Annotated in this window: 30 protein-coding genes and 3 pseudogenes; 17 read left to right on the top strand and 16 right to left on the bottom strand. The window is 72.8% G+C overall.

Features of this window, described 5'->3' with window-relative positions; translation table 11 throughout:
• From ACWDR0_RS22830 to ACWDR0_RS22855, 6 genes and pseudogenes are all read right to left on the bottom strand, one after another.
• Window positions 1-3,702 (bottom strand): annotated as a pseudogene (locus ACWDR0_RS22830) (type I polyketide synthase); the annotation flags it as partial.
• Between the two features lie 137 nt (window positions 3,703-3,839).
• Window positions 3,840-8,858 (bottom strand): annotated as a pseudogene (locus tag ACWDR0_RS22835) (type I polyketide synthase); the annotation flags it as partial.
• 69 nt (window positions 8,859-8,927) lie between these two features.
• The gene (locus tag ACWDR0_RS22840) at window positions 8,928-12,020 is read right to left on the bottom strand and encodes a type I polyketide synthase (protein ID WP_456353582.1); all 3,093 of its coding nucleotides are present in this window, start codon (window positions 12,018-12,020) and stop codon (window positions 8,928-8,930) included.
• Between the two features lie 55 nt (window positions 12,021-12,075).
• Window positions 12,076-12,813: a thioesterase II family protein gene (locus tag ACWDR0_RS22845; protein WP_456353583.1), complete on the bottom strand. Its 738-nt coding sequence runs from the start codon at window positions 12,811-12,813 to the stop codon at window positions 12,076-12,078.
• Window positions 12,810-14,060 carry a cytochrome P450 gene (locus ACWDR0_RS22850; RefSeq protein WP_456353584.1) on the bottom strand — a complete coding sequence of 417 codons (1,251 nt, stop codon included), beginning with the start codon at window positions 14,058-14,060 and terminating at the stop codon, window positions 12,810-12,812. The genes ACWDR0_RS22845 and ACWDR0_RS22850 overlap by 4 nt, the downstream gene beginning before the upstream one ends.
• Window positions 14,051-14,392: a phosphopantetheine-binding protein gene (locus ACWDR0_RS22855; RefSeq protein WP_456353585.1), complete on the bottom strand. Its 342-nt coding sequence runs from the start codon at window positions 14,390-14,392 to the stop codon at window positions 14,051-14,053. Before ACWDR0_RS22855 ends, ACWDR0_RS22850 begins: the two co-directional genes overlap by 10 nt.
• 397 nt (window positions 14,393-14,789) lie before the next feature.
• On the opposite strand from ACWDR0_RS22855, the gene ACWDR0_RS22860 reads away from it, so the two are divergent.
• The 7 genes from ACWDR0_RS22860 (at window position 14,790) to ACWDR0_RS22890 (ending at window position 21,538) form a co-directional block, all read left to right on the top strand.
• Entirely contained in the window at window positions 14,790-15,626 is an 837-nt protein-coding gene (locus ACWDR0_RS22860; RefSeq protein WP_456353586.1) for a putative nonproteinogenic amino acid hydroxylase, read from the top strand.
• Between the two features lie 59 nt (window positions 15,627-15,685).
• Window positions 15,686-16,414 carry a class I SAM-dependent methyltransferase gene (locus tag ACWDR0_RS22865; RefSeq protein ID WP_456353587.1) on the top strand — a complete coding sequence of 243 codons (729 nt, stop codon included), beginning with the start codon at window positions 15,686-15,688 and terminating at the stop codon, window positions 16,412-16,414.
• Between the two features lie 362 nt (window positions 16,415-16,776).
• Entirely contained in the window at window positions 16,777-17,289 is a 513-nt protein-coding gene (locus ACWDR0_RS22870) for a hypothetical protein (protein ID WP_456353588.1), read from the top strand.
• A 93-nt stretch (window positions 17,290-17,382) separates the two neighbouring features.
• A complete protein-coding gene (locus ACWDR0_RS22875; protein ID WP_456353589.1) occupies window positions 17,383-18,225 on the top strand; it encodes a DUF4097 family beta strand repeat-containing protein in 843 nt (280 codons plus the stop codon).
• 75 nt (window positions 18,226-18,300) lie between these two features.
• Window positions 18,301-19,299 carry an ATP-binding cassette domain-containing protein gene (locus ACWDR0_RS22880; RefSeq protein WP_456353590.1) on the top strand — a complete coding sequence of 333 codons (999 nt, stop codon included), beginning with the start codon at window positions 18,301-18,303 and terminating at the stop codon, window positions 19,297-19,299.
• Complete coding sequence (locus ACWDR0_RS22885; RefSeq protein ID WP_456353591.1) at window positions 19,296-20,087, top strand: ABC transporter permease; 792 nt, start codon at window positions 19,296-19,298, stop codon at window positions 20,085-20,087. Before ACWDR0_RS22880 ends, ACWDR0_RS22885 begins: the two co-directional genes overlap by 4 nt.
• A gap of 524 nt (window positions 20,088-20,611) precedes the next feature.
• Entirely contained in the window at window positions 20,612-21,538 is a 927-nt protein-coding gene (locus tag ACWDR0_RS22890; RefSeq protein ID WP_456353592.1) for a phytanoyl-CoA dioxygenase family protein, read from the top strand.
• A gap of 94 nt (window positions 21,539-21,632) precedes the next feature.
• Here the strand turns inward: ACWDR0_RS22890 and ACWDR0_RS22895 are convergent, their stop codons facing one another.
• The 10 genes from ACWDR0_RS22895 to ACWDR0_RS22940 form a co-directional block, all read right to left on the bottom strand.
• The gene (locus ACWDR0_RS22895; protein ID WP_456353593.1) at window positions 21,633-22,865 is read right to left on the bottom strand and encodes a cytochrome P450 family protein; all 1,233 of its coding nucleotides are present in this window, start codon (window positions 22,863-22,865) and stop codon (window positions 21,633-21,635) included.
• Window positions 22,858-23,613, bottom strand: a complete 756-nt coding sequence (locus ACWDR0_RS22900) for a thioesterase II family protein (protein ID WP_456353594.1) — start codon at window positions 23,611-23,613, stop codon at window positions 22,858-22,860. Before ACWDR0_RS22900 ends, ACWDR0_RS22895 begins: the two co-directional genes overlap by 8 nt.
• Window positions 23,610-28,595 carry an amino acid adenylation domain-containing protein gene (locus ACWDR0_RS22905; RefSeq protein WP_456353595.1) on the bottom strand — a complete coding sequence of 1,662 codons (4,986 nt, stop codon included), beginning with the start codon at window positions 28,593-28,595 and terminating at the stop codon, window positions 23,610-23,612. Before ACWDR0_RS22905 ends, ACWDR0_RS22900 begins: the two co-directional genes overlap by 4 nt.
• The gene (locus tag ACWDR0_RS22910; RefSeq protein WP_456353596.1) at window positions 28,592-36,421 is read right to left on the bottom strand and encodes an amino acid adenylation domain-containing protein; all 7,830 of its coding nucleotides are present in this window, start codon (window positions 36,419-36,421) and stop codon (window positions 28,592-28,594) included. The genes ACWDR0_RS22905 and ACWDR0_RS22910 overlap by 4 nt, the downstream gene beginning before the upstream one ends.
• The gene (locus ACWDR0_RS22915) at window positions 36,418-44,202 is read right to left on the bottom strand and encodes an amino acid adenylation domain-containing protein (RefSeq protein ID WP_456353597.1); all 7,785 of its coding nucleotides are present in this window, start codon (window positions 44,200-44,202) and stop codon (window positions 36,418-36,420) included. Before ACWDR0_RS22915 ends, ACWDR0_RS22910 begins: the two co-directional genes overlap by 4 nt.
• Window positions 44,203-44,247: 45 nt before the next feature.
• Window positions 44,248-45,435, bottom strand: coding sequence for an NAD(P)/FAD-dependent oxidoreductase (locus ACWDR0_RS22920; RefSeq protein ID WP_456353598.1), 1,188 nt, complete (start codon window positions 45,433-45,435; stop codon window positions 44,248-44,250).
• Window positions 45,436-45,447: 12 nt separating this feature from the next.
• Window positions 45,448-45,678 carry a phosphopantetheine-binding protein gene (locus ACWDR0_RS22925; RefSeq protein WP_456353599.1) on the bottom strand — a complete coding sequence of 77 codons (231 nt, stop codon included), beginning with the start codon at window positions 45,676-45,678 and terminating at the stop codon, window positions 45,448-45,450.
• Between the two features lie 34 nt (window positions 45,679-45,712).
• The gene (locus tag ACWDR0_RS22930; RefSeq protein WP_456353600.1) at window positions 45,713-47,299 is read right to left on the bottom strand and encodes an amino acid adenylation domain-containing protein; all 1,587 of its coding nucleotides are present in this window, start codon (window positions 47,297-47,299) and stop codon (window positions 45,713-45,715) included.
• Between the two features lie 75 nt (window positions 47,300-47,374).
• Window positions 47,375-48,103 (bottom strand): LmbU family transcriptional regulator, encoded by a 729-nt coding sequence (locus ACWDR0_RS22935; protein WP_456353601.1) that lies wholly within the window; start codon window positions 48,101-48,103, stop codon window positions 47,375-47,377.
• Window positions 48,104-48,188: 85 nt separating this feature from the next.
• Window positions 48,189-48,404 (bottom strand): MbtH family protein, encoded by a 216-nt coding sequence (locus tag ACWDR0_RS22940; RefSeq protein ID WP_456353602.1) that lies wholly within the window; start codon window positions 48,402-48,404, stop codon window positions 48,189-48,191.
• Window positions 48,405-48,944: 540 nt separating this feature from the next.
• On the opposite strand from ACWDR0_RS22940, the gene ACWDR0_RS22945 reads away from it, so the two are divergent.
• The 10 genes and pseudogenes from ACWDR0_RS22945 to ACWDR0_RS22990 form a co-directional block, all read left to right on the top strand.
• Complete coding sequence (locus ACWDR0_RS22945) at window positions 48,945-49,787, top strand: thiamine pyrophosphate-dependent dehydrogenase E1 component subunit alpha (RefSeq protein ID WP_456353603.1); 843 nt, start codon at window positions 48,945-48,947, stop codon at window positions 49,785-49,787.
• Window positions 49,784-50,764, top strand: a complete 981-nt coding sequence (locus ACWDR0_RS22950; protein ID WP_456353604.1) for an alpha-ketoacid dehydrogenase subunit beta — start codon at window positions 49,784-49,786, stop codon at window positions 50,762-50,764. The genes ACWDR0_RS22945 and ACWDR0_RS22950 overlap by 4 nt, the downstream gene beginning before the upstream one ends.
• The gene (locus ACWDR0_RS22955) at window positions 50,761-51,066 is read left to right on the top strand and encodes a biotin/lipoyl-containing protein (RefSeq protein ID WP_456353605.1); all 306 of its coding nucleotides are present in this window, start codon (window positions 50,761-50,763) and stop codon (window positions 51,064-51,066) included. Before ACWDR0_RS22950 ends, ACWDR0_RS22955 begins: the two co-directional genes overlap by 4 nt.
• Window positions 51,063-51,311: a phosphopantetheine-binding protein gene (locus tag ACWDR0_RS22960; protein ID WP_456353606.1), complete on the top strand. Its 249-nt coding sequence runs from the start codon at window positions 51,063-51,065 to the stop codon at window positions 51,309-51,311. Before ACWDR0_RS22955 ends, ACWDR0_RS22960 begins: the two co-directional genes overlap by 4 nt.
• The gene (locus tag ACWDR0_RS22965) at window positions 51,308-52,246 is read left to right on the top strand and encodes a ketoacyl-ACP synthase III (RefSeq protein ID WP_456353607.1); all 939 of its coding nucleotides are present in this window, start codon (window positions 51,308-51,310) and stop codon (window positions 52,244-52,246) included. Before ACWDR0_RS22960 ends, ACWDR0_RS22965 begins: the two co-directional genes overlap by 4 nt.
• Window positions 52,247-52,562: 316 nt before the next feature.
• Entirely contained in the window at window positions 52,563-53,609 is a 1,047-nt protein-coding gene (locus ACWDR0_RS22970) for a zinc-binding alcohol dehydrogenase family protein (protein ID WP_456353612.1), read from the top strand.
• 591 nt (window positions 53,610-54,200) lie between these two features.
• A complete protein-coding gene (locus tag ACWDR0_RS22975; RefSeq protein WP_456353608.1) occupies window positions 54,201-55,208 on the top strand; it encodes an AraC family transcriptional regulator in 1,008 nt (335 codons plus the stop codon).
• Window positions 55,209-55,323: 115 nt separating this feature from the next.
• Window positions 55,324-55,443, top strand: a complete 120-nt coding sequence (locus ACWDR0_RS22980) for a lasso RiPP family leader peptide-containing protein (RefSeq protein ID WP_456353609.1) — start codon at window positions 55,324-55,326, stop codon at window positions 55,441-55,443.
• 126 nt (window positions 55,444-55,569) lie between these two features.
• On the top strand, window positions 55,570-57,378 hold the full coding sequence (locus ACWDR0_RS22985) for an asparagine synthase-related protein (RefSeq protein ID WP_456353610.1): 1,809 nt from the start codon (window positions 55,570-55,572) through the stop codon (window positions 57,376-57,378).
• Window positions 57,379-57,471: 93 nt separating this feature from the next.
• Window positions 57,472-57,552 (top strand): annotated as a pseudogene (locus ACWDR0_RS22990) (lasso peptide biosynthesis PqqD family chaperone); the annotation flags it as partial.
• Window positions 57,553-57,671: the final 119 nt, after the last annotated feature.

The raw sequence follows: 57,671 nt of genomic DNA on the forward strand, positions 1-57,671 counted from the left end.
TCCGCGGGCCCCTCGCCGCCGCCCCGGCCGGCGGGCGGCCCGCCCCCCCCGCGGCGGGTGCAGCCGTCCGGCGTCCACCGGACGGAGCGTCAGCGCCCCGATCTCCGCTACCGGCGCACCGTGTTCGTCGGCGACCGACACGGACACGGCGTGTTCGCCCGCCGGGGAGATCCGGACCCGCACGGTCGTCCCGCACCGGCCCAGCGGCTCCACCCCGGACCAGGAGAAGGGCAGCGGGGCCCGGCCGCCGCCGAGTTCGACGACACCGCCGGCCGTCAGGGCGTGCAGGACCGCGTCGGCCAGCGCGGGATGGAGGACGAAACCGCCGTCCGCCGTGCCGCCGGTGCCGGTGCCGGTGCCGGTGCCGGTGGGCAGGGTGGCGGTGCCGGTGGGCAGGGTGGCGGTGGCGAAGAGGTCGTCACCTCGCCGCCATACCTCGCGCAGGCCCCGGAAGGCCGGTCCGTAGGTGAACCCGGCATCGGCGAAGGTGTCGTACAGCCCGTCGGTGTCCAGCCGCCGGGCCCCGGCGGGCGGCCAGACGGCGAGTGACCGTACGTCCCCGGCCGGGGCGTCCGGTCCGGCGGCGGGCGGCGCCAGCAGGCCGGTGGCATGACGTGTCCAGCCGTCCGCCCCGGCGCTCCCGGGCTCCGCCGCGTGTCCCGTGGATCCGCCGTCCCGGCCGTCCGCGACCGGGCACGCGTACAGCGACAGGGAGCGGCGGCCCGACTCGTCCGCGGCCCCGGCGGCCACCCTGATCCGCACCCCGCCGGAGGCGGGCAGGACCAGGGGGGTCTCCAGGGTGAGGTCCTCGATCCCCCCGCAGCCGGTGAAGGCGGACGTCCAGAGCGCCAGGTCCAGAAAGACGGTCGCCGGAACCACGACCGTGCCGAAGACCGCATGGTCGGCGAGCCACGGGTGGGTGCGCACCGACCACCGGGCGGTGAACACCGTCTCACCGGTGCCCGGATGGTCCACCACCGCGCCCAGCAGCGAGTGTCCGGGAGCGGCGAGCCCGGCCCCGGCCACGTCCGGGCCGCCCGGGCCGGCCGCGAAGTCCAGCCAGTACCGCTGCCGCCGGAAGGCGTACGTCGGCAGGTCCACCTGCCGTCGGGGCCCGAACAGGGCGCCCCAGTCGACGCTCCCGCCCCGGACGTGGAACCGTGCCACCGCCCCCAGCAGCGTGTCCACGGCTCCGCGGCCCCGCCGTGACACGGGCACCACCACCGCGTCCGTCACGCCCGTACCGGTGAACGTCTCCTGGAGGATGCCGGTGAGGGCGGCCCCGGGTCCCAGGTCGAGGAAGACCTCCGCTCCGGCCGCCCGGGCGCACTCCACCGCGGCGGCGAAGCGTACGGGTTCCCGGGCGTGCCGCACCCAGTGCGCGACCGAGGCGAACTCGCCGGGCGCGGCCTCACGGCCCAGCACCGTCGAGACGACCGGTATCTCCGTACGGCCCGCGGGGAGCCCGCCGACCGTCTGCGCGAACTCCTCCAGGACCGGGTCCATCAGCGATGAGTGGAAGGCATGGCCGACGTCCAGCGGCTTCACCCGGACACCCGCGGCCGTCAATTCGTCCCGGAGCGCGGCCACGTCGTCGCGACCGCCGGAGACCACCACCGATTCCGGGCCGTTGACGGCGGCGACGCCGATCCGTTCGTACCGGCCGAGCAGGGCGCTCACCGCCGCCTCGGAGGCGCGCACCGCCAGCATGGCGCCCGGTTCGGTGACCGTCTGCATGATCCGGCCGCGGGCGGCCACCAGCCGGACCGCGGCGTCCTGGTCCAGCGCGCCGGACACATGGGCCGCGGTGATCTCACCGACCGAGTGGCCGATCAGCCGGCCGGGCCGTCCGCAGTAGTGCTCCAGGAGCCGGTAGAGGGCGGTCTGGACGGCGAACAGCGCGGGCTGGGCGATATCGGTCCGCCGGCCGGCGGACCGGTCGTCCCCGGCCCCGCCGAGCAGGAAGGGCCTCAGTGAGAAGGGCAGACAAGTGTCGAAGCGCTCGCAGATCTCGTCGAGGTGCCGTGCGAAGACGGGAAACGCGTCGTACAGCTGGTGTGCCGTACTCCCCCAGCGCGTTCCCTGGCCGGAGAATACGAAGACCGTGCCGCCGGATCCGGCGGCGGCGACACCGCGCACGACTGCGGCGGACTCCGTTCCCTCGCTCAGCGCCGCCAGCCCGCTCAGCAGCTCGTCCCGGCCGCGGCCCAGGACCACCGCGCGGTGTGCGAACCGGGTCCGGCCCGACACCAGCGACCACCCGGTGTCGGCGATGTCCCGGTCCGGTACGGCGGCGAAGTCCCGCAGTTTCCCGGCCTGCTCCCGCAGGGCCGCCTCCGACCCCGCCGTCACCACCCACGGCACCAGCCCGTCCGGCATCGGCCCCGCCGTGGCGGGGTCCGGCGCGGCCTGCGGGGCCTCCTCCAGGATCAGATGCGCGTTGGTGCCGCTGGCGCCGAAGGCGGATACCCCCGCCCGCCGGGGCCGGCCCGGAGCGGCGGCCCACTTCATGGTGCCGGTGAGCAGCTCCACCGCTCCGGCCGACCAGTCCACATGGGTGGTGGGGCGGTCCACATGGAGCGTCTTCGGCATGGTCCGCCTGCGCAGGGCCATCACCGTCTTGATGATGCCGCCGACGCCCGCGGCCGCCTGGGCATGACCGATGTTCGACTTCAGCGAGCCCAGCCACAGCGGCCGCTCGGGATCCCGTCCCTGTCCGTAGACGGCGAGCAGCGCCTGGGCTTCGATCGGATCGCCGAGGGTCGTCCCGGTGCCGTGGGCCTCCACCAGGTCCACATCGGCGGCCCGCAGCCGCGCGTCGGCCAGTGCCGCCGCGATCACCCGCTGCTGGGCAGGTCCGTTCGGCGCGGTCATCCCGTTGGAGGCCCCGTCCTGGTTGACCGCCGAGCCCCGGATCACCGCCCAGATCCGGCGGCCGTGGCGCCGCGCGTCCGACAGCCGCTCCAGCACCAGCATCCCGGCGCCTTCGGCGAAGCCGGTGCCGTCGGCCGCGTCGGCGAACGCCTTGCACCGGCCGTCGGCGGCCAAGCCCCCCTGCCGCGACATCTCCCGGAAGACCTGTGACGTCGCCATCACGGTGACGCCTCCGGCCAGCGCCAGGGTGCACTCGCCCCGGCGCAGCGACTGCACCGCCTGGTGGACGGCGACCAGCGACGACGAGCAGGCGGTGTCGGTCGACACCGCCGGGCCCTCCAGGCCCAGCGCGTAGGCGACCCGTCCGGACGCGACGCTCAGCAGGGCGCCCGTCTGTCCGTAGCCGGCGATGATCTCCGGGGTGGTGTGGTGGTTCCCGTAACCGAAGTAGGCCAGACCGGCGAAGACGCCGGTGGCGCTGCCGTGCAGGGTCTCCGGGTCGATTCCGGCCCGTTCCAGGGACTCCCAGGAGGTCTCCAGCAGCAGCCGGTGCTGCGGGTCGGCCGCCAGTGCCTCGCGGGGGTGGATACGGAAGAAGTCGGCGTCGAAGTCGCCCGCGTCGTGGAGGAATCCGCCGTAGCGGGTGGTGCAGGTCCCGGGCCGGTCCGGATCGGGGTCAAACAGCGCTTCCAGGTCCCAGTGGCGGTCCGCCGGGAACTCGGACACCGCGTCCCGCCCGGCCCGGACCAGATCCCACAGCGCTTCCGGTGAGTCCGCCCCGCCCGGAAAGCGGCAGGCGGCTCCCACGATCGCGACGGGCTCGGCGGCGGCCTCGGTCAGCTCCCGGAGCCGTCTGCGTGTTTCGACGAGTTCGACCGAAGTCCGCTTGAGGTAGCCGAGCACATCGGTGCCGGTGCCCGTTTCGGTGCCGGTGCCGGTGCCGGTTTCAGTGCCGGTGTGTTCGGTCATCGCTCTCCCAGGCCGAGTTCTTCGTCCAGCAGCGCGAGCAGTTCGCCCGCCGAGGCCGTGCCGATCCGGTCGGCGATACCGTCCGGCGGTCCGTCACCGGACGGTGGCCGGACCCGTGCCTGCACTTCGCCGAGGCGCGCGGCGAGCGCGGACCGGTCCTCGTCCCCCAGACCGGCGAGCGCCTGCGGCAGCCGCGCGGCCAGCGCCTCGATCTCGTCGGCCAGGCGGCGGGCCGGGGATACGGGGGCGGCGTTGACGGCGGCGGCCAGGAACCGGGCGAGGGCACCCGGACTGGGATGGTCGAACGCGAGCGTGGCGGGCAGGGTCAGACCGGTGGCGGCCGCCAGGGTGTTCCGGAGTTCGAGGGCGGTCAGCGAATCGATCCCAAGGTCCCGGAACGGCGTACCGGGTGCGACCCGGGCGCTGTCCGGGTGGCCGAGGACGGTCGCGGTCCCGGACCGGACGGCATCGAGGAGTACGGCCTCCCCGTCGGCGGGGGTCAGGGATCTCACCCGGCGCGCGAGTGCGGTGCCGGTGGACGTCCCGTTCTCCGCTCCGCCGGATCCGGCGGAGGTCCCGTCCCCCGTACCGGTCGTGCCCGTCCCGTTTGCGGTACCGGTCGTGGCGACCCCGTTCGCCGTACCGGTCCCGTTCGTCCCGCCCGTCGTGCCCGTCCCGCGCAGGAGCGGCGACTCCGGCCGGGTGGCGAACGGCGTACCGCCCGGTGCCGGGACGCTCAGCCGGGCCGGCACCAGCACCGGCTCGGTCCGGCCCAGCGCGGCGTCGAACAGCGCCAGCCCTTCGTACGTCGTCAGCGGCCGGACTCCCTGCCGCTCCAGCCGGACGAGGTCCGTATCGCCGAGGCCGGAGCCGAGTTCGCCGCGCTCCGCCCAGTAGCCCCAGCACAGCGACAGCGCGGGCAGCCCGTCGGCCCGGCGGGCCTCCGCCAGCCCGTCGAGGAAGGCGTTGGCCGCCGCGTAGCCGGCCTGTCCCGCGGTGCCCAGCACACCGGCGACGGAGGAGTAGAGCACAAACGCGGAGAGGTCGAGGTGCCGGGTCAGTTCGTGCAGGTTCCAGGCGCCGCGCGCCTTCGGTGCCAGCACCGCGTCGACGCGGTCCGCGGACAGGGTCCCGACGACCCCGTCGTCCAGGGCGGCCGCGCAGTGGATCACCGCGCTCAGCGGGTGGCGGTCCGGGACGGCACCGGTCAGCCCGGCGACGGACCGGCGGTCCGTGATGTCGCACGCCACGGCCTCGGCCGTCGCCCCCGCCTCGGCGATCTCCGCCAGCAGCCGGGCGGCCGCCGGGGCCGCGGGCCCTCGTCGGCTCGCCAGGATCAGCCGGCGTACCCCGTGCCGCCGGACGAGGTGCCGGGCCAGTATCGCCCCGAGGCCGCTGGTGCCGCCGGTGATCAGCACGGTGCCGGAACCGAGCCCGGAAGGGGCCTCCGCCCGGCCGTGGACCGGGCCGGACGGGAGCAGCCGCGGTGTGGTCACCGTCCCGGCGCGGATCCTGAGCTGGGGTTCGCCGGTGGCGGCGGCGGCCACGACGGCGGCCTGTGACGCGGGCAGGCCGTCCGTGTCCACGAGCGTGAAACGGCCCGGGTTCTCGGTCTGGGCACTCCGTACGAATCCCCAGACGGCGGTCGCCGCGGGATCGGTCCGTCCCATCCGGTCGTCCTGGAGGGCGTTGCGCGTCACCACCACCAGCCGGGACCGGGAGAACCGTTCATCCGCGAGCCATTCCTGTGTCCGGTGCAGGACCCGGCGCAGATTGCGCGCGGCCGCGGCCGGTACATCGCCGCCGGGTCCGTCGGGTCCGTCGACGGGGGCGATGACGAGCGGGGGTACGGCCGCCCCGGAAGCGCCGAGTTCACCGAGCCCGGCGGAGGCATGCCCGGTCCCGCCAGCTGCGGCGAACGGTCCGGGATCGCCCAGTACCGCGTACCGCGGCACGGGTTCGCCGGAAGCGGGCCGCGAGGGTGTCCACGCCAGGCGGAACAGCGCGCCCCCGCGGGCGGGGTCCGGTGCCACCGGCTCGCCGGTGGTCGCCGGGCCCGGCAATCCGGTGCCGTCGGGGTGGGTTCCGTTCCCTTCGGTGGCACCCTCGCGGTCCCCGTCGGCGGACGGGCCCGCCGGACCACCGGGCGGCGGCTCCGGGCCGCTCCCGGCACCGGCACCGGCCTCGGCGCCCGTGCCGGTACCAGCGCCTGTGCCGGTGCCGGAAGCGGTGTCGGCGCCGGTGCCGGGAGCAGTGTCGGTGTCCAGCCAGTAGCGCTGCCGCTGGAAGGGATAGGTCGGCAACTCGGCCCACGGGCCGTCCCGGTCCGGGAAGACGGCCTTCCAGTCGACGGGCACGCCCGCCACAAACGCCTCCGCCGCCGACCGGTACAGCCGGTCCTGGCCGCCGTCGCCGCGGCGCAGCGAACCCACCACCACCCCGGCCGCCCCGGGAGTGGCGCCGATCATCTCCTGGATGTTGATGGTGAGCGACGGATGCGGGCCGACTTCGATGAAAGCACTGTGGCCGGTCTCCAGGAGCCGCTGTACGGCGGCTTCGAACCGGACCGGTTCCCGCATATTGCGGAACCAGTAGCCTGCGGTCAGCTCCCTGGTGTCCAGGGGGGCACCGGTCACCGTCGAGACGAAAACGGCGGACGCGGGGCCGGGGTCGACCGGACCCAGCTCGTCCAGCAGCCGCCGCTCCAGCACGTCCATCAGCGGTGAGTGCCCCGGAACTCCCGCCGGGACCGGCCGCGCGCGAATGCCCAGGGAGGCGCAGACCGCCAGCAGTTCCCCGAGCGCCGCGCTCTCGCCCGAAACCGTGGTGGAGTACGGTCCGTTGACCGCGGCGACCGCGAGCCGCGGCTCCCAGGGCCGCAGCAGTTCCCGCACCCGGTCCTCCGGCGCGACGATCCCGGCCGTGCCGCCGTCCGGCGCCGCGGTGGCCAGCAGCCGGGACCGCAGGGCCACGATCCTCGCCGCTTCGGACAGGGGCAGGGCGCCCGCGACACAGGCCGCGGCGATCTCCCCCTGGGAGTGGCCGACGACCGCGTCGGGGGTCACTCCCAGCGAGCGCCAGACCCGCGCCAGCGACACCATCACGGCGAAGAGCGCCGGCTGGACCACGTCGATGCGGTCCAGCTCCATGGCCTCCGGCCCGCCGGACAGGGTGTCGGCGACCGGCCAGTCCACCCACGGGGACAGCGCCTGCGCGCAGGCCCGCAGCTCTTCGGCGAAGACCGGGCAGGACTCCCCCAGCGCCCGGCCCATCCCGGCCCACTGTGTTCCCTGGCCCGGGAACACGAACACGGTCCCGCCGGGTGGTGCCGCGACTCCCGAGACCGCGCCACGGGGTGACGTGCCGTCGCCCGCGGCGGCGGTCAGTCCGGCGAGCAGCTCGTCCCGGCCGGTGCCGATGACCACCCGGCGGTGGCGGAACAGTGTCCGGGTCCCCACCAGTGCACGGCCCACGGCCGCGAGGGGCGGCGCCGGGTCCCCGGCCAGATGGTCCCGGAGCCGCAGGGTCTGTTCCCGGAGCGCCTCCTCCGACCGTGCCGACAGGACCAGTGGGAGCGGTCCGGCCGGGGCGGCCGCCGCTGCCGGGGCGGTCGGGCCCCCGTCCCCGTATCCGTCCTCCGGTGCCTGTTCCAGGACGACATGGGCGTTGGTGCCGCTGACCCCGAAGGAGGAGACTCCCGCGCGTCGCGGCCGCTCCTCGGCGGCGGGCCAGTCACGGGACTCGGTCAGCAGCTCCACCGCCCCGGACTCCCAGTCGACATGGGGGCTGGGGCGGTTCACATGCAGGGTCCTGGGCAGTGTCCGGTGCCGCATTGCCATGATCATCTTGAGCATTCCGCCGATACCGGCGGCCGCCTGCGTATGCCCGATGTTCGACTTCAGCGAGCCCAGCCACAGCGGTTTGCCGGGGTCCCGGCCCGGTCCGTAGACGGCCAGCAGGGCCTGGGCCTCGACGGGGTCGCCCAGCCGGGTTCCGGTGCCGTGCGCCTCGACGGCGTCCACGTCACCGGGCAGGAGTCCGGCGTCGGCCAGCGCGGCCCGGACGACCCGCTGCTGCGCCGGTTCGCTGGGCGCGGTCAGACCGTTGGACGCGCCGTCCTGGTTGACCGCCGAGCCCCGGATCACCGCCCAGATGCGGCGTCCGTGGCGCAGCGCGTCCGACAGCCGCTCCAGCACCAGCACACCCGCGCCCTCGCCCCAGCCCGTTCCGTCGGCGGCCTCCGCGAACGACTTGCACCGCCCGTCCGCCGACAGGCTCCGCTGCCGGGCGGCCTCCACGAACAGCCCCGGTGTCGGCAGTACCGAGACCCCGCCGGCCAGGGCGAGCCCGCACTCCCCCGACCGCAGGGACCGTACGGCCTGGTGGACGGCGACCAGCGAGGAGGAGCAGGCGGTGTCCACCGACACCGCGGGACCCTCCAGCCCCAGGACGTACGCCACCCGGCCGGAGGCGACGCTGGGATAGGTCCCGGCGATCGCGAAGCCCTCCAGCTCTCCGGCGTCCCCGCTGCCCATCCGGGGTCCGTAGTCCACCCCGTAGATCCCGGTGAACACACCGGTCGCCGATCCCCGCAGCGCCGCCGGGTCGATGCCCGCCCGTTCCACCGCCTCCCACGAGGTCTCCAGCATCAGCCGCTGCTGGGGGTCCATAGCCAGTGCCTCCCGCGGACTGATGCCGAAGAAGGGCGCGTCGAACTCCGCGAGCCCGGCCAGGAATCCGCCCGAGCGGGTGTACGTCCGCCCGCGGGCGCCGGGGTCGGGGGCGTAGAGCAGTGCCTCCGGCCGCCATCCGCGGTCCGCCGGAAAGGCGCCGATCGCGTCCACCTCCCCGGCGACGAGCCGCCACAGGTCTTCGGGGGACATCACGCCGCCGGGGAAGCGGCAGCCCGCGCCGACGACCGCGACGGGCTCGTGCGCGCGCTCCTCCAGTACGCGCACGCGCTCACGAAGGGCCTGCGCGTCGGCGACGGCACGTCGCAAGTAGGAGCGCAGCTTGCCGACGTCCTCCACCAGGGTCTCCTCGAACGGTTGCCGGAACGGGACAGGGGCCGGGACGAACAGGCGCTACAGGTATCCGCGGTCGATCAGCTCGTACAGTTCCTCGTCGCCCGGGTCCGCGGCGCCGCGGCCGTCCGGGTCCTCCGGTGCGCCGGGCGCCTCGCCCCGCTCCGGCGCCGCGGGCGCGAGCAGGGCGGCGACATGGGCGCCGAGCGCCTGCGGAGTCGGGTGGGAGAAGGCGACCGTGGCCGGGAGTCCGACGCCCGCCGCCGCGCGGAGCCGGTTCCGGAGCCGTACCGCCATCGCCGAGTCGAAGCCGAGGTCCCGGAAGGTCTCCGCCGACCGGGCCATGAGTTCGGCGCCGGTGACGGCGGTGCCCCGTTCGGCCAGCACCGCGGCCGCTTCGGCGCAGACGGTGCGGAGGGCCCCGTGCGGTGTGCCCGGCGGCGGTGTGCCGCTCCCGGGGGCGGCACTCACCGGGCGGGCCGGTGGCGCGGAGCCGCCGGGTGCCGTCAGCCAGTAGCCGCGGCGCTGGAACGGATAGGCCGGAAGGGCGATCCGGCGGGGGCGGGGCTCGGCGAACAGTCCCGGCCAGTCCACCGGCACACCCTGTACATACAGTTCGGCCAGGGCCGCCAGGATCCGGTCGGCGCCTCCGTCGTCCTTGTGCAGGGTGCCGACCACCGGCGGGGCGACGCCCAGCGCGTCGGCGGTCTCCTCCATGGCCGCCGTGAGCACCGGGTGCGGGCCGACTTCCACGTACACTCCGCCGCGCTCGCGCATCAGCCGGCCGGTGACCTCGGCGAACCGCACCGTCGAACGGAGGTTGTCGTACCAGTACGGGCCGGTGAGCGCCCCGGGTTCGAGCGGGCCGCCGGTGACGGTGGAGTGGAACTCCACCGCGGTCTCCGCCGGGGAGACGCCCGCGAGGTCCCGGAGCAGGCGTTCCCGCAGGGACTCGACATGACGGGAGTGGGACGCGTAGTCCACCTTCACCCGCCGTACCCGGACCCCGTCGGCCGCCGCCGCGGCAGCGAACTCGTCCAGCGCCGTGCCGTTCCCGGAGATCACCACCGACTCCGGCCCGTTGACCGCGGCCAGGGAGAGCCGTCCTGCCCACCGGGCCAGCCGGCCGACGGCCCATTCCGGGGTCGCGGCGACGGCGCTCATCCCGCCGCCCCGGCCGGTCAGCCCAGTCAAGGCCCGGCTGCGCAGGGCGACGATCCGCGCGGCGTCCTCCAGGGTGAGCGCACCGGACACGCACGCCGCGGCGATCTCGCCCTGGGAGTGCCCGACCACGGCGTCGGGGACCACGCCCAGCGCCCGCCACACCCGTGCCAGGGCCACCATCACCGAGAAGAGCACCGGCTGGACCACGTCCACCCGCTCCAGCAGCGCCGCCGGGGCGCCGCCGGTCAGCACCGCCGTCAAGGACCAGTCCACCCAGGGCGCCAGGGCCCGCTCGCAGGCGTCGATACCCGCCGCGAAGACCTCCGACTCGGCGTGGAGCCGACGGCCCATGCCCGCCCACTGGGCCCCCTGGCCGGGGAAGACGAAGACGACCGGACCGGCCGTGTCCCCGGCCACTCCGCGAATCACCCGCGCCGCGCCCTCACCCGCGGCCAGCGCCGCCAGTCCGGCCGCCGGGCGGCCGCGGCCGTCGCCCAGCAGTACCGCCCGGTGTTCGAACGACGGTCTCGTGGCCACCAGCGAGTACGCCGCATCGGCCGCCGCCGGGGGAGGGTCCGCCGCCAGGAACCCGGCCAGCCGCCGCGCCTGCTCCCGCAGGGCGGGCTCCGAACGGGCCGACAGCACCCACGGCAGGATTCCGGCGACGGCCACCGGGCCGGGGTCGGGCGGCTCCACCGGTGTCCGGGGGGCCTCTTCGAGGATCACATGCGCGTTCGTCCCGCCCATGCCGAAGGACGAGACCCCCGCCCGGCGCGGCCGGCCCCGGGTGACGGGCCAGGGCCGTACGGTACGCGGGACCTCGAAGTCCGTCTCGAAGTCCGGTACCGCGGCGGTGGGGGTACGGAAGTTCAGACTGGGCACCAGCCGGCCGTGCTCCAGGCAGAGCACGGTCTTCACCAGCCCGGTGATCCCGGCGGCCGGCTCCAGATGTCCGATGTTCGTCTTCACCGACCCGATCACCAGGGGGCGCCGCCGGCCGGTGTCCCGGCTCACCCGGCGCAGTCCGGTCAGCTCGGCCGGATCGCCGAGCCGGGTACCGGTGCCGTGCGCCTCGACGTAGTCGACGCCGTCGAAGGGAACGCCCGCGTGGCGCAGCGCGGACAGTACGGTTGCCGCCTGTGCCGCCGGGCTGGGATCCGGCATCCGGGCGGACGCGCCGCCGTTCCCCGCACTCCAGCCGCGGACGACCGCACGGATCCGGTCGCCGTCGGCCAGGGCGGCGTCGAGTGCTTTCAGCAGGACGAACGCCCCGCCCTCCCCGCGGACGAATCCGTCGGCCCGGTCGTCGAAGGCGAAGCAGCGGCCGGCGGCCGACAGGGCCCCCAGATTGGCCAGGCCGGATCCCGTTTCCGGGTCGGCGATCAGGTTCACACCGCCCGCGATCGCCGTGGTGACGGCACCGCTGCGGATCCGCTCGCAGGCCAGCGCCAGGGAGACCAGTGACGAGGACTGGCCCGAGTCCGCGCAGAAGCTCATTCCGCGGACGTCGAACAGGGCGGAGATCCTGTTCGCGATCAGCGCGCCGCTCGAACCGAGGGCGGCGTAGTGGTCGTCGCGGTCGCTGCCGGACCGGGCGCGGAGGGCGTCGTACCCGGAGGACGCGGCACCGACCAGCACATCGACCGGGCGGCCGGCCAGCGCGGCGGGGGGCAGGCGGGCGTCCTCGACGGCTTCCCACGCCAGTTCCAGTCCCAGGCGCTGCACCGGGTCCATCGCGGCGGCCTCGTCCGGTGTCACCCCGAAGAAGCCGGCGTCGAAACCGTCGACGGAGTCGAAGAACGAGCCCGTGTACAGGGCGGCGGCGTCCGGGTGGGCGGCCGGGTCCGGGGCGGCAGTCCGGTGCGGGGGAAACCGGCCGACGGTGGACCCGCCGTCGCGGAGCAGGCGCCAGAACTCTCCGGGGTCGCGTGCTCCGGGGAAACGGCACGACAGGCCGATCACCGCTACTCCGGCGGCTGCGTCGTTCATGATGCCTCCTTCCGGTTGCCCGGGCGTACTGCGACCGTGACGGGAGCGCGGCGGTTCAGCGCCAACGGGTCAGCGACCGCCGCAGCCCGGCGGGCGCACCGGCGAAGTCGTGGTGGCCGCCGTCGAGGACGTGGAGTTCGGCGGTCTCGGTGTACCGGCACCAGTCACGGAGCCGTTCGGGGCTCGTGCCCGTATCGTCCCGCCAGTGCAGTACGTCGATGGGGCACCGCACAACGGCCGGTTCCGTCCGCCGGTAGGCAGCGGCGGCGTCCCGGTCGCGGAGCAGTACGGCGAGCCCCAAGCCGGTCATGTCGGGCCGTGGCTCGATGCCCCGGCTCCGGAGGTACGACTCCACCCCGGCCCGGAGTTCGGGTTCGGTCATGGCGAGCATCGGGTCGTACGGCGTATGGTGCGGCGCCGGCTGGCCGGAGACGACGAGGCGTTCGGGGGCGGGCAGCCCGAGCCGGTCGAGCCGGACCGCGGTCTCGTACGCCGCCAGGGCGCCCGCGCAGTGTCCGAAGAGGGCGAACGGCCGGTCCAGAAAGGGCGTCAGGGCCTCGGCCAGGCCGTCGGCGAGGTTCTCGTAGGTGCCGTAGTGGGGATGGGCCAGCCGGTTCTCCCGGCCGGGGAACTGCACCGGGCAGACCTCGGTATCGCCGATGACGGCCGGCCAGGCGCTGAAGGCGGATGCCCCGCCCCCGGCGAAGGGGAAGCAGAAGAGCCGGGCGGGCGGGCCGTCGGACGGCGGACGGATGAACCACGGCGACGTGGCGGCGGTGGAGCCGGCTGTCATGACGTCCTTCGTTTCCGGGCGACGACGGGGAAGCGGGTCAGTCCGGCGATGAAGTACGAGCGGAGGTGCCGCGGTTCGCCGGCGGGTTCGATCGACTCGAACCGCTGGAGCAGTTCTTCGAAGAAGACGCGCAGGGTGAGTCTGGCCAGGGGGGCGCCGATGCAGAAATGCGGCCCGAATCCAAAGGCGATCTGGCGCTTCGCGCCGGCCCGGGTGATGTCGAACAGGTGCGGCGAGGGGAACAGTCGCTCGTCCCGGTTGGCCGATCCGATCCAGGCGACGACCGCTCCGCCGGCCGGGACCGTGCCCCCGGCGATCCGGGTGTCGTCCACCGCGTACCGCATGAAGTTGCACGCGGCGGAGGTCCAGCGCAGTCCTTCCTCGACCAGATTCGGGATCAGCGAGGGATCGGCCCGTGCCTTGTCGTACTGCTCCGGCCGTTCGGTGAGCGCCTGGACGGTACCGGAGACGGTGTGCGGGGTCGTGACGTTGGCGCCCAGCAGGATGCTGTATCCGTCGAGGGCGATCTCCTCGTCGGTCAAGGGGGCGTCTCCGGCGCGGACGGTCATGAGGTGGTCGAGCAGGCTGCCGTCCCCGTGGCCGGCCGCCCGCCGGCGTCCGACCCATGCGGTGACATAGGCGACGAGTTCATGGTGGGCGATGGCCAGCGTGGCCGCTTCGCTGCCGTGCCGGAAGTGGGGGTCGGACGGTGCGGTCACCATGGCGGTGAGCCGGACGAGTTCGTCCCAGTCCCGTTCCGGGATGCCCAGCAGCGGGCCCGTGACGATCGCGGGCAGCCGCAGTGCCTGTTCGGCCAGGTCCCAGATGCCGCCGTCGTCCGCGGGCGCAAGGAACCGGACGATCGCCTGCCGGATCCGGTCCTCCCAGCCCGCGACCGCCCGCGCGGTGAGCCGGGTGCCGACCGCCCTGCGGACCTCGGTGTGCCGCGGCGGGTCGGTGGAGGTCATGAGTCTGCCCGCCGCGACGTCGTCCTGTCCGAGGTGGGTGACCACCGTGCCGCGTTCGGAGGTGAACTCCCGGTGGTCGCCGAGTACCCGGCATACGTCGTCGTAACGCGTCACCGACCAGAACTCCCGGCCGTCCGGCAGCAGCTGGTGGTGGAGGGGGGCTTCGGCCCGCATCACGTCCCAGACCGTGTGCGGGTCGCCGGAGGTGTAGAGGTCGAGATCGAACAGGTCGACGCCGCGGAGATCGACAGCTCCGCCGGCGCCCGGTGTCAGCCGCATGCCCGGTCCCTCTCCTCCACGATCAGGCCGGCGACGCGGGCCGGGGTCTGCGCCAGGTAGAAGGCCCGTACGGACAGTTCGACGCCGTAGTCCCGGAGCACCCGGTCGATGATCCGGATCCCGATCAGCGAATTCCCGCCGAGCGCGAAGAAGTCGTCGTCCGCGCCGACTTCCCGGCCGTCGAGGAAATCGCTCCAGAGGCCGGAGATCTCCCGCACGAACGAATCCGGTACGCCCGACGGCCCCGGCGGCGGGGCCTGCGGTGCCGGTGTCCCGTCCTGCCCGTCCCGTCCATCGATCCGCGGCCCCGATTCCATTGCCAGCCTTTCCATCGTCACATCGTCACAGCAGAACGAAGAGAGGGAATGCCCTTCCGGTCGCGCCGGGGCAGAACAGTCCGACCCCTCCGGATACCGGGGGAAGCCGGAACTGCGCATCATGCCCGGACGGCGGGCCGAACTGCCCTGCCGCCGGATCTTCCGAGCATCCTGCCACAGTGTCTGTCCCGCCGACAGGACAGCGAAGAGCCGTCGGGATCTTCGCCGGATCCGCTGCCCGAAACCCCCGGGAGCCGCCGGAACCGGAGAAATCCTGTGACACCGGAGATCGCGCCCTACGGTCGCTCACTGCTTTCGTTGCCATAACTCCCGAACGGAATTACGGTGTCGGCCCGGAAGGGCGCTCAGCAGCTTACGGGCGCGTCGGGAACACATAGTGAAAGGGATTTCGTTGCTGAAGTCGCAACGGCTCGCGGTGCTGCCCGTCGGCTCGTACGATCTGGAGTCCGAACTCTCCGTGGTGGACCGGCACGAATACCAGGGCGAGTACGACGCCCTCACCTTCGGATCATGGTCGTGCCATGTGCTGGCCAACGGCAGCGGCGCCGAATCGGACATCTCCTTCCGTCCGCACAACGGGCGCCTGACCCCGACCGAACTGGGCAGAAGACTGCCGAACATCATGTCCCTGGTAACCGAGCACTTCTCGCCGGACAGGTTGCAGTGGGTGCGTATCTTCAGCCTCCGGGACGGCCTCATGGCCCCGCACGCGGACTTTCTCGAATGGGACGAGACGGGCACCAGGGTGCAGATTCCCCTGCGCACCACGGAGGAATCGCTCCACTCCGAGAACGACATCGTCTACCACCTCCGGCGCGGCGAGGTGTGGAAGATCCACACAACCGATCCGCACTCCGCACGGAACTCGGCCCGGACCGCCCGGCTCTCCCTCTGCCTGGACTTCGCCGGCGCCGAGGAGCCCGTCGGGATCCGCGGGGACGTGCCGCCCGCCGAGCCGGTCCGCATCGTCGAGCGGCCCGAAGCCACGGAGGCGGAGATCGAAGAACTGGTCGCGTCCGCCGCGGGGATGAGCACCGCGAGCATGCGCTCGGACTTCCGCCGGTTCGCCGCGTTCCACTTCGAGCGGCGCGTGCACGCCGCGGCGGCGTTCGACTGGTACGAGGAGGCGGCGTGGCGCACCGGCGACGCCGCCGTCGCCGCGAAGGCCCAGGCCTTCCGGAGGTACTGCATCGACAAACGGGCCGACGGAGAAGTCTTCGACTGGTGAGGCCCCCGATCCCAGCCGCGGCCGCGGAGCCGGCCGGCAGGCACTTGATAAGGAGCAGCATGGACGAGAGCGTTGCCGAGGGGCTGCTGCCGGTCCTCCCGGGTCTGCTGCCGGATCTCCGCGGTATGGACATCGAAGGACTGCTGACGGACTACGCGCGGATGGCGAAGGTCCTGTCGGCCGTGGACGCAGCCCGGTTCCTGGAGGAGAACTTCACATCGGCGCAGAACCTCGGAGGGCGCGAGAACCTCCTCCGGCACGCCTGTCTGTCGGCGACGGTCGAGGGCGACGTGCTGGAGTTCGGGGTCATGGGCGGGCAGACCCTGTCCATCCTCTGCGAGGAGTTCGGGGACGGCACCGTGCACGGGTTCGACTCGTTCAAGGGACTGCCCGAGGACTGGACCCATGACAGTCCGGCCGGCACTTACAGCACCCAGGGGGTGGTGCCGGCCGGCCTCCCGGCCAACGCGAAGCTGCACATCGGCGTGTTCGAGGACACCCTGCCGCGGTACCTGGCCGGTACGGACGCTCCGGTCGCCCTGCTGCACATCGACTCGGACCTCTACTCCAGCGCCCGCACTGTGCTCTTCGGACTCGCCCCACGGCTCCGGGCGGGCTCGCTGATCGTCTTCGACGAGTTCCTCAACTACCCCGGATGGCGCCGGCACGAGTACCGCGCCTTCATGGAGTTCACCGAGGCCTTCGACGTCGGCTACCGGTACTTCTCCTTCGCGTCGAGCTATCTCTCCGTCGCGGTACGGCTGGAGTCCGCACCCCGTCCGCGCTGACTCCGGGAATCACCGGCGGAAAGCCGCCGGACACGGCCGGCCGTTCCGGGCCCGGGCGCCGCACAGGCGCACCGGGCCCGTTTCCGTGCCACCCCGCTCTCCGGCGGCCCCGGGGCGGGGTGCCGTCACCCCCGGCGGGCCACCTATGGCGCCAGCCGGGTATGCGACGCCACTATCTGGCATCACCACGCATCACATGGCGCCATTCATGCCCGAAGGGACCCCTGGAGTCGCCCGAACACCACCCCAGTCCCATCATTTCTTCGCTGTTTTCGCAGCTCAGAAGCCTGATGCCAGAAGGCTGCCCCGCATGGCATCAGATGGGCTTGCGCGTAGCGCCAAAACAGTGCCACTATGGCGCTATGGACCTCACTCCGTATGTCGACAGCCTGCGACGCGAACTTGCGGTGGCCGCCGAGACCGGCGGCGAGGAAGCCCGTGAGCTGGCCGAGCGGCTCACCGCTCCCCTGGAGTCGGCCACCCGCCTGGCTCTGCTCAATGTGCTCGCCGACGCGATGGACGAGGTCGCCCGCGAACTCTCCCCCGGTTCGGTCGACGTACGGCTGCGCGGACTGGATCCCGAGTTCGTGGTGACCCCGCCGCCCGCCTACGGCGAATCCGCGGAACCGGCCGCCGCGCCCGCCGAACCCCTGCCACCGGTCCCCGCCGAAGGGGACGACGGCACCATCGCCCGCGTCAATCTGCGGCTGCCGGCCCATCTCAAAGCACGCGCCGAGGAGGCCGCGGGCCGCGAGGGCCTGTCGGTCAACGCATGGCTCGTACGGGCCGTATCCGCGTCGGTCGACGGCGGCTCGCCGCGCACCGTCCAGCGGACCCGCACCGTCGGCCGGAGCTACACGGGCTGGGTGCGCTAAACACGCGCCCGGTCCGGCACCACAGCGCACTTTCATCCACCGTCACGTCCCAGCTGCGGGGACGGCCCAGAGACCCATGAGGACGGGGCAGTCATGCCTACTTTCGCCACTCCCGAGACCATTTCGGTCACCGCCTACGTCTACGCCGGGTCCATCCGGTTCACCACCGGCGACCGCCCGGACACCGTCGTCGACGTGACCCCGCGCGACCCCAAGAAGGAACTGGACGTCCGGACCGCCGAACAGACCTCGATCACCTGCGCGAGCGGGGTCCTGGCCATCAACACCCCCAAGGCCGGCCTGCTCGGGCGCGGCGGCACCGTCGATGTCACGGTGGAACTGCCCACGGGTTCGGCCATCGACGTCACCGGCGCGGGCACGGCCGTGATCGGCGAGGGCCGGTTCGGCGAGGTCTGTGTGAACACCTCGGCCGGTGATGTCCGGCTCGACACCACCGGCCCGCTGATGCTCAAGGCACCGCACGGCTCGACCAGCGTGGACCGGGTCGAGGGCTCGGCCGAGATCACCAGCAGCACCGGCAATGTGCGTGTCGGTCACATCGACGGCCCGGCCGAGCTGAAGAACGCCCATGGCGCCACGACCGTCGGTACCGTCACCGGCGATCTGCGCCTGAACGGCACCAACGGCGGCATCGATATCGCCCGTGCCGACGGGTCCGTCACCGGCACCACGACCAACGGCGTCATCCGGCTCGCCGACATCGCCCACGGCGAGGTGCAGCTGGAAACGTCCAACGGCTCCATCGAGATCGGCATCCGCACCGGCACCGCGGCCTGGCTCGACGTCAAGACCACCCATGGCCAGGTGCGGAACACGCTCGACGCGGCCGATGCCCCGGAGCAGGCCGACCGGACCGTGAGGGTCCGCGCCCGGACCAACTGGGGCAACATCGATATCCGCCGCGCGAAGGCCTGAGCTCACCCGCTCCGCCGCAGCCCCTCTCCCATCGTCCCCTCCCCCGGTCATTCCGGTCTTCATACAGGAGGACCCATGCCTTCCTCTGTCATGCCCACATCCAGTTTGGACGGCTCCCGGGCGTCCGTCGCCATCTCAGCGACGGGCCTGCGGAAGTCGTTCGGCGACAAGACCGTCCTCGACGGTATCGACCTGCGGATTCCCACCGGCTCCGTCTTCGCCCTGCTCGGGCCGAACGGCGCCGGCAAGACCACCGCCGTGAAAATCCTCTCCACCCTGATCACCGCCGACGCCGGACAGGCCCGGGTGGCCGGCCACGATCTCAACGGGGAAGCGCAGGCCGTCCGGGCCGCGATCGGTGTCACCGGACAGTTCTCCGCGGTCGACGGGCTGATCACCGGCGAGGAGAACATGCTCCTCATGGCCGACCTCCACCATCTCCCCAAGGCCGAGGGCCGGGAGGTCACCGCCCGGCTGCTGGAGCGCTTCGACCTCACCGAGGCCGCCGGAAAGCCCGCCTCCACCTACTCCGGAGGGATGAAGCGACGGCTCGACATCGCCATGACCCTGGTGGGCAACCCGAGGATCATCTATCTCGACGAGCCGACCACCGGCCTCGATCCACGGTCCCGCCACACCATGTGGAAGATCATCCGTGAGCTGGTCGCCGACGGTGTCACCGTCTTCCTCACCACTCAGTACCTGGAGGAGGCCGACGAGCTCGCCGACCGCATCGCCGTACTCCACGACGGGAAGATCGCCGCCGAGGGCACCGCCGACGAACTCAAGCGCCTGGTGCCCGGCGGGCACGTCCGCCTCCGCTTCAACAGCCCCGCCGGTTACCGCAACGCCGCCGCCACCCTGGCCGAGGCATCCCGCGACGACGAGGCGCTCGCCCTCCAGATCCCCAGCGGGGGCAGCCAGCGCGAACTGCGCTCCATCCTCGACTGGCTGGACGCGGCCGGCATCGAGGCCGACGAGCTCACCGTCCACACCCCCGACCTGGACGACGTCTTCTTCGCCCTGACGGGCGGCTCCGACATCCCCGCCCAGTCCAAGGAGACTGCCCGATGAGCGCCCTCTCCCTCGCCGTGCGCGACTCCTCCACCATGCTGCGCCGCAATCTGCTGCACGCCCGGCGCTATCCGTCGCTCACCCTGAACCTGCTGCTCACACCGATCATGCTGCTGCTGATGTTCGTCTACATCTTCGGCAACACCATGAGCGCGGGTATCACCGGCGGCGGCCCGGACCGCTCCGAGTACGTGGCCTATCTGGTGCCCGGGCTGCTGCTGATGACCATCGGCAGTACGACGATCGGCACCGCGGTCTCCGTCGCCACCGATATGTCCGAAGGCATCATCGCCCGTTTCCGCACGATGGCCATCCACCGGGGCTCCGTCCTCATCGGGCACGTCATCGGCAGCGTGCTCCAGTCGATCATCAGCGTGGCCCTCGTCGGTGCCGTCGGCGTGGCGATCGGCTTCCGCTCCTCCGGCGCCACCGTCCTGGAGTGGGTCCTGGCCTTCGCACTGCTGGCGCTGTTCTCGCTGGCGCTCACCTGGATCGCCGTGGGCATGGGGCTGGTCAGCCCGAACGCCGAGGCCGCCAGCAACAACGCGATGCCGCTGATCTTCCTGCCGCTGATCTCCAGCACCTTCGTCCCGATCGACGCGATGCCCGGCTGGTTCCAGCCGGTCGCCGAGTACCAGCCCTTCACCCCCGCCATCGAGACGCTCCGCGGACTGCTCCTCGGTTCCGAGATCGGGCACAACGGCTGGCTGGCGGTGGCCTGGTGCCTCGCCCTGACCGTCCTCGGCTACTTCTGGTCCAAGTCCTCGTTCAACCGGGACCCGAAGTAAACAGCGTCCGGCCGGGCCTCCCCCGCCCGGCCGGACCCGTCCCGAACGGGCGGCACGCCCCGGCGGAAGCCGGGGTGTGCCGCCCGTTCGGCGTCTCCCGCGCCGGGCCGTGCACCGCCCGGCCGCCCCGGGCTCCCGAAAACCGGCCGCCGGAAATCTCCGGGCAGCACGGAATCAGCCCGGTATACCAGTTGTCCTGTCAGCGGGACAGAGCGGATCGAACGATTCGGGAACTGCGCCACCGATATCGATCCCCTATCCGCCCGCCCGAGCCCGCCCAACTTTCCTTTCAGCGGACCGAAAAGACCGTGCACCGCATCCGACCCGTTCCCATTTGCCGGAGCCCCGTCCACGATTGACACGCTCCCGCACGGCGGGCAGAGTATTGAACTGCCGAGAAACTGCGGACAGTCCCCTCCAGGCCCGGGACCGAATTGCAGGAGCCGGCAGGAAGTTGATGACAACGGCTCCCCGAAAGCGTTCCGCACGGCACGCACCTGGCATACCTCAGAAGGAGCCGACGCATGAATACATTTGGCGATGGCGTTCTGGAGAGAGCTGCGGCGGAATACGCCGAACAGGGGTTCTCCATTATCCGAGACGTCTTGCCACCGGATCTCGTGGACGAGACACGAGCCCACGTCGACTGGCTCACCCGCAAGTACCCGGAGCTGCGCCCGGAACACTTCCACCACCCTCTGATCCGCAACGACGCCTTCTGGTCGCGTCTGGTCTCGGACACCCGGCTGGTGGATATCGCGGAGTTCTTCCTCGGCCCCGATGTGGCCTGCTTCACCGCCCATTACATCTGCAAGCCCCCTTACGACGGGCAGCCCGTCCTGTGGCACCAGGACGGCGCCTACTGGTCGCTGAGTCCGATGGAAGCGCTCACGGTCTGGCTCGCGGTCGACGAGAGCACCACTCGCAACGGCTGTCTGCGGATGATTCCCGGCAGCCATGAACTCCCCCTGCACAAGCCCGCGGTCCGGACGGACCGGCCCAATATGCTCTTCTCCGCCTCGGACGAGGACCTGGTGCGGGAGTGGGTGGAGAAACGCGGAATCGTGGACATCGAACTCCGGCCGGGGGATGTTTCGATCCACCATCCCCGCCTGCTGCACTGCTCGGAGCCGAACACCTCCGCCGGCCGCCGGTGCGGGCTCGACATCGGCTACATCGCCACCACCACGCGGATCCACAGCGAGGGGATCTACCTCGACCCGCTGCTGGTCCGCGGTGCCGACGGCGGCGGTGTCAACGACTACCGCCCGTTCCCCGTCTACCGGGACGGCGAGACCATTCCCTTCGCCGGACACGACGGGTGGAACGACCGGGCCGCGGCCCTCAACGAGGCACTGCCGGAGCGTTCCCGCGCGCTCCCGGCGGAGAGCCCGATCGAGACCACCCGGCATATGATCGACCGGCTGCGGGCCGGCACGGTGAAACGCTGACCCCGGCCGGCCGGAAGGTCCCGCGGGTGCCCCCGGACGCGACGCGTCCGGGGGCACCCGCGTCACCCCGCGTCGCGGAAATCGGGGCGGATCCTCACAGCCGTACGGGGAACGACGAGTACAGCCGCGCGCCACCGGGAATGATCTCGCGGTACTTCAGATCCTCCCGCCGGACCGCGAGTTCGAGCGTCCGGTTCCGGAGGAACAGATGGTCCACGGCGACCTCGCCCTCCAGTTCGGCGAGCGAGGCACCGATGCAGCGGTGCGGGCCCGCGCCGAAGGCGAGATGCCCTCCCCCGCGTTTGAGCACCCTTTCCACATTGCACCGCTCGGGCTCGGAGAAGACCCGGGGGTCGTAGTTGACCGCCTGCAGCGAACCCGTCACGGCGTCACCCCTGCGGATCCGCACACCGGCCAGCTCCATGTCCTCGACCGCGTACCGCGGTCCCGCGCTCGGAATGGGGTTCGCGATCCGCATCAGCTCGTCGAGGGCGTGCGGCAGCGCGTCCGGCCTGGCCCGCAGCAGTTCCAGCTGGGCCGGGTTCTCCAGGAGCGTCAGGACCGCGTTCGGGATGAAATGGGCCGTCGAGTGGTACCCGCCGTTCACCAGAACGCCCACCATCGAGATGATTTCGTCCTCGCTCAGCCGGTCGCCGTCCTCGTCGACGGTGTGGACCAGGGTGGAGATCATGTCGTCGGCCGGCTCGGCCCGGCGCCGTGCGATCAGCTTCTTGGTGTAGGCGAACAGGCCCGCGGCGCTGGTGGCGAAGTCGGCATCGATATTGGCGTATTCGTCCATCCACTGGCGGACCTGCGGCTGGTCGGCCTCGTCGATGCCGACCAGTTCGCAGATGACCGCCCCGGTGAGTGGTGTGGCGTACTCCTGGAGGAGGTCGCCGGACCCCTTCGCGGCAAGGCCGGCGAGCAGCCGGGCGGAGATCTCCTCGATGCCCGGGCGCAGCGCTTTGATCCGCCGGACCGTGAAGGCGGGTGCCACCAGGCGCCGGAGCCGGGAGTGGTCCCCGCCGTCCTGGAGCATCAGATTGGACGTGAAGTAGCGCAGCAGCTCCTCCGGCACATCGAGCGCCGTGAGGGCCTGGTCGGCGATGCTGGGACCGTCGTGCCCCGGGACATTGGCGGCGTTCGTCACCAGGCGCGGATCGCTCCACGCCTCCTTGAACTCCTCGCTCCGGGTGATCAGCCAGACCCGGGGGCCGCCGGGAAAGCCGATGCGCACCAGGGGTGCCGTCTCCCTCAGCCGGGCGAAGGCCCCGACGGGATCGTCCTCGAATTCCGGGTTCAGCAGGCTTGTGATCGGCTCATCCATGGTGGTCGTCTCCTTGACGTGCGTATCCGGCGCCGCAGACGGACTCGGCCTCGATCAGGTCCAGCACCTCCCGGCCGCGGTCGACCAGATACATGTGGTCGCCGGGGAGTTCGGCGTAGCGGAACTCCCCCCGGGTGGCGGTCCGCCACTCCTGTGCGCGTTCCGCGCTGACCAGTCCGTCGGAGCCGCCTCTGACCGAGCAGATCGGTACCGACACCGGTTCGCCGGTGCTCGGAACGTAGTTCTCGTGCATCTCGCAGTCGGCCTGGAGCACCGGGAGGATGAGTTCCCGCATCTCCGGGTGGTCCAGGGCCTCGTGCCGGAATCCGGCGAACTCCTCCACCCTGGCGAGGAACTCCTCGTCGGGCAGTCCCGTCGCCCTTCGCTCCCGCTGGGTCCAGGGGCCCGGCGACCCGCTCACCACCAGCCGTTCCACGGGTATCCCGCGGCCGGTCAGCAGATGCACCAGCTCATAGGCGAGGACCGCGCCCAGACTGTGCCCGAACAGCACCGTCCGGGTCCCCTCGCCCAGCTCGGCGGCGACGGCGTCGGCCGACTTCGCGGCCGCCTCGACGGCGTTGCGGTACGGGGGCTCCAGGATCCGCCGCTCGCGGCCGGGCAGCTCGACGGTGACCAGACGCCACCGGCCGGCGGCGAGGGCCCGCCACGGGTGGAAGAAGGAGGGGCCCGCTCCCGCGAAGGGAACGCACACCAGGGCGGTGGGCTCCCCGCCGGCCGGGCCGTTCACCGCGCCAGCCTGCGGGCGATCACCTTCATGATCTGGCCCGCGGGTTTGGGCATGTGCAGATCGTGGTGGGTGGCGTCGACGTCGTACTCCTCGATCGCGCCGAGGACGTGCGGCCGCCAGTGGGGGGCCCACGAGCCCTGGTCGTCCTTGTCCAGCCGGGCGTTGAAGTAGAGCATGTCGCCGCGGTAGACGGGCGAGTCGAACTCCTCCATTTTCGCCAGGTTGTTGGCGCCCACCTCGGACATGGTCTCCAGGAAGCGGTCCATGTTGGCGGTGTTCATGAACTGGCCGAAGACGTCCTCGACCTCCTTCCGGTAGACCGCGGGCACCGTGCCGGACAGGTCGCGGAATCCACTGGCCGACTTGGAGTCGAGGACGGCCAGCAGGCCGACGTCGTGTCCGCGCCGGTCCAGCGCGTCGGCGACGGCGTGCGCGAGCGGTCCGCCGTAGGACCAGCCCACCAGGTGGTAGGGCCCCTCCGGCTGGATCTCCAGGATCCGGGCGAGATAGTCCTCGACCATCTCCGGTACGGAGCCCGCCACCGCGTCCCGGCCGCCGGAGCCGCGGGACTGGAGGGCGTAGGCCGGCCGGTCCGGAACATAGGGCGCGAAGGTGAAGAAGGCCCAGCCGAGGCCGCCGCCGCCGTGGAAGAACCAGACCGGCGGTTTACCGGTACCCGGGTCCCTGTGCAGCGGCAGGACGACGGCGAACGAGTCCAGGTGGTCGTCGGGGATGCCGCCCATCAGCACCAGGGACCCCAGCTCGGCGACCGTGGGGTACCGGACGATGGTCCGTACGGGCATGTCGACGCCGAACTGCTTGCGGATCCGGGCGCTGAGCCGGGTGGCGAGCAGCGAATGGCCGCCGAGGACGAAGAAGTCGTCGTCGATGCCGACGGTCTCGACGCCCAGCAGCTCGCTGAAGAGGGCGCAGAGCTTCTCCTCGTGGGAGTTGCGGGGTGCCCCGGTGCTGGTGGTGGTCGTGGACTCCGGCGGAAGTGCCCGGCGGTCCAGTTTGCCGGCCGTGGTCAGCGGGAGCGCGGGAAGCGGCACCACCGCGGCCGGGACCATGTAGTCGGGCAGCCGCTCCCGGAGGTAGCGGGGCAGTTCGAGCGTCAGCGGGCCGATCGACTTGGCGAGGGCGGGCGCGTTGGTGCGGGCCCGTCCGGCCGCGTCACCGGGGAGGAATCCGCCGAGGACCGACGGCGGGGTGTCCGGGCCGCCGTTCAGCAGCACCGCGTCGAAGCCCTGGACGGTCTCGCCCGACCAGGTGAGCACCGCCTCCCGGCCCTGCCGCCGGGCCCACGCGGCCAGCTCCGCCGGATCGAGGGGCTCGCCGGACGGCGCCGGTCCGTTCAGCACGCCCGCCCCGGTCGCCGCGGCGGCCTCGGCGGCCAGCCGGGCGTTGGGTATCCCGGTCACCCGTACCGCTCCGGCGGTCCGCTCCGTGTATGCGCCCAGCGCGGTCAGGTCCCGGACGTCCCGTCCCCAGGCCACCGCCGGGGTTCCGGTCAGGTCCGGCAGCCCGGCCGGGTCCTTGTGGAGGACGACCTCGTAGCGGTGCCGGGTCAGTTCGTTCCGCGCGGTGCCCGCCTTCAGCCGGATATCGCATCCGGCGGAGTGCCGGGCGGCCCATTCGGCGAACCATTCCGGGGCGACCAGCAGTTCCCGTTCGCCGAGCACCGCCTGGTCGACCATGGCCCGGAGCTCCTCGGGCGCGGCGTGCGGCCGGGCCTCGCGCTGTACGGCGGTCAGCAGCAGCCGGAGGGTCGTCGCGTTGCGTACGTCCCCGACGATCACGCGGCCGCCCGGGGCGAGGAGCCGCATGGCCTTGCTCAGCACGTCGTCGAGGTACGCGGCGCTCGGGAAGTACTGGACGACCGCGTTGAGTACGACGGTGTCGAATCCGCCCTCGGGCAGCCCCGAGACATCGTCCGCCGCCCGGACCAGCAGCCGGACGCGCCCGCCGTGGCCGGCCTCCTCGGCCTGCGCGCGGACGCGGTCCAGCACGGTCGCCGAGATGTCGGTGCCCCAGTACTCCTCGACCTCGTCCGCGATCCGGGACAGCAGCAGACCGGCACCGGCGCCGATCTCCAGCACCCGGCGGGGCGCGAAGCGGAGGATGCCGGCGACCGCGGCGTCCCGCCACTCCCGCATCTCCTCGCGGGGGATCGGCTCGCCGTCGTACGCCGAGCTCCACAGATGGAAGTCCTCGCCCCAGGGCTCACCGGCGGACGCGGTGTAGGTGTCGTCGTGGACCTGGCGCCACTCCTCCACCTGGACTGCGGGGTCGGCCTCCGCGGCGTCCGGGTCGGGGACCGCGTAGGCCACCAGGCGCTGGTCGCCCTTCTGGTTCTCCCGGACCACGACGACCGCCTGTGCCACGGCGGGATGTGCGGTCAGCTCCTGCTCGATCTCGCCGAGCTCGATCCGGAGCCCGCGGATCTTCACCTGGAAGTCGGTGCGTCCGATGAACTCGACCTGGCCGTCCTTGCTCCACCGCACCACGTCCCCGGTGCGGTACATCCGGCCGCCCGGGGTGCCGAACGGGCAGGCCACGAACCGGTCGGCGGTGAGGGCGGTCTGCCCGAAGTATCCGCGCGCCAGACAGACGCCGGCCAGATAGAGCTCGCCGGTGACCCCGGGTGCGACCGGGCGCAGTGCCGCGTCCAGCACGTACACCTGGGTGTTCCAGATCGGCCTGCCGATCGGGACCCGGTCCGCGCCCGGCACATGCTGCCAGCCGGTGACCTCGACGGTCGCTTCGGTGGGGCCGTAGAGGTTGTTCGCGGAGCAGCCGGGCAGCAGTTCGGTGAACCGGTTCGCCAGTGCGGCCGGGAACGGTTCGGCCGCGACCTCGATCCACCGCAGACTGGTGCAGCCCGCGGCCGCGGGTTCGGCGACGAAGGCCTCCAGCAGCGAGGGGACGAAGTCCGCGCAGGTCACCTGTTCCCGCTGGATGAGTTCGGCCAGATACGCGGGATCCTTGCGGCCGTCCGGCCGGGCGACGACCACCACGGCGCCGCGCTGGAGCGGGGCGAACAGCTCCGGGACGGATGCGTCGAAGCTCGCCGAGGTGCTCAGCAGGATCCGGTCCTCGCCGGTGACGTCGAAGTGCGCCAGGCCCCAGGCGATCCGGTTCATGATCGACCGGTGTGCGACCTGGACGCCCTTCGGACCGCCGGTGGAACCCGAGGTGTACATCACATAGGCGGCGTTGTCGGGTGTCAGGTCCCGGGCCGGATCGGTGTCCGGGTAGCCGGACACCTCGGGCAGGTCCTCCTCCAGCACCAGCAGCGGCCGGGCGCTGTCGAGGAACTGCCGGACCCGCTCCCCCGGCAGTTCGGTGTCCAGCGGGAGGTAGGCGGCACCGGCTTTGACCACCGCGTAGACGGCGACCATCAGGTCCACGGACCGGGGTACGCGGACAGCGACGATCCGCTCGGGGCCCGCGCCCCGCTCCAGCAGCCAGTGCGCCAGCCGGTTGGCGCGCCGGTTGAACTCGCCGTAGGTGAGGGTCTCGTGTTCGCCGATCACGGCGGTACGGGACGGATCGCGCGCCACCTGGGCCTCGAAGGCGTCCGGCAGGGTTCCCCCGGGCACCGGCCGTGCCGTGTCGTTCAGCCCTTCCACGACCCACTGCCGTTCCTCCGCCGACAGGGCCTCGACCGTGCTGAGGGGTGACTGCGGGGCGGCGGCGAGCTGTTCCAGGACGCGTGCGAACCGGGCGGCGACGGCCTCGACCGTGTCCCGGTCGAAGAGCTGGGTTGCGTACATGATGTCGCCGACCAGTGCCCCGGACTCGTCCGTGGTCATGCTGAAGAACAGGTCGAACATGGCGGCCGAGACCAGATGCTGTTCGAACTCGACGCTCAGGCCCGGCAGCACGAAGTCCTGTTTTGCGAAGTTCTGCCAGGCGAACGCCGTCTGGAAGAGCGGCTGGTAGGCCGCGGACCGCTCCGGGTTGATCAGCTCGACCAGCATCTCGAACGGGATGTCCTGGTGCTCGTAGGCCGCCAGGGCCTTGTCCCGGACCCGGGCGAGCAGGCCGGTGAACGCCGGGTCGCCGGACAGGTCGACCCGCAGGACCTGGGTGTTGACGAAGACCCCGACCAGATCGGCCAGCGCCTCGTCGGTCCGCCCGGCGATCGGGTTGCCGATGGTCACATCGTCCCCGGCGCCGAGTTTGTGCAGCAGTACCGCGATCGCGGCCTGGAGCACCATCGACATGGTCATGCCCTGGGCGTCGGCCAGCCGCTGGAGCGCGGCCGCGGTCTCCGGGCCGGCCGTGAAGGCGACGGTGCCGCCGTCCAGGCTCCGCTCGGGGGGCCGGGGGCGGTCCAGCGGCAGGTTCAGGGGCTGCGGGACCCCGGCCAGTTCCGTACGCCAGTACGCGGCCTGGGCCGCGGCCAGGCTCTCCGGGTCCGACGGGTCGCCGAGCAGTTCGCGCTGCCAGAGCGTGTAGTCCTTGTACTGCACGGGCAGCGGGCGGTAGTCGGGGCGCCGGCCCGCCAGGCGCGCGGTGTAGGCGGTGGTGAGGTCGCGCGCCAGCACCCCGCCCGAGACCCCGTCCGACGCGATGTGGTGGATCAGCAGGACCAGCAGGTGTTCCTGCGGTCCGAGCCGGAACAGCGTGGCCCGCAGCGGGATCTCGGCCGCCAGGTCGAAGTGGTGCGCGATGACGCCGTCGACGGCGGCGGTCAGCTCGTCGGCCGTCACCTCGGCCACCGGCACTTCCAGCGGCACCTCGGCCGTCGGCAGGATCCGCTGACGGGGCTCGTCCTCGTCGTCGGTGAGGTAGACCGTGCGCAGGATCTCGTGGCGGTCGACCACATCGCGGATCGCGGCGACGAGGGCCGTCCCGTCCAGCGGCCCCGTCAGCCGGAACGTCGGGGAGATGTTGTAGGTCTCCGCTCCGCCCTCCAGCTGGTACGTAACCCACATACGGCGTTGTGCGTAAGACAGCGGAATCACTGGATTCACTCCTCTACGAGCATCTTGCGCAGACTGGGGCGGAGCGGGACGGCGGACTCCTCCGACCAGGCGGCGAGCGCGGCCGGTGTCGGCAGGTCGAAGACCTTGCGGATGGGTATCTCGATGCCCAGTTCGGCGCGGGCGCGGGTGATCAGCCGGGTGGCGAGCAGGGAGTGCCCGCCGAGGGCGAAGAACCCGTCGTCGACGCCGACCCGGCCGATGCCCAGGACCTCGGCGAACAGCCGGGCCAGCGCCTCCTCGCGGGCGGTCCGGGGCGCCCGGAAGGGGGTGGCGGGGGTGAGGTCGGGTACCGGCAGGGCCTTCCGGTCGAGCTTGCCGTTGGGCGACAGCGGCAGCCGGCCGAGCGGTACGCAGACGGCGGGGATCATGTAGTCGGGCAGCAGCTCCGCCAGATGGGCGCGCAGCACGTCCTGGTCCGGGGCGGTGGCGCCGGGCAGGGGAACGACATAGGCGGCCAGATAGGGGGTCTCGCCGGCCTGCCGGGTCACGACGGCGGCCCGGGCGATCCCGGGGTGGGCCGTCAGGGCGGCTTCGACCTCACCGGGTTCGACCCGGTAGCCACGAATCTTCACCTGGGTGTCGATACGTCCCAGATGGTGCAGTTCGCCGTCGGGGGCGAGGCTCGCCAGATCGCCGGTGCGGTACATCCGGGAGCCGGCCGGTCCGTAGGGGTCGGGGACGAAACGCTCCGCGGTCAGGGCCGCCCGGCCCTGGTAGCCGCGGCCCGCCCCGGCCAGATACAACTCGCCGGGCGTGCCCGCGGGCAGCAGGGTCAGGTCCGGACCGAGGATGTAGGCGTGGACTCCGGGGAACGGCCGGCCGATGGGCACACCGGAGGTGTACGGCCGGTGGGGGTGCAGCAGATGGGCGGTGGCGTAGAACGTCTCGCTGGGGCCGTAGCTGTTGATCACCCGGGCCGCGGGCCAGCGGGTGCGCACCCGTTCCGCCAGGGCCGGGGTCAGTACTTCGCCGGAGATGTTGAGTGCGGTGGGCCGGACCCGGTCGCCGAGCTGGTCCACCAGTTCGGCGAGGGCCGACGGCACCGAGCAGATCACGTCGATGTCCCAGCGGTCGCGTTCGGTCAGCTCCAGCACATCGCGGACGATCTCGGCGCTGCCGCCGGTGGTGAGTGCGGCGAACAGCTCGAAGGTGGCGACGTCGAAGCCGAACGAGGCGGCGAGCAGCACCCGGCGGCCGGATTCCGCCCCGGCGTATCCGACGAGGGCGTCCACGGCGTTGACCACCGTGGTGTGGGTGACGCCCACTCCTTTGGGGACGCCGGTGGAGCCCGATGTGTAGACGACGTACGCGAGGTGGCCGGGTCGGACCGCGGGCCGGGCCGCGGCCGCCGCCGGGGGCCGCCGCGGCGGGGCGGCCGGGGCGGGTGCTCCGGACGCGTCGAGCACCAGGACGGGGATGCCGGTGCCGGGTATCAGGTCGAGGGTGCCGGCGTCGGCCAGGATCAGGCCGGGGCGCGCGCCGGGGAGGATGTGCGGGAGGCGGGTCCGGGCGAATGCGGGGTCGACGGGCAGATAGGCGCCGCCGGCCTTGAGGACGGCCAGCAGGGCCACGGCCGAGGCGGCGGTCCGCGGCAGTACGGTGGCGACCACGGACTCCGGGCCGGTGCCGTACCGGATCAGTTCGGCCGCGAGCCGTTCCGCGCGGGCGTCCAGTTCGGCGTAGCTGAGGGTGGTGTCCCCGGCGATGACGGCGGGCGCGCCGGGGGTCCGCGCGGTCTGCGCGGCGACGCGGGCGGTGATGGTGGTGTCCGCGGTGGGGACGGCCGGGTCGCCGGACCGCGCCAGCAGTTCTCCCCGTTCGCCGGGTTCGAGGACGTCGAGGCGGGCCACCGTCAGTTCCGGGTCGGCGGCGAGTTGCCGCAGGACCCGCAGGAGGCGGGCGCCGACGGCCTCGGCCGCGGTGCGGTCGAAGATCTCCGGGGTGTACTGGAGGACGAATTCCGGGTGCGGGTCGGCGGCCGCCGCCAGGCAGAGGGGGTAGTGGTTGCCCGCGGTCGGGCGGAAGCCGGTGAAGGTGATGCCGTCCGCGGCCTCACCGGCGGCGCGGAGGCCGTCGCGGTCGACGGGGTACGACTCGAAGACCACCAGGGTGTCGAAGAGGGGTTGCAGTCCGGTGGCCCGCTGGATGTCGGCGAGCCCGTGGTGGTAGTGCTCGGCGAGGGCTGCCTGCCTGTTCTGGAGCCGGGTGAGGACGTCGGCGACGGTGTCGCCGGGGGCGCAGGTCACCCGTACGGGGACGGTGTTGATGAACATCCCGACCATCGACTCGACATCCGCCACCGCGGGCGGCCGCCCGGAGACGGTGGCGCCGAACACCACGTCGTGGCGGCCGGTGAGGCGGCCGAGCAGCAGTGCCCAGGCGCCCTGGACCAGGGTGTTGAAGGTGATGCCGAGACCGGCGGCGCGGCGCCGGAGTCCTTCGGCCTCACCGGGGGTGAGGGCGAGGTCCACCTGGTCGCGGCTTGCGGCGTCGGTGCCCTCGGAGCCGGGGGCCAGCAGGGTCGGTGTCCCGATGCCGTCGAGTTCGTCCGCCCACACCTGTGCGGAGGCCTCGTGGTCCCGTTCGGCGAGCCAGTGGAGGAACTCCCCGTAGGAGCGGGTGGCGGGCAGTTCCGCCGGGTCTCCGCCGGAGGCGTAGAGCAGCAGCAGGTCCCTCATCAGCATGGGCGTGGACCAGCCGTCGAACAGGGTGTGATGGGCGGTCATCACCAGCTCGGGGCGGCCGGGTTCGGGCACCACGAGGGCCATCCGGAAGAGCGGCGGGGCGTCCGCTTCGAAGTGGGCGGCCCGGTCCCGGGCGAGGAACCGTTCGTACGCCGCGGTCCGCTCCGGTTCCCCGGCCGCGGTCAGGTCGAGGTACTGCCAGGGCAGGGTGACCGCTGCCGGGATCACCTGCACCACATCCCCGTCCGCCCGGCCGGCGAAGGCGGCGCGCAGGCTGGGGTAGCGGTCGAGCAGCGCCTGTCCGGCGCGGCGCATCCGCTCCGGATCGACGTCACGGGAGAGCTGGAAGGCCAGTTGGACGTGGTACGGGTCGTACGACGACCCGCCGGCGAGCATCGTGTGGAAGAGGATCCCGGACTGGGCCGGGGTGACGGGCCATATCTCGGCGAGCCTGCCGAACCGGGCCTCCCAGCCGTCGATCTCCTCCTGGTCCGTGGCGACCAGGGGGGCGTCGGCCGGGGTCAGTCCCCCGGCGCCGGGGGCGGCGGCGTGCTCCGCCAGGGCGGTCAGCGCCCGGACCCACACATCGGCCAGCTCGGTGACCTCGTCCCGGGTGAGCACTCCGGTGGGGAAGGCGAAGTAGGCGGTCAGTTCGTCGCCGCCGGGTCCGGCCGTGGCCACGGCGCTGATCTCCAGTGCCGAGGGCGCGGGGAGGTCCGGGTCGGGCGCGGCGATCGGATCGGGGTGGGTGGGGTCGGGGGCCCAGCCCAGGCCGCGCAGGTCCGCCGGGATGTCCGCGCCGGAGGATCTGCCGAGGTAGTTGAAGCCGATCTGGGGTTCCGGACGGGCGGCCAGTACGGCCGCGGTGCCGGGGTTGAGACGGCGCAGGAGGCCGTAGCCCATACCGTGGTCCGGTACCGACCGGAGTTGCTCCTTGACGGTCTTGACCGCCTTTCCGGCGGACGGGCCGCCGGCGAAGGCGTCCGCCAGGTCGAGACCGGCGAGGTCGAGGCGTACCGGGAACATCGAGGTGAACCAGCCGACCGTGCCGGAGAGGTCCGCGCCGGGCACCAGGTGCTCGTGCCGGCCGTGTCCTTCCAGCCGGACGAGGGTCGCGGTCCCGGGCACTCCCCGGGCCCGGCGCCGGTGGGCCAGTGCCAGCGCCAGCCCGGCCAGGAGTCCGTCGTCGGCACTTCCCCGGAAGACCGCGGGCACCGTGTCCAGAAGTACCTTGGTGACCTCGGGGGGCACCACGACCCGCACCGTGTCGACGGTGGCGGCGACATCCACCGCCGGGTCGGTGCGGCGGGTCCCGAGGGCCGGTTCCTCCCCGGCCAGGACGGACTCCCAGACGGCCAGCTCCGCCACCCGCTCCGGGGCGGCCGCCTCCTCGGCCAGGGCGTGCATCCACCGCCGCAGGGAGGTGCCGGTCCCCGCCGCGGCGGGGGCCGCCGGGGGCGCGCCGTCGCGGACCCGCCGCCAGGCGGCGATCAGATCCGGGACCAGGATGCGCCATGACACACCGTCGACGGCGAGATGGTGGAGCACGATCAGCAGCCGCCCGGGGCCGGTGCCGGAGGTGAACCGGACGAACTGCGCCAGCACGCCCGCGTCCGGGTCCAGCCGCCCGGCGGCGGCGTCCAGTTCCGGTTGTACCGCCTCGGCCGTGTAGGGGACTTCGTGCAGCAGGGGGCCGGCGGCGACGGAGCCCGGCGGCTCGGTGCGGAGGCCCGGCCCGGCCCGGTCGAGGCGGGCGCGCAGCACGTCGTGGCGGTCCAGCACCGTCTGCAGGGTGGCGATCAGGCCGGTCCGGTCGATGTCCCCGGGCAGGGTGAGCATCGCCGACATGCAGAACCGGCCGATACCGCCGCCCGCCGCCAGGACGTGTGCCGCCGTCGGGGGCAGCGGGGCCCATCCGGTGCCGCCGCCGGGCAGCTCCGCGAGGAGCGGAGCCGGCCGGTCCGCGCGGGCCCCGGCCAGCTCCGCGAGCCGGGCGACGGTCCGGTGTTCGAAGATCTCCCGGGTGGTGACCACGACACCGCGGGCCTTGGCCCGGGCCACGACCTGGATGGACCGGATACTGTCCCCGCCGGCCGCGAAGAAGTCGTCGTCCGTGCCGACCGGACGCCGGTCGAGGACATCGGCGTACACCTCGGCCAGTACCCGTTCCGCCGCGGTGCGCGGTGCCCGGTAGCCGGCGTCGGTGAACTCCGGTTCGGGCAGTGCGGCCCGGTCCAGTTTCCCGGTCGTGGTCCGCGGCAGCCGGTCCAGCGCCATCAGCACGGCGGGCACCATGTAGTCCGGCATCCGTTCGGCGACGAACCGCCGCAGCTCCGCGACCGGGACGGCGGGACGGCCGCCCGTGCCGCCCGTGCCGCCCGTGCCGTCGGCGGCAGCGGCGGTGGCAGTGCCTTCGGGGGGTGCCACATAGCCGACGAGGCGGGTGATGCCCGCCCGGTCCTTGCGGGCGGTGACCACGGCCTGGCCGACCGCGGGATGCCGGGCGAGGACGATCTCGATTTCGGTGGGCTCGACACGGATGCCGTTCACCTTGACCTGGGTGTCGGACCGGCCCTCGTACCTCAGCAGGCCGTCCCGGTCCAGCCGGGCCAGGTCTCCGGTGCGGTACATCCGCTCGCCCGGGGGTCCGAAGGGGCAGGCGACGAAGCGTTCCGCGGTGGCTCCGCCGCTCCGGTGGTAGCCGCGGGCGAGCCGGCCGGCCACGTACAGCTCCCCGGTCACGCCGGCCGGGACGGGGGTCAGCTCGGGTCCGAGGACATAGGTGCGCATATTGGGGAACGGCCTGCCGATGGGGATGACACCGGATCCGGCCGACTGCCGCGGGACGGGGCAGGAGGTGACGTAGAAGCTCTCGGTCTGTCCGTAGGCGTGGACGACACGGACGCCGGGGAGGGCCCGGTGCACCTGCCGGACCACATCGGCGGTGAGCGGGTCGCCGCCGAGGATCGCGGTGCGCAGCCGGAGGCCGGGGGCGTCCGGCTCCCCGTTGAGCACGGGGGCGATGAGCGCGCTGAACACCGCGGGCACGGCGCAGACGGTGGTCCCCGACCAGCCGTCGCGTTCGCCGAGTTCGAGCGCGTCGCGCACGATCTCGACGCTCGCCCCGGCGGTGAGTGCGGTGAAGATCTCGAATACGGAGACGTCGAAGCCGACCGAGGTGGCGGCGAGCATCCGGGCCCCCGGTTCGAGCTGTGCCGTCCGCCGTGCGTGCCATACGCCGTTCACCACGGTGGCATGGGTCATGACGACGCCCTTCGGCGTGCCCGTGGAGCCGGAGGTGTACATCACATAGGCGGGGTTGTCCGGCCGGGGTGGCCGGACCGGCGGACCGGCGGCGGCCCGGGGGGAGCCGAGGCCGAGTTCGCCGGGGCGGAGCACCGGCGGCAGACGGTCCGGCAGTGCCGCGGCCGTTTCACGGTCGGTCAGCAGGAGCGCCGGTTCGGCGGCGTCGAGCAGGAGGCCGGTCCGCGCGGCGGGTTGTCCGGGGTCGAGCGGCAGATAGGCGCCGCCCGACTTGAGGACGCCGAGCTGGGCGACGATCAGCTCGGCCGACCGCGGCAGGGCCACGGCCACCACCGACTCCGGCCCGATCCCGCGGTCGCGCAGGATCGCGGCGAGCCGGTCCGCCCGGGTGTCCAGTTCCCGGTACGTCAGCTCGGTGGTCCCGGCGACCACCGCGACGGCGTCCGGGGTGCGCAGCGCCCGGGCGGTGACGAGCTCCGGCAGGGTCTCCCGGGGGGCGGGGGCCGCGGTGTCGTTCAGTGCGGCCAGCCGGTGCCGTTCGTCCCCGGTGAGCACGTCGACCCCGCCGAGCGGTACCCCGGGGTCGGCGACCACCTGGCGGAGCACCCGTACATAGCGGTCCGCGAAGGCGGCGGCGGTGTCGTGGTCGAACAGCTCGGTGGCGTACTCCAGCCGTCCGAAGGCGCGTCCGGACGCCGCGTCCGGGATGATGTTGAAGAAGAGGTCGAACTTCGCCGTGGCGGTGCCGGTCGCCACGGGGGTGACGCGCAGGCCGGGGATCTCGATGCCCGACCAGACGAACTGCCAGGCCAGCATGGTCTGGAACAGCGGGGAGTACGAGGTGGAGCGCTCCGGGTTGAGCAGTCCCACCAGCCGCTCGAACGGCACGTCCTGGTTGTCGTACGCGGCCAGGGCCTTCTTCCGTACCTGGTCGAGCAGCTCGCCGAACGAGGGGTTCCCCTCCAGTCCGACCCGGAGCACCCAGGTATTGGCGAAGAACCCGATGAGATCGTCGAGCTGCTCGTCGGCGCGGCCTTCGATCGGGCTGCCGATCGTCAGGTCCCGGCCGGCGCCGAGGTGGTGCATCAGTACCGCGAGCGCGGCCTGGGCGACCATCGGTGCGGTGGCGCCGCGGTCCACGGCCAGCTTCTGCAGGCCGGACAGCAGCTCGGGTTCCAGCTCGAAGGAGACGTCGCCGCCCCGGTGGCCGACCGCGGTCGGCCGGGGCCGGTCCAGGGGCAGCTGTACCGGCTGCGGGGCCCCGGCCAGCTCCTCGCGCCAGTAGGCCAGCTGGGTCGCGGCGATGCTCTCCGGGTCTTCTTCGTCGCCGAGCAGTTGCCGCTGCCAGAGGGTGTAGTCCTTGTACTGGACCGGCAGGGGCTCCCAGTCCGGTGCCTCCCCCTGTCCGCGGGCCGTGTAGGCGGACACCAGGTCCCGCAGGAACGGCGCCATCGACGCGCCGTCCGCGGCGATGTGGTGGAAGACGAACACCAGAGTGTGCTCCCGGGGGGCGATCCGCAGCAGGGCCGTCCGGAAGGGGAGTTCCGTGTCGAGGGCGAAGCCCTCGCAGGCGATCCCGTGGGTCAGGGCGTCCACCGTGTCGGGGGCCGCTTCGACCAGCCGGACCGGGCAGGCGGCCTCGTCCGGCGGCAGGATCCGCTGTTCCGGAACCCCGTCGGCGTTCTCCGCGATCAGGGTGCGCAGGCTCTCGTGCCGGGCCGTGACGTCCCGTACCGCCGCGGTCAGGGCCCCGGTGTCCAGGTCTCCCTCCAGGCGGAGCACGAAGGGGATGTTGTAGGTGGGGGACGGGCCCTCCAGGCGGTAGAGGAACCACAGCCGGGTCTGGGCGAAGGACAGCGGGATCATCGACGCTTCTCCTCAACGGTCATCTGACGCAGCTGCGGGCGCTTCGACGTGCCCGGTTCCCGGAGGCGGACCGCCAGCTGGGCGACGGTCGGATTGCCGAACACCGTCGTGACCTTGACGTCGACGCCGAGTTCGTTGCGGATGCGCCCGACCAGCCGGGTGGCCAGCAGCGAATGCCCGCCGTTGCCGAAGAAGTCGGCGTCGATGCCGACCTCGTCGACGTCGAGCAGCTCCGCGAAGAGCCGGCAGAGAACTTCCTCCCGCGGGTTGCGCGGTCCGCGGCCGGACGCGGTCCCGGTGCGGCCGGGTGCGGGGAGCGCGGCCCGGTCGAGCTTTCCGCTGGCGGTCGTCGGGAACGCGGCCAGCGGCACGATCGCCGACGGCACCATGTACTCCGGCAGCAGCGTCCGGGCCAGTTCCGCCACGGCGCCGGTGTCCAGCTCCGCGGGGTCCGGCCGGCCGGCCGGTACGACGTACCCGACCAGCCTCGGGTCACCCGTGCCGTCCTGCCGCACCACGGCGACCGCGCCGCCGACCGCGGGGTGCGCGGTCAGCGCGGCCTCGACCTCGGCGGGCTCGATCCGGAAGCCGCGGATCTTCACCTGGAAGTCGGCTCGTCCCAGGTACTCGATCCGGCCGTGCCGGTCCCACCGCACCAGGTCTCCGGTGCGGTACATCCGTCCGCCGGGCGGACCGTAGGGGCAGGCGACGAACCGGCCCGCGGTCGTCCCCGGGCGGCCGAGGTAGCCCCGGGCGAGCCCGGCACCGGCCAGGTACAGCTCGCCGACGGCACCGGGTACCACCGGGCGCAGCGCGGTGTCGAGGACATAGACCCGGGTGTTCCAGATCGGGGTGCCGATGGGCACCCGCTCCGACCCGGGCACATGCCGCCACCCGGTGACTTCGACGGACGCCTCGGTGGGCCCGTAGAGGTTGTACACACCGCAGTCCGGCAGGAGGGCCGCGGCCCGGTCCGCCAGGGCGGCCGGGAACGCCTCGCCCGCGACCTCGATCCAGCGCAGTGTGGTGCACCCGGCCGCGCCGGGCTCGGCGACGAACGCCTCCAGCAGTGAGGGGACGAAGTCCGCGCCGGTCACCCCTTCGCGCCGGATCAGCCCGGCGAGATAGGCCGGGTCCCGCCGCCCGTCCTCGCGGGCGACGACGACGGCCGCGCCGACCTGGAGGGGGGCGAACAGCTCCGGTACCGATACGTCGAAACCGGCCGAGGTGCTCAGCAGCACCCGGTCCCGTTCGGTGACGCCGAAGTGGGCCAGGCCCCAGGCGATCCGGTTCATGACCGACCGGTGTGCCACCTGCACCCCCTTGGGTCCGCCGGTGGAACCGGAGGTGTAGATCACATAGGCCGCGTTCTCCTCCGACAGGGTGCGTTCGGGGTCGTGGTCCGGGTAGCCGGAGACGTCCGGCAGGACCTCGTCCAGGGTCAGCAGGGGCCGCGCCCCGTCCAGCAGCTGCCGGACCCGCTCGGCGGGCAGTCCGGTGTCGACGGGCAGATAGGCGGCGCCTGCCTTGACCACCGCGTAGACGGCGACCATCAGCTCGACGGAGCGGGGAATCCGCACCGCGACGATCCGTTCGGCTCCCGCGCCCCGCTCCAGCAGCCAGTGCGCCAGCCGGTTGGCCCGCCGGTTGAACTCCCCGTACCGCAGCGTCTGCTGCCCGGAGATCACCGCGACCCGGTCCGGGTCGCGCCGTACCTGTGCCTCGAACGCCGCGGGCAGGGTGGCCGCGGCCACCGGGTGCGCGGTGTCGTTCAGGTCCCGCAGCAGCCACTGCCGTTCGGCGGGGGACAGCACCTCGACCGCGCCCACCGGCAGCCGGGGGTCCGCGGCGATCTGCTCCAGCACCCGGACCAGCCGGCCGGCGAGCAGCTCCGCCGACGCGCGGTCGTAGACATGGTTCTGGTAGTCGAGGGAGAGCCGCAGATAGGGGTCGGAGGAGTTGAGGGTGAGCGGGTAGTGGGATCCGGCGAACGGCCGGATGGCGTCGATGGTGAACCCGGCGGAGGTGTTGGCCTCGACCAGGCCTTCGCGGTCGATGGGATAGGACTGGAACACCACGATGGTGTCGAACAGGACGGGCAGCCCGGTGGCGCGCTGGATGTCGGCCAGCCCGTGGTGGTTGTGGTCGAGCAGGGCGGTCTGCCGCCGTTGCAGGGCGGTGACGGTGTCGGCGACCGGTTCGCCGGGCCGGCAGGGCACCCGGACGGGGAGGGTGTTGATGAAGAGGCCGACCATTTCGTCCGAGCCGGGCAGCTCCGCCGGGCGGCCGTTGACGGCCGCGCCGAACACCACGTCCTGCCGTCCGGTGAGCTTCGACAGCAGGATCGCCCAGGCGCCCTGCAGAAGCGTGTTCAGGGTGACCCCCAGCTCCGCCGCGCGGCGGGCGAGTTCACGTCCCCGGTCGACGGAGAGCGGTACCTCCACCCGTCCGACGGCGGACGCCGTCTCCCCGGGCCGGGCGTCCGGGGCCACCAGGGTCGGCCGGTCGAGCCCGGCGAGTTCGGCGGCCCACCGGTCGGCCGAGGCCGCCCGGTCCCGGCCGGCCAGCCAGGCCAGATAGGAGCCGTAGTTCCGGACCGGGGGCAGCTCGTCCGTACCGGCGTAGAGCCGGACCAGATCCGTGATCACCGTCGGTGAGGACCAGCCGTCGAAGAGGGCGTGGTGCGCCGTGATGACGAGTTTCGCCCGGCCGGCCCCGCAGCTGAGCAGGGCCAGGCGCATCAGCGGCGGCCGGGTGGGATCGAGCTGTTCGGCGCGGTCCTCGGCGAGGCAGGCGTCCAGGGCGGCGCGCTGTCCGGCTTCGTCGTGGCCGGTCAGGTCGAGGTGCCGCCAGGGCATGGTCACCCGTTCCGGCACGACCTGCACCGGATCGCCTGCCGCGCCGGTGAGGAAGACCGAGCGCAGATTGGGGTGGCGGTCGAGGAGTGCCCGGCCCGCCGCCCTCATCCGTGCCGGGTCGACCGGGCCGGACAGGTGGAGCACGAACTGCATGTGGTAGACGTCGAAGGCGCCGTCCGCGAGGGCGGCCTCGAAGAGGATGCCCGACTGTCCGGGGGACTGCGGCCAGATCTCGGTCAGCGGGCCGTAGCGCTGTTCCCACTCCTCGATCTCGTCCTGCCGGGGCCGGACCAGCGGCGCGTCGGAGGGGGTGAGGCCGCCGGTCCCGGGGCGGGCGGCATGGACGGCCATCCCGTCCAGCAGTTCGGCCCAGAGTCCGGCCAGTGCGGTGACCCGGTCATGGCTCAGTGCCCCGGTGGGGAACATGAACGCCGCTTTCAGCCGGGGGCCTTCGGGGGTGTCCACGGCGACCGCGCTGACCTCCAGCAGGGAGAGCGCGGGCAGGTCCGGATCGGGGGCGGGGACCGGTTCGGCGGACCAGGCGGCGGGTCCCCACCCGTCGCCGCGCAGCTGCCCCGGCACATCGGCACCGGCCAGGCGGCCCAGGTAGTTGAAGCCGATCTGCGGTGCCGGATACCCGGCCAGGCCGGGCGCGGTCCCCGGGTTGAGATGGCGCAGCAGTCCGTAGCCGATGCCCTGGTCGGGGATCGCGCGGAGCTGCTCCTTCACCAGTTTGACGGCCTTCGCCGCGGCGGGGCCGCCGGCCAGCACGTCCGTCGGGTCCACTCCCCGGACATCCAGCCGGGCGGGGTACATGGAGGTGAACCATCCGACGGTACGGGACAGGTCGGCCCCGGGTATCAGGCCGTCCTCGCGTCCGTGCCCCTCCAGCCGGACCAGGACCGGGCGGCCGGCTCCCGACCACCGGTTCACCGCCAGGGCGAGCGCGGCGAGCAGTACGTCACCGGCGGTGCCGCGGAAGGCCGCGGGCAGTGCGGTCAGCACGGCTTCGGTGGTCTCGGCGGGCAACTGGACCCGGACGGTGTCGGCGGTGGACATCACGTCCACGGCCGGGTCGAGGGCCCGGGTCCCCAGTGGGGGGTCCGGGGTTGCCGCGACGTCCTGCCAGTAGGGCAGCTCGGCTTCGCGCTCCGGGGTGAGCGCCTCGGCGCGCAGGGCCGCCGCCCAGCGGCGGGCGGACGTTCCGGGCGCCGGGAGCCGGGGAGTCCGGCCGGCCCTGGCCTGCTGCCAGGCCGTGGCGAGGTCCGCCATGAGGATGCGCCAGGAGACTCCGTCGACGACGAGGTGGTGCAGGACGACGAGGAGCCTGCCGGGCTGCGGCGCCTCGGGGGCGAACCAGACGAAGTCCGCCATGGTCCCGGCCGCCGGGTCGAGCCGGCCGGCCGCCGCGTCCGCCGCCGCCCCCGCCGCGCCGGGAAAGGGCGGTTCGTCCCACCGGCCGTGGCAGGGGATCCGGCGGATCAGGTCCCGCGCTCTCACCGTGCCCGGCTCCCGTACCACCAGGTGGGGTTCGTCGCCGTGGACCAGCCGCGCGCGCAGCAGGTCGTGCCGGTCGAGCACGGCGTCCAGGGTCGCGGTCAGCCCGCTCTCGTCGATGCCCGGGGGCAGTTCCAGGGTCAGCGCCATGGCGAAGCGGCCGGTTCCGCCGCCGTTCCCGAAGATCTGCCGGGCCACCGGGGGCAGCGGCAGCGGGCCGGTCCCGCCCCCCTCGTCCTCGGCGAGCACGGGAGTCTGTTCGCGGTGGGCGGCGACCACTTCGGCGAGCCGGGCCGCGGTACGGCTCTCGAAGATCTCCCGGGTGGTGAGTGCCAAGCCCCGGGACCGGGCCCGCGCCACCACCTGGATGGACCGCAGACTGTCCCCGCCGACCGCGAAGAAGTCGTCGTCGGCGCCGATCCGGTCCACCCCGAGGACATCGGCGTAGGCCGAGGTGATGATCGCTTCGGTCTCGGTGCGCGGCGCCCGGTAGACCCCGCCGCCGAACTCGGGTTCGGGCAGCGCCCGGCGGTCCAGTTTGCCGGTCGGCCCGAGCGGCAGCCGGCCGAGGACCACGAAGGCCGACGGAACCATGTAGTCGGGCAGCCGGGCGGCGGCGAACTTCCGCAGTTCGGCGGCGGAGGCACCGGACTGCACGTCCACATCGCCGATTCCGCCGGCCCCGTCGTCCCCGACGGCTCCCTCGCCGGTGTGGACGACGTACGCCACGAGCCGCCGCCCGCCGGAGGGGATCTCCCGGCCGGCGACGACCACCTCGCTGATCCCCGGATGTGCCGCGAGAACGGCTTCGACCTCGGCCGTTTCGATACGGAAGCCGCGCACCTTCACCTGGCCGTCGTCGCGGCCGACGCATTCGAGCTGCCCCCGGGCGTTCCACCGGGCGAGATCTCCGGTCCGGTACATCCGCCGCCCCGCGGGCCCGAAGGGGTCCGCCACATAGCGCTCCGCCGTCGCGGCCGGCCGGCCGTGGTAGCCGCGGCCCAGGCAGAGCCCCGCCACATACAGCTCGCCGACCACGCCCTGCGGCACCGGGGCGAGTCCCGGGCCCAGTACATAGGCGCGCATATTGCCGAGCGGGGTGCCGATCGGGGCGACCGCCGCGTCGTCCGGCCACTCCTCGTCCGCCGCGAGGGCGAAGGCGGTGGCGTAGAAGCTCTCGCTCTGCCCGTAGCCGTTGACCACCCGTACGCCGGGCAGGGCCTCGCGTACCTGCCGGACCAGCGCGGCCGGGAGGACATCGCCCGCGAAGACGACGGTACGGACGCCGGGGACCTTCAGCCGGTGGCCGGCCAGCTCCCCGAGGACCGCGGGGACCCCGCTGATCACCTGGCCGTCCCAGGAACCCCGCTCGGCGACGGTCAGCGCGTTCGGCACCACCTCGGCCGTACCGCCGGTGGAGAGGGCGGTCAGCAGTTCGAAGACCGAGACGTCGAAGTTCACCGAGGTGCCGGCGAGCATCCGCCAGCCCGGCGGGGTGTCGAACAGGCGCGCCAGTTCGCGTACTCCGTTGACGACACCGCGATGGGTGATCGCCGCTCCCTTGGGCTCGCCGGTGGAGCCGGAGGTGTACATCACATAGGCCAGGTTCTCCGGGTGCAGCGGGGCCCTGCGGTCCGGGTCGCCCGGCGCCCCCCTGCCCGGTGGCTGTTCCCCGAGCCGGGTGAGGTCGACGACGGTGGTGTCGCCCGCCGGCAGTTCCCGCCGGGTCGCGGAGTCCGTGACCGTGAAACGCGGGCGGGCCCCGGACAGTACGCGCTCCGCGCGTCCGCCGAGGTACCGCGGGTCCACCGGCAGATATCCGGCCCCCGACTTGAGAATGCCGATCAGGCCCGCCACCAGTTCCTCGGTACGGGGCAGCGCCAGCGCCACGAGGTCGTCCGGTCCGGCGCCGAGGCGGATCAGCTCCCGGGCGACGGTGTTCGCCCGGTCGTCGAGTTCCCGGTAGGTCAGGGTCCGGCCGTCGCACCGGACGGCCGGCGCGTCCGGGGTCCGGGCGGCCTGGTTCTCGAACAGCTCCGGGACGGTCTCCCCGGGCACCGGCCCGGCGGTGTCGTTGAACCGGTGGAGCAGCAGGTCCCGTTCGCCGGTGCCGAGTACGTCGAGGGTGCCGATCCGGCGGTCCGGATCGGCCACCAGCCGGCCCAGCACCCGGACGAACCGGCTCGCGAGGTTCTCGGCCGTCTCCCGGTCGAACAGGTCCGTGGCGTACTCGACATAGCCACCGGCGCCGCCGGAGCCGTCCGGGACCATATTGAAGAACAGGTCGAACTTGGCCGTGCCGGTCTTCAGCTCCTCGGCCTCGACGCCGAGGCCGGCCAGTTCCGGACTCCCCAGCGGCTCCTGCCAGGCGAGCATCACCTGGAAGAACGGGTGGCAGGCGGTGGACCGGTCCGGGTTCAGCCGCTCCACCAGCCGTTCGAAGGGGATGTCCTGGTTGTCGTACGCGGCCAGGGCCCGGTCCCGGACCCGCCGGAGCAGCTCGCGGAAGGGCGGGTTCCCCGAGAGGTCGACGCGGAGTACCCAGGTGTTGGCGAAGAAGCCGACGAGATCGCGCAGGGCCTCGTCGGTACGCCCCGCGATGGGCGCCCCGAGGGGGATGTCGTCACCGCTCCCGAGGTGGTGCAGCAGCACCGCCAGCGCCGAGTGCATGATCATCGAGACGGTGGTGTCGTGGTCCGCCGCCGTCTTCTCCACGGCCCGGAGCAGACCGGGTTCGAGCGACAGGCCGACCAGTCCGCCGCGATGGCTCGCCGTCCGGGGGCGCGGCCGGTCCACCGGCAGGGCCAGCGGCTGCGCCAGGTCCGCCAGGGCCTCCTGCCAGTAGGCCAGTTGCCGGGCCGCCGGGCTCTCCGGGTCCGCCTCGTCGCCGAGGACGTCCTGCTGCCACAGGGTGTAGTCCGCGTACTGCACCGGGAGCGGCTCCCATCCGGGGGCCTCGCCGGCCCCGCGGGCCGCGTATGCGGTGGCGAGATCGCGGAGCAGGACGCCGAGGGACTCGCCGTCCATGGCGATGTGGTGCACCACCAGGACCAGGGTGTGGTCGTGCGGGCCGCAGCGCAGCAGTCCGGCGCGCAGGGGGATGTCCGCGGCCAGGTCGAAGGGGTCGGTGGCGGCCCGGTCCAGTGCCGCGGCCCGCTCCTCCGGGGCGAGGTCGGCCACCGGCAGCCGGGCCGGGTTCCGGCCGGCCGGCAGCACCCGCTGGTGCGGGACGCCCCCGCCGTCCTCGACGATCACCGTCCGGAGGCATTCGTGCCGGTCGACGATGTCGCGGAGCGCCGATTCCATGGCACCGACGTCGAGTTCACCGGTGAGCCGCAGGGCGAACGCCGCGTTGTAGGTGGGCGACGGGCCTTCGAACCGGTCCACGAACCAGAGCCGGCGCTGCGCGAACGACAAGGGGATCATTCTCTGTCTCCAAATCGGCGGAACCACCGGGGAGCGATCCGCGCCTCAGCTCCGGTCGAGGACTGCCAACAGCTCGTCGTTGTAGAAGTCGTCGAGGGTGCAGGCGCCGGACAGCGTCGAGAAGTAGCGGTCGATCAGCTCCTGGTGGCCGGCCAGACTGCGCAGCATGTCCGTCTGCCCCTCGGGCTTCAGTTCGGCCGTGTTCAGCGCGCCCTGGTAGAAGTTGAGGAAGACGCCGGTCAGTTCGTTCTCGTACCGCTTCAGGGCCGCCCCGAGCGCGGCTTCGTCGTGCAGTCCGTCGCCGATGTGCCCGGTCAGCGACTCGGCCTGCATAAAGGCGTCGGTGATACCGCGGGCGGTGATGGAGTCCTTGTGGTGCACCGCGTCGCCGACGAGCACCCAGCCGGGGCCGGAGGCCCTGCGGAAGTAGTTCTCCTGGTGTCCGGTGCCGTACAGCTGCTCGACCCGGCTGCCCGCCGCCATCCGCTCGTACAGTTCGGGGGTCGTCGTGCGGACGGCTTCCAGCAGAGCCGGGCCGGCCGCGGTGCGCACCCCGTCGAACTCGCTCTGCGGGAAGTACGCCATGATCAGCTTGAGGTCGTCGTTGGTGGGGATGACCCCGATCCAGCGTCCGGGCCGCTCGTACAGCTCGAAGTGGCCGGGGACGCCTGCCCAGTAGCTGTAGTAGGTGCAGGTCAGCCGGGGGTGTTCCACGACCTTCGGTGCCCCCGTCAGGCGGGCCACCAGTGAGCGCATGCCGTCCGCGCCGACGACCAGCCGGGCCCGTTCCGCCGTCTCGGTGCCGCCGGGCGTCGTGTACCGCACCCCGGTCACCCGGCCGTCCTCGAAGAGCAGGCCGGAGACCGTGCAGGAGTCCCTGAACTCCACTCCGGACGCCACCGCGCCGGCCGCCAGGACGGGGTCCAGCACATACCGCCTCGGCGCGTAGGTGGTCCGGTGCCCGTCGACCGGCAGGGAGAAGCCGTCCAGCCGGACGCCGGGGGCCTCGAAGCTCTGGTGGTTGATCGGCGTGCAGCCCGCGGCGACGAGTTCACCGAGCAGCCCCCAGCGGTCGAGGAGCGCGACACCGGGTTGGTGGATGTAGTGCGAGGACAGCGTGTCCTGCGGGAACCGCGCCTTCTCCAGCAGCAGGACGCGATACCCCTGCCGGGCGAGGAGCATGGCCGTCGGCGAACCCGCGCAACGAGCACCTATGACAACGACGTCGTACATGGCCCTCTCTTACTACTGGGGTACCGCACCCATGGATTCGATATAGGCGGAGATCGACGCCACCGTCGGGTTGAGAAACATCCGGTCGATCGGGACTTCGATGCCCAACTCCTCGACATAACTTCTCTGGATTCTCGCCATGATCACGGACTGGCCGCCCAGGGCAAAGAAATCCGCATCGACCGGAATATCGTCCAGATCGAGTTCCCGGCACCAGATGGCGCACACTCGCTCGGCAATCATCACAGCCCTCCCGTCCGCAATCAAGGCCCCTCGGCTAGAGGCTTCTCCCGCGACCCGCATACCGCTTTCTGAATTCCTCGGACAGTGCCGCGCGGTCCGCCTTTCCATGCGGACTCAGCGGAATTCGCTCAATGGTGAGGAACCTGGCCGGAACCATGTTCCGCGGCAGGGTCTCCAGCAGGCGGGCCCGCAGCTCGTGCTCGGCGGACCCGTCCCCCGAGGGCACGATGAACGCGATCAGCTCGGCCTCGCCGGCCTCGGTCCGGCCCGCCACCACGGCGGCCTGCCCGACGCCGGGCAGTCTGCCCAGGCTGCGCTCGATGTCGGCGGGGTCGATGCGCATACCGCGCACCTTCACCTGGGCGTCCATCCGGCCGGCCACCACGAGATCGCCGTCCCCGGTGACCCGGCCGCGGTCCCCCGTGCGGTACAGCCGCCGCGGCTCGCCGCCGACGGACACCGTCGTGAACCGGGCCGACTCCGGACCGGTGCCGCCCAGATAGCCCGCACCAACGCCGAGCCCGGAGATGCAGACCTCCCCGTACTCCCCCGCCGCCACACCCCGCATCCGCTCGTCGACGATATGGATCCCGGTGTTGTGGGCCGGCCGGCCCACCGGCGGGATGTCGTGCCGGCCGGGGCGGTAACCGGCGAGGTCGTACGAGGACGCGACGTCCGTGCACTCGGCCACGCCGTACTGATGCAGCAGGGTGCAGCGGTTCCCGGGGCGGCGCGCCCATCGTTCGATCCGCTCGATGTGCAGCGGCTCCCCGCCGAACAGCACGTAGTCGAGCCGGGCGAGGGCATCACCGCCGCACGCGGTCTCCCACTCGACCAGCAGATAGAGCGTGCTGGATGCGCAGTTCACCGTGCGGATGCCGTGGCTCGCCAGCATCCGGTACGCGAGGGCGGGGTCGAAGTTGCGGCTCGGCAGCAGGTACTGGGTGGCACCGCAGAACAGCGGCATCATCAGGCTGCGCTGGGAGAGGTCGAAGCCGAACGCGCTGACGACCAGATTGTCCGACCCGGCATGCAGCCGGTATTCGAGCGTCAGCCAGTTCAGCAGGTTGAACCAGCCCTCGTGCCGTACCGCGGTGACCTTCGGCGTTCCGGTCGACCCGGAGGTGAAGACCGCGTAGCAGATGTCGTCGCCGGAGACCGGGACGGCGGGTGCGGCCGCCGGGAGACCGGCGAGCGTGTCCGGGAGCCGCTCGGCGTCCACGACCTCCGTGTCCACCGGTCCGATCAGTTCCGCCGTGGCCGGTGAGGCCACGACCAGCGCGAGGCCGGGGACCTGTGCCGCCAGCAGCCGGAGTCTGGCCGCCGGATAGGCGGGGTCGAGCGGCACATAGGCCGCGCCCGCCTTCAGTGTGCCGAGCACCGCGACCAGCAGGTCCACCGAGTAGTCCAGGCAGACACCGACCTTCGCGCCCCGGCCGTGGCCGCGCGCGACGAGGAAGTGCGCAAACCGGTTGGCCCGCGCGTCCAGCTCCGCGTAGGTCACCCGCTGCCCCGCACAGACGACGGCGACGGCATCGGGGGTGGCCCGCGCATGCGCCTCGAACCGCCGGTGGACGACGGGCGTCGAGGGCAGGGCGACCCGCTTTCCCTGGAGGATCATCAAACGGCTCCGATGTGACGGGGGGTCCGATTCGCCCGGCCGCCGGGGGCGGGGCCGGGGCCGGGCGGACACGGTCTACGCCGGGTGTTCACCGGCCGTGGCGAGGACCAGGGCCGCCCACTCGCCGACGGGCAGGCCGTGCGAAGCGGCGATCTTCGCGTAGTGGTCCAGATGGGCGGCCGGCAGCTCGATGGTCAGCGCGGTGGTTCCGGGCGGGCCGCCGCCGTCCTTGCCGCTGCCGCCGGCCTCGCTGCCGGCCTCGCTGTTGCCGCTGCCGCCTTCGCCGTTGCCGCCGCCCGGGAGGATCCGGGCCGGGAGGCACTGGGCGGCCAGGCCCTCACGCAGGGCCCGGCGGAGTTCGTTGCGCGACCATTTCCGCTGCTCGGCCCGGCGCAGCCAGTAGTCCTGCTCGGGCGGCGAGAGCCGGGTCACCTCCGCGTGGTGGGCGAAGCTCAGGCCGTCCCGCCGGCGATGGTGCTCGAACCTCCTGGCCACCCACGCGTAGTTGCGCAGGGTCTGGTAGTCGAGTCCGGTCCGCTCGATCGCCTCCCGGTAGCGCCGCAGCCCGTACGCGGCCTCTCCGAAGATCAGCCAGTCGGCCAGCCACCATGCCGAGGAGTTCGTGAGTTCGCGCAGGCCGGTCCCGATGCGCTCCCAGGACCGCTGGGACAGGTCCTGCGGGAAGAGCATCCCCGACTTCTCCGTTCTCGCCCGGTTCCCGGCGAACGACGGTACGGCGCGGCGCGGTACGGCTCCGGAGCCGGTATCCGCCGCCCCGGACCGGTGGTTGTTCGCGGTCCCCACAGAAGCTCCCTCACGACCGTCGTCCCCTGCCCGGAGTGTGCGTGCGGCGACCGGCCCCGGCGCGCGGCGGCCGGCCCGGCCCGGCTCAGTCCGCCGCCATGGCCTCCCGCAGGCTCTTCGGGCGCAGATCGGTCCAGTTCTTCTCCACGTACTCCAGGCATTCGGCCCGGGACGCCTCGCCGAAGACGGTGTGCCAGCCGTCGGGCACCGGGGCGAACACCGGCCACAGGGAGTGCTGTTCCTCGCCGTTGACAACGACGTGGAAGCGGCCGTTCTCGTCATCGAAAGGGTTGGTGCTCACTGCCACCGTCCTCGGGGTTCGGGGGAAGGGTCACGGAAACACGGAAGCCACAGAAACACGGAAGACGCAGAAGACGCGGCGAAGGCGAAGCGGGATGCGTCCGCGAGCGGAAAACGCGGACGCCGGGCGGTTCACCGAACCGGTGCCGGCCCGAACGGTGCTGTCCCGTCGACAGGACACTCGGTACGCGGCGCTCCGGAACGCCGGTGCCACGGTAGGCGACCGTAGGACCGGCCGGTCAATTCCGCAAGTGCGGCGGATTCACCGGACCCCGGGACACCCGTCCGACCTGTATCGCACCGGGGTTCTGTGCCACTATTGCCGGGCCGCAACCACGAATAGGTCTGCTCGAATTCGAGTTCAGCCATTCCCTTCCGCCGAGCCGATCGCGAGCATACCGAGCCGATTACCCGACGGCGGAAAGCTCATCGACGAACCTGCGACTGGTGGTCCATGGTCCCGAAGTCAGACTTTGAGTACGGAGAGTTCGAGTACGGAGAACACCCGGACGACGAAACACGTCGCTCTCTTCTGCGCCATATGCTGGTGGCGAAAGGCGTCGACGACGAGGCGTGCCGGCTCCAGAAGCAGGGCGCGCTGGACCTGTGGCTGTCGTGCCGCGGACACGAGGCGGCGCAGGTGGGTTCCGCTCTCGCCGTCGGGCCGGGGCCGGCCGTCGTCCCCAGCTACCGCGAGCACGCGGTCGCGCTGCTGCGCGGGGTGGAGCCCGTGGAGTTGCTGGCGCAGTGGGCCGGCCGCACCTTCTGCGGCTGGGATCCGCTCCGGATCGGGTTCTTCCCGTACACCCTGGTGCTGGCCGCCCAGACACTGCACGCCGTCGGCTACTCGATCGGACAGCGGCTTCAGGCGCGTGAGGACTTCGTCGTGGTGTACATGGGCGACGGAGCCACCAGTGAGGGCGATATGTCGGAGGCGCTGAACCTGGCCGCCGTCGAGTCGGCGGCCGTGCTGTTCGTCTGTCAGAACAACGGCTGGGCCATCTCGAAGCCGTCCGGGGAGCAGATGCGGGGTTCGGTGGCCGGGCGGGCCCGGGGCTTCGGCATCGAAGCGGTGCGGATCCCGGGGCAGGACCCGGAGACCGTCTTCACCGCCTGTTCGCGCGCCGCGGCGCATATCCGGCGGGAGCGGGCGCCCTTTCTCGTCGAGATCCGGGTGGACCGGATCCACGGCCACTCGACCTCCGACGCCCAGGAGCTGTACCGCGGCCGGGACGAGATCGCCAGGTCCGGGGCGGCGGACCCGGTGGACGCCTACGCGGCCCGGCTGCGGGCTCTGGGTCTGGTGGACACCGCGTGGTTCGACGCCGTCGGCGCGGAGGTACGGGAGCACCGCGACCGGCTGGTGAAGGAGTACGCGCCATGAGCGGCACCCGGCAGGCCGGTCTGGCGGAGGCCGTCAACGCGACCCTCGCCGACCTGCTCGCACAGGATCCCCGGGTGCTGCTGATCGGCGAGGACATCGGCCGACTGGGAGGGGTGTTCCGGGTGACCCGCGGACTGCGGGAACGCTTCGGTGCCGACCGGGTCCGTGACGCGCTGCTGGCCGAGTCCACCATCGTCGGTCAGGCCGTCGGTATGGCCGTCAGCGGGCTGGTGCCGATCTGCGAGATCCAGTTCGACGGGTTCACCTATCCGGCGGTGAACCAGCTGGTGACCCAGGCGGCCCGGATCGGCGACCGGTGGAACGGGCTGGTCGGCCTCCGGCTGGTGGTCCGGATCCCGACCGGTGGCGGGGTACGCGGCGTCGAGCACCACAGCGAGTCCAACGAGGCGCTGCTCGCCCGGGTGCCCGGGCTCTCGGTCGCCTGTCCCTCCACCGGCGAGGACGCGGACCAGATCCTGCGGTACGCGGTGGCTCTCGGCTCGCCCGTGGTGGTCTACGAGCCCATCCGGCTGTACTTCCGGCGCACCTGGCCGGTCCGGAGCTCGGCGCCCGCGAAGGCGCCGACGGGTGCCCGGGTGGTCCGGCACGGCAGGGATCTGACGGTCGTCACCTACGGCGCCGTGACCCATGACGTCCTGGCGGCGGCGCATGCGCTCGGCCCGGGCCTCGACGTCGAGGTGGTGGACCTGCGCTGGGTGGCCCCTCTCGACCTGGAGACGGTACTGGAGTCCGTCGCCCGCACCGGGCGGCTGCTGATCGTCCACGAGGGGCCCAAGGACCTCGGCGTCGGTGCCGAGGTCGCCGCCTCGGTGGCCGAGCACGGCTCCGGTCTCCTCCGGGGGCCGGTCCGCCGGCTGGCGCCCGGCCGCCGCGCCTATCCCCCGGCGGACTTCGAGCAGGAGTACCAGATCGGAGTGGAGAAGATCATGGAAGAGGTGCGGGTGATGACGGAGTGAGCGGCTCCCCCGTGGAGGTGCGGGTACCCGGCTTCGGGCACGGTCTCGAAGAGGCGCTGCTGATCGAATGGGTCGCCGGAGTCGGTGACCGGATCGAGCGCGGGGACGTCGTCGCGCTCGTCGAGACGGACAAGGCGAGCACGGAGATCGTGGCGGAGCGCGGCGGTCTGATGGCTGGTCACTCCGCGGCGGTCGGCACGATCCTCCGGCCCGGTGAGCCGCTGTACCGGCTGGCCGCCGATCAGCTCCCCGGAGGCCCGGATCCGGAGCGAGCGCGTCACGGGAGTGGAGAGGGACGATGAGCGACATCGAAAGCCGTATCGCCGAGACCATGCTGGCCAAGCTGCGCGAGCGGGACCCGGCGCTGGGCCCCGGCGATCTCGCCAGGCCCGTCGACGAACTGGACCTCGACTCCCTCGACCTGGTCGAGCTGCATCAGCTCCTGGAACGCGAACTCCAGGTCAAGGGCGATCTCAGGGAGACCGCGGGCATCGCGTTCCTGGACGAGTTCAGCGCCTACTTCATCAAGCTGGCGGAGCGGACATGAGCGCGGGTCTCGTCGACATCGCCACCGCGAAGCCGGGCCGGACCGTCGACAACGCCCATTTCGCGCCGCTCGGGCTCACGGACGAGTGGATCCGCCGCCGCAGCGGCATCGAGACCCGTTCCTGGCTGCCGCCGGAGGCATCGCTCGCGGAGGTCGCGGCGGAGGCCTGTGCGCCCGTCGTCACCAGGAGGGGCGGCCCTTCCGCGGTCGACGCGCTGATCGTCGTCAGCACCTCGTCCCGGGAACGGGTCCCCGGCCTGGCGCAGAAGGTGGCCCAGCTCGCCGGTCTGGACACCTCCGTCCTGGCCTTCGACATGAACGCGGCCTGCTGCGGTTTCGTCTACGGGCTGGTGGCCGGGCTGTCGCTCTGCGATGCCGGAGGGGCCGGGTCGGTGCTGGTCTGCACGGTGGAGGCGATGTCCCGGATGGTGGACCCCGGGGACCGGCGGACGGCGTGCCTCTTCGGCGACGGCGCCGCGGCGGTCCTGCTGGAGGACCGGGCGGAGTTCTCGGGCTTCTGCCGGACCGCCGGCTGCGACGGCTCCGGCGGGGAACTGATGCGGGAGACCGTACCGGGCGGTATCCGTCTCGACGGGGCCCAGGTGTACGACCGGGCCGTGCGGCGGATGACGGAGGCCACCCGGTATCTCTTCGACCACGGCCCCGCGCCGACCGTCGTGGTCGGCCATCAGGCGAACGGCCGCATCCTCCGGCAGGTCCGCGGCTTCACGGCCGGGCTCGGCGTGCCTTTCGTGGAGCGGATCGCGCACCGCGGGAACACGTCGTCCGCGTCGATCCCGCTGGCGTTCGCCGACGAGCTGGACAGCGGCTCCCTGCCCGCGTCGGGACGGCTCGGGGCGGTGGCCTACGGCGCGGGCGAGGCATGGGGCGGAGTCTCGGTGGACTACCGGCTGCCGGCCGCCGGACCACTCTGACCGGACCGGAGTCCGGCCGACCGGTGCCCGGACCACGGCCCGGCCACCGCCGGGGTGATGTACGGACCGCGGTCCGGCCACCCGCCGAGTGCTGTCCGGACGGCCGGGACGGCCGGGACGCCGCAGCCCCCGGTACCGGGACGAGTCCGGTACCGGTCACCGACCACCACCACGACCACGGGAGGTCGTCATCCACTCACCGGACGCCTGGGTCCTCCACTCCGGCGCGACCGCCGGCCCGACCGGCGGCGCCGGCGGCGGTGTGCTGCGGCGCGAGCCGTTCCCCCTCGGCCCGCCGGCGGAGGGCGAGGCATTGGTGGAGCCGATCCTCGGCTCCTGGGAAGCCAATATGGACCACGCGCTGGCCCGTTCGCCGATCGACGTGTGCAGCAGCCGGGGCGAGGACGCCGTGGTCCTGGGCAACCTGGGAGTGGTCCGGGTCCTCGACGTGAACAGGGGCGGCCGGGACATCCGGATCCGGGAGGGGGACCTCTGTCTGCTGCTGCCGTTCGGGCGGACCGACCGCTTCGGCTACGCCGAACTCGCCTACGCCTACGACTGCCCGGACACCGTGGGGCTGCTGGCCAGGCGGTCCAGGATGGACGCCCGGCTGCTGCTGCCGATCCCGGACGGTACGGCGTACTCCCTGGCGCAGTGGGCCTCGTACGGGCGGTACTTCACCGCCTGGGACAACTGGGCCAAGGCGTACGGCTGCTGGCGCACGCAGATCACCGACGACGATCCGGCCCGCCATCTGGTGTTCGGCTGGGGCGGCGGGGTGGCCTTCGCCGAGCTGATGCTCGCCCAGCGCGCCGGATTCCGGGTGGCGATGACGGCGGGCTCGGACGCGCGCCTCGCCTTCCTGCGCGAGAACGGCATCGTCCCGGTGGACCGCCGCCGGTTCCCCGGCCTCTCACTGCCCGCCCGGCACCTGCGCGCCGACCGGGACCGGCACGCGCTCCGCCGGGCGTCGGTCGGGGAGTTCCTGGACGTCGTACGGGAGCTGAGCGACGGCCACGGGGTGGCCGTCTTCGTGGACAACATCGGTGAACCCCTGTACGACGTCACCCTGGCGGCCCTGGCCCGTCAGGGCGTCGTCACCACCTGCGGCTGGAAGGCGGGGATGCGCCTGTCGCACCTGCGCGGCGCCGAGTCCATCGCCCGGCACATCCATGTGAACACCCATGTGTGGCGGCTGCCGGACTCACCCGGGATCCGGGACTTCCAGGAGGCCGAGGGCTGGATGGCGCCGAAGGGGTCCGAGGTGGTCTACGACTTCGACCGGGTGCCCGAACTGGCCGACGACTACGCGAACGGCCGGATCGGCTCCTACTTTCCGATGTACCGGGTGAATCCGCTCTGATCGCCCCGGTGTCCCGGGCGGCCGCCGGGCAGGGGCCGAGCCCGGGCCCGCGTGCTGCGCGCCGCCGCGGGCGCGGGCCGGGAGGGCACGGCGTGTTCGGGGCCGCCGGCCGTCCCGGACGGCGGGAGGCCGGTGTACGGACAACCTGACAACCTGCCCCTTCCCACTGCGGACCTGCGGGAACGGCAGCCCGGGTTGTCCGGGACGGCTCACGGGTCTTGCGCGGGTACCGCCCCCGAAGACAGTCTGGGGTGAACGGACGACGGGCCCGGTGACGGTACCCGGTGCCATGTCGGCCGGCGTCCACCCGCAGACCCCGCAGGGCACGCCCCGCCGCCCCGGCCCCGTACCCGGTACGGGGCCGCACCGGGCGGACGGGAATCGCACCGGACCGGCCGCACGACGGTGACATTGCCCCGGACCTGCGGAACCGCCACGGCGACCGCGACGGCCGTCCCGTGCCTCCGGCCGGGCAGTTCGCCGGACCCCCCGTCCCGGCGACCCGGCAACGGTGCCGTCCGCACTCCCGCGACGGCGACCCGGCCACGCTCTGCAGCGGGTCTCACCGACATCCAGTCCCGGGGAGACCTTGTGACCGATACCGACGACACGACCGATCCCGGCACGATGGACGGAGCGGCCTTCACCACCGAAGGCCTGCCCGCCGAAGAACGGTTCGACCGGTGGCGCGAATTCACCGGACGGGCGCTCCTCCCCGCCCGGGCCCGGTGCCCCGACGGCACGGAGTTCCGGGCCCGGGCCCTCGTACGCGGCTCCGGCACCGTACGGATGTCCGCCCAGACGCTGGCGTCACGGCTGAGCGTTCAGCGCACCCCGCGGCTCATCCGCCGGGCGGACCCGGAGTGCTATCTCGTCGCGGCGGCCCGCTCCGGTGTTCTGGCCATCGACGCGCCGGGGCACCGGAGCACGCTCCTCGCCGGGGATCTGGTGCTGATCGACTCCTCGCAGCCCTTCTCCGCCCGGTACGAGGGCGGCGCGTACGATCTGCTGCTACTCCCCCGCGGTCTGCTGCCGCTGCCCCCGGCGCAGGTGGCGCGAGTCGTCGCCCGGCGCCTTCCCGGGCATACGGGCATCGGCGCCCTCCTCGCCCGCTGTCTGCGCGAGATCGCCCTCGGCGGCGCCCCGTACCGTTCCGCCGCCCTCCACAGGATGTTCTGCGTCGCCCTGGAGCTGCTGACCGCCCTGCTCGCCCAGGAACTCGACGTACGGACCGGACCGACGCCCGACGACGGTCACGAGGCGCTGCTGGCCCGGGTCGACGCCTTTGTCCGTCACCGGCTGGGGGATCCGTCGCTGACGCCGCGGACCGTGGCGGCCGCCCATCATGTGTCCCTGCGCCGGCTCCAGGAGCTGCTGGCCGCGGCCGGTACGACGCCCGCGGCGCTGATCCGGACCAGGCGGCTGGAGCAGTGCCGCCGCTGGCTGGTGGATCCGCGCCAGCAGCACCGGACGATCCAGGCCGTCGCGGCCCGCTGCGGTTTCGCCGACCAGCCCCACTTCAGCAGGCTGTTCCGGGCCACCTACGGCGTCTCGCCGAGTGAGTACCGGGCCGCCCATGACCGGCTGGCGCGCGCTTAGACAAACCGTCCGCGCGCCCGGGCAACGACGCGGCGGAGCCCGCCGGGGAGCCTTGGAAGCGCAAGACCGACCATCGGCACGACCGACGCACGACCGAGAGAGGAAGGTGGCCACCATGAGCACGAACACCCCGTACGAGACGCCCGCCCTGTTCGAGATCGGCGGCTTCTCCGAGAAGACCCGCTGGGTGTCCGTCGGCTGGATTCCCGATCTGTGGACCACGTTCGGCGGCTGACACCCCGGCCGCGGTGCGGCCGCCGGCGGGCTCCGGCCCCCGGCACCGCACCGCGGCACCGGTACGCGCCGCACAGCTCCGGCCCGGTCCCGCCGGCCGGGTCCGCCGACAGAGGGGGGAACCGCCATGGAGTTCGTCGTGCTGCCGGACCATCCCGCCGCGGCCGGGCTGGCCGCCCGGCTGCCCGCGGAGTTCCGCAGGAACACACTGCACCACCACTCCGGGCGGCCCTGGCTGACCGGCAACTGGCCCGCGCACGAGATCATCCACGCCCGGGCCGGTACGTCGCACCTCGTGCTCCTCGGCCCGGCGGGCACCACGGAGGCGCGGCTCGGGGCCCGGCTGGAGCGGGTGAACCACGCCGGGCAGCTCGACACGATCGCGGCGGAGACCACGGGCGCCTTCCATCTCATCGCCTCCCTCGACGGCACCGTGCGGGTGCAGGGCCCGCTCTCCGGCTGCCGTCCGGTGGTCTCCACCACGGTGCTGGGTGTCACGGTCGCGGCGAACCGGGCCTCCGCGCTGGGCCGGCTGCGGCGGCTCACCCTCTCCGACGAGCAGCTCGCCCTGCACCTCCTCGCCTTCGCGCCGCCGTGGCCGCTGGCCGGCCTCAGTGTCTGGCGCGAGGTCGACGAACTGCCGTTCGCCCACTGTCTGACCCTGCGCCCCGACGGCACCGGACGCGCGGCGCGCTGGTGGAGCCCTCCGGAGCCGGAGGTACCGGCCGGCACCGCGGCGCCCCTGCTGCGGCGCGCGCTGGTCGCGGCGGTCGCGGCCCGCGCGGACGGCGCGCCGGTGCTCGGCTCCGACCTCTCCGGCGGTATGGACTCCACGAGTCTCTGTTTCCTCGCCGCCGGGCAACGGAGCCGTCTGGTGACCGTACGCCGCCGGCTCATGGACCCGGCGAACTGCGACGACCCCGTGGCCCACCGGGCAGGCGCCGATCTGCCCGGCGCCGAACATGTGGTGCTGGACCCCGGCTCGGCCACCCTCCACTACGAGGGGGTGGACCGCACCGACCTGACCGCCGACGAACCTCCGCCGTTCATCGCACTGACCCGGTACATGGAAGTGGTGGCCCGGACCATGGCTGCGCACGGGGTCACCCGGCATCTCCAGGGGCACGGCAGCGACGAGCTGGCGGCCACCGGGACGGCGGCCTATGTGAACACGGCCGTGCGGCGGCGCCCGGTCGGTTCGCTGGGGCTGGTACGGGCGATGCGGGCCAGACGGCGCTGGTCACTGGCCACGACCGCGCGGGTCGTCCGGCGCTTCCCCTCCTACGCGGACTGGCTGTACCGGTCGGCCGACGGGCTGCTGACGCCCGCGGACCCCCGGTCGGAGATCGGCTGGGAACCCCTGCCGAAGCTGCCGCGCTGGTCGTCACCGGAGACCGCGGCCCTGGTTCGCGGCACGATCCGCCGCACGGCCGGGGCGGGCCCGCCGCCCTTGGCGCGGGACGCCGTCCAGCACGAGATCCTCCGCTGCGTCCAGGAGAACGGCCGGCTTCTCCGGTTCGCCAACACGCTCGCCGAACCCTTCGGAGTGAGCTTCGAGGCACCGTTCCTCGACGACCGTGTCGTACGGGCGGCGCTGTCCGTCCGGCCGGCGGACCGGCACTCGGCGGACCGGCACAAACCCGTCCTGGCGGCCGCCCTGCGCGGCACCGTGCCCGACTACGTCCTCGACCGCACCACCAAGAGCCACTTCACCATGGACGTCTACGAGGGCAGACGCCGCAACCTCGCTACGGTCCGGGCCATGTTCGAGGAGTCACGGCTGGTCGCCAGGGGTCTGGTGGACCCGTCCGAGGTCCGTCGCGCGCTCACCGGGGCGATGCCCGATCCGATGCTGATGGCCCCGCTGGAGAAGACGATCGCCCTGGAGGCATGGCTCCGGTCCCTCCCGGACCGGGCCGGTCCGCGTCCGTCCTGACCACGCACCCTCCCCGAAACACGAGCCCTGGAGAGCCCGATGCCGGAAATAGCCCTGTCCCCCTTCGTCAGGATGGTGGAGTCCGAGGACGGCATGGTGTTCCTGAACGAGCGGACCGGACGGTACTGGCAGCTCAACGGCACCGGTTCGGAGGTGGTCCGGATGCTGCTGAGCGGCGAGACCGTGGAATCGGCGGCGCTGCGCCTCCGGGAGCGGTATCCGGATGCGCCCCGGCCGAACAGGCCGCCACGGATGTGCGGGCACTGGTGGGACGGCTCACGGACGCGAAGCTG

The sequence above is a fragment of the Streptomyces sp. NPDC003691 genome, from assembly GCF_053981115.1.

Bases quoted from the DNA above. Each gene is read 5' to 3' on its own strand.
- ACWDR0_RS22985 (WP_456353610.1), top strand. From the start codon at position 55,570: ATGGAGTTCGTCGTGCTGCCGGACCATCCCGCCGCGGCCGGGCTGGCC.
- ACWDR0_RS22910 (WP_456353596.1), bottom strand. From the start codon at position 36,421: ATGATCCCGCTGTCCTTCGCCCAGACCCGGCTGTGGTTCCTCTACCGC.
- ACWDR0_RS22915 (WP_456353597.1), bottom strand. From the start codon at position 44,202: ATGATCCCCTTGTCGTTCGCGCAGCGCCGGCTCTGGTTCGTGGACCGG.
- ACWDR0_RS22880 (WP_456353590.1), top strand. From the start codon at position 18,301: ATGCCTTCCTCTGTCATGCCCACATCCAGTTTGGACGGCTCCCGGGCG.
- ACWDR0_RS22890 (WP_456353592.1), top strand. From the start codon at position 20,612: ATGAATACATTTGGCGATGGCGTTCTGGAGAGAGCTGCGGCGGAATAC.
- ACWDR0_RS22925 (WP_456353599.1), bottom strand. From the start codon at position 45,678: ATGATTGCCGAGCGAGTGTGCGCCATCTGGTGCCGGGAACTCGATCTG.
- ACWDR0_RS22960 (WP_456353606.1), top strand. From the start codon at position 51,063: ATGAGCGACATCGAAAGCCGTATCGCCGAGACCATGCTGGCCAAGCTG.
- ACWDR0_RS22855 (WP_456353585.1), bottom strand. From the start codon at position 14,392: ATGGAAAGGCTGGCAATGGAATCGGGGCCGCGGATCGATGGACGGGAC.
- ACWDR0_RS22845 (WP_456353583.1), bottom strand. From the start codon at position 12,813: ATGACAGCCGGCTCCACCGCCGCCACGTCGCCGTGGTTCATCCGTCCG.
- ACWDR0_RS22850 (WP_456353584.1), bottom strand. From the start codon at position 14,060: ATGCGGCTGACACCGGGCGCCGGCGGAGCTGTCGATCTCCGCGGCGTC.
- ACWDR0_RS22980 (WP_456353609.1), top strand. From the start codon at position 55,324: ATGAGCACGAACACCCCGTACGAGACGCCCGCCCTGTTCGAGATCGGC.
- ACWDR0_RS22945 (WP_456353603.1), top strand. From the start codon at position 48,945: ATGCTGGTGGCGAAAGGCGTCGACGACGAGGCGTGCCGGCTCCAGAAG.
- ACWDR0_RS22950 (WP_456353604.1), top strand. From the start codon at position 49,784: ATGAGCGGCACCCGGCAGGCCGGTCTGGCGGAGGCCGTCAACGCGACC.
- ACWDR0_RS22875 (WP_456353589.1), top strand. From the start codon at position 17,383: ATGCCTACTTTCGCCACTCCCGAGACCATTTCGGTCACCGCCTACGTC.
- ACWDR0_RS22965 (WP_456353607.1), top strand. From the start codon at position 51,308: ATGAGCGCGGGTCTCGTCGACATCGCCACCGCGAAGCCGGGCCGGACC.
- ACWDR0_RS22895 (WP_456353593.1), bottom strand. From the start codon at position 22,865: ATGGATGAGCCGATCACAAGCCTGCTGAACCCGGAATTCGAGGACGAT.
- ACWDR0_RS22870 (WP_456353588.1), top strand. From the start codon at position 16,777: ATGGACCTCACTCCGTATGTCGACAGCCTGCGACGCGAACTTGCGGTG.
- ACWDR0_RS22920 (WP_456353598.1), bottom strand. From the start codon at position 45,435: ATGTACGACGTCGTTGTCATAGGTGCTCGTTGCGCGGGTTCGCCGACG.
- ACWDR0_RS22885 (WP_456353591.1), top strand. From the start codon at position 19,296: ATGAGCGCCCTCTCCCTCGCCGTGCGCGACTCCTCCACCATGCTGCGC.
- ACWDR0_RS22865 (WP_456353587.1), top strand. From the start codon at position 15,686: ATGGACGAGAGCGTTGCCGAGGGGCTGCTGCCGGTCCTCCCGGGTCTG.
- ACWDR0_RS22840 (WP_456353582.1), bottom strand. From the start codon at position 12,020: ATGAACGACGCAGCCGCCGGAGTAGCGGTGATCGGCCTGTCGTGCCGT.
- ACWDR0_RS22930 (WP_456353600.1), bottom strand. From the start codon at position 47,299: ATGATCCTCCAGGGAAAGCGGGTCGCCCTGCCCTCGACGCCCGTCGTC.